Origin of the sequence: Saliphagus infecundisoli (genome assembly GCF_020177375.1) — an archaeon.
Classification (GTDB): domain Archaea; phylum Halobacteriota; class Halobacteria; order Halobacteriales; family Natrialbaceae; genus Saliphagus; species Saliphagus infecundisoli.
The window spans coordinates 1-42,899 of the sequence record NZ_JAIWHV010000029.1; the positions used below are offsets into that span (position 1 = coordinate 1).

A 42,899-nucleotide genomic window follows, 5' to 3' on the forward strand; every position below is an offset into this window, starting at 1 on the left:
CTGTCGCATCTGAAGACGAAGAATAAGCACTTCCTCACAAACGGTTTCTCTCAACCTCTCCGAGGGCGATAGTGAGAAGCATATCAATTGACTGGTGGTTTGTAGAAATACACATCCCGAACTTGTGATACTCGCGGAAATCATTTCGTATAGCGGTATACGATTTATTCGATCTCCATCGTCGGAGAGCGGGCGTTGACCGTTCCGAGAGGACTTGCGGGTCAGGAATCGTGTTTCCGCCCGAGGGCTCGCTGAGGGCCGCTCGGTCTTGGTCACTTTCGACGAGGTCACTGGAACCGACCAGCGTTGATAGGAATTGTTAGCGCATACCTGCGTTTATAGGCGCAGGTCGAGCGGGAGGCCCGCCCGATCAACCGCCGTCGGGGTCCGGGCCGGATATCCTCCATCGGTCTGTGTAACCGGCTGTACTCCATGTTTAGACAACCCCGGCGGAGAGAGCCATCCTAGAGAACACACGTCTGCCGATGACTCGGCCGGGGATAGGGCCTGTTTGACCGGGCCACAGCCCTCCCGAGGGAGTGAAACCGAGAGATTCCCCAGTATACTGCTGGTTTCCGTGGAACTGCGGGTCGAAGACCGCCCTCGGCCGAAATTCCATGGTGGGATCCCACGCCGTTCATGGCGCGGAGGAGTGAATTTGACATTTCGTTACTGGCCCTGGATCCTGATCACTGAGCGGTAGCCGTCGCTTACTCCGGATAGGATGACGTTACCTGGTTCTGGGCTCCATTCTCTTGATGAACCCTATATCGATATATCGAATCCAGCGCGACGACGGACTCGCCCAGCCTGGTGAAGAACGCTTTCGCCGCGCCTGCGGGCCTACAGGTTTCCTTTCGAATCCCAGATGTCGGTCATCAGGTCGGCGAACACCGATGCCCGCATCGGGTACCCTTCGTCGTCGGTCTTCTCACCGTCGATGGGAGTTATGTTCTCGACGAAGTCCCGATCGTAGTCGACGTCGGCGAGGGTCTCCCGAACGTCGAATGTTAGCTCCCCGTCGTCGGTGTCGAGCCAGCTCACCTGCCGCTGGCGCTCGTCGTACTCGATCGTGTACGTCTCGCCGCCGACCAGCTCGCAGATATCGTCCATCGGGCCGATCTCGATCCAGTCGTCGTCGGTCTCGAGGTAGAGTACCCCGTTTCTGACGTCCGTCTCGTATCGTTTCATGTCGAGACGGTGTTCCGGGAGGATCTTAACGGCGTCGGCGCGGGCGAGAGCTTACAGCCGTATGGCTGTCTTACCGTCCTCTACCGCCGGACGCCGAAAGGATCTCGCCTGCGATGGCCATGGACGGGGCGTTTCGACCGGCGAGACCGGTACGACCGCACTTGAGCCGGTTTCGCGAGCCGGGTCACGAGTAGTTGTGTGCCAGCTCGATGACGTTGGCGGTCCCGAGGACGGCGTCGGGGAGTTCGTTGTAGAAGCGGTCGTCGCCAATCCGGTGGAGCGGGCAGGCGACGCTGATCGCGCCGATCGAGCGGTCCTGGTCGTCGGTGATCGGTGCCGCGACACAACAGAGGCCGGTCAGGCGTTCCTCGCGGTCGGTGGCGTACTTTCGTTCGCGGACCTCGTCGAGTTCCTCGAGGAACGACTCGCGGTCGGTGATCGTGTTCTCGGTCATCGCGGGCAGGCCGTACTCGTCGACGATCTCCTCGACCTCATCGCGTGGACGAAAGCCGAGGATCGCCTTCCCGAGGCCAGTACAGTGAAGCAGGACGCGTTTCCCTTCGTAGGTGTCGAGTTCGACGGCGTTCTCGCCTTTGGCCTGATAGAGGTAGATTCCCATCCCGTTTTTCTCGACCAGAAGGTTGACGAGTTCGCCGGTCTCCTCGGCCAACTTGTCGACCTCGTGGCGCGCGGCGTCGTAGATCCCGTTTCGGTTTCTGGCGTAGACCCCGAGACTGAGAAAGGAGAGCCCGATGTGGTACTCGTCGTCCTCCTTAGTCAGATACTCGCGGTTCGCGAGGGTATTGAGGGGGTTGTGGACCGCGCTCTTTCCGATGTCGACGCGCTCGGCGATCTCGGAAACGCCCGCTCCGTCGAGTTCCTGGACGATCTCGACGATCTCCAGGGTCCGATCGACGGTCCGGACCGGGTGTTTCGGTTCGGCCATACCCTCCCAATGTGGTCTCATCATATAAGTCGTTCCGGTCCCGAGAACTATGTTTCCTGGAACCGACTCCGAGACGTATCATGCTCACTTCGCTTTCAGCATTGTGGGTGTGGCATGTATCGCTCGGCAGCGGTTTCGACGAATCGAACAGAGAACGAGTACAGAACGGCCATTCCGAGAAGAAATCCTGGACGGTTCCGAGAGACGGGCGTCTCAGGTCATTTTCCCGCCATCGACTGCCGATCAGCCGTTCCAGGAGGGAGCAACCGTTTCGCCTCACGGATTCCGCTCCCCGAAACGATCACCGTCCGACGGAAAACCCCCCGACGACGAGACGTCTTCTCTGGGGGATCGTTTTCTAGAGGAGAACGGAGTTCCGTGTCACGAACGGAACGTCTCGGACGTCGCCTCGCTCGCGAGGACCGACGTCTAAACCTGTGTGACCGGGTTCGAGAGGGTGCCGATCGACTCGATCCCGATCTCGACGATGTCGCCCTCGCGGAGGGTGAACTCGTTTTCGGGCACCAGCGAGGTCCCGGTGAGCAACACCGACTGCTCGGGCACGGTGTTGTGTTTGGTGTAGTAGTCGGCGAGTTCCTCGACCGTGCGGGCCATCTCGCCGGTGTTCGTCGCGTCCTCGTAGAGGGTCTCCTCGCCCCGGCGGATCTCCATCCACATCTCGAGGTCGTGGGGGTCCGCGATCGACTCCGCCGAGCGGACGCAGGGCCCGAGCGAACAGCAGCGGTCGTACACCTTCGCCTGCGGGAGATACAGCGGGTTCTCGCCCTCGATCGAGCGGCTGCTCATGTCGTTGCCGATCGTGTAGCCGACGATCTCCTCGCCCGCGAGGACGATCCCGAGTTCGGGTTCGGGGACGTCCCACTCCGAGTCCGCGCGGATGCCCACCGCTTCCGAGGGGCCGACGGTCCGGGAGGGCGTCGCCTTGAAGAAGATCTCGGGGCGCTCGTTGTCGTAGACGTCGAGGTACATCTCCGGCATCGTGCTCTCCTCCTCGCGGGCGGCCTCGCTGATCTCGTAGGTGACTCCCGCGGCCCACACCTCGCCGGCGTCGACCGGCACGGTCGCCTCCTCGAGGGTCGTCTCCTCGAGACGGGGCGCGTCCGCGGCGAGGCGGTCGGCGACCTCGTCGGCCCCCACGTCGGTGATCGTCGCGGCGCCGACCAGATCGCCGAACGTCTCCAGAGTCGGTTTCATGGCGGTCAGGTCGGCGATTCCGTCCCCGTCGTCGACGGCCAGCCGACGGCCGTCACTGCCCGCGAGCTGATAGTATCGCATACTGGCCCGGTTCGCCCACCCGCACAATATATGTTCCGCTGCAGGTCGGCCCCCGCCGCCGTTCGCCGACATCGCAAGAGTTTTGCCCGACATCGTGGCAGATATGCGCATGGAAGTCGGTGTACTCACGGTCGCGCTCGGCGGCGAATCGAAAGCGGACGCGTTCGAGTACCTCGCAGAGCAGGGGGTCGGCGCGGTCGAACTCGGCTGTGGCGGGTTCGTCGGCGAGGACCACCTCCCCCGCGAGGAGTATCTGGACGACGAGGACGCCCAAGAGGAACTCCGGGAGCTCCTCGACGAACACGACCTCTCGATTTCGGGACTTTCGACGCACAACAACCCGCTCCATCCCGAGGAGGAGCAAGCCGCGGAGGCCGACCAGGAACTCCGCGAGGCGATCGAACTGGCCGCTCAGCTCGACGTAGACGTCGTCAATGGCTTCTCGGGACTGCCCGCGGGCGGTCCCGACGATTCGGTACCCAACTGGATCACGGCGCCGTGGCCCCCCGAACACCGCGAGGCCTACGAGTACCAGCGCGAGGTCGCCATCGACTACTGGTCGGAGATCGGTGAGTTCGCCGACGACCACGGCGTCGACATCGGCCTCGAGATGCACCCGAACATGTTCGTCTACGAGCCCCGCGGCCTGCTCGACCTCCGGGCGGAGACCAACGACCGGATCGGCGCGAACTACGACCCCTCCCACCTGTTCTGGCAGGGGATCGATATCACCGAGTCGATCCGGCTGCTCGGCGAGGAGGGCGCGATCCATCACTTCCACGCCAAGGACACGAAGGTCTACGACGCGAACGCCCGCGAGAAGGGCGTACTCGACACCCTCCCCTACACCGAGGAGGCAGACCGCTCGTGGCTGTTCCGCTCGATCGGCTACGGCCACGGCGAGGAGTTCTGGAAGGACGTCGTCTCGACCCTGCGGATGGTCGGCTTCGACGGGGCGCTCTCGATCGAACACGAGGACTCGTTGACCTCCGCCAACGAAGGGTTAGAGAAGGCCATCGACGTCCTCGACCGCGCCGTCTTCGAGACCACCCCCGGCGACGCCTACTGGGCCTGAAAATGAGCGAGTCACTCTCCGTCGGCGTCCTGGGGTACCGGTTCATGGGCCGGGCCCACGCGAATGCGCTCGCGCGCCTGCCCATGTTCTTCCCCGAGGCTCCCGCGGTCGAACGCTCGGTCCTGATCGGGCGAGACGAGGAGGCCGTCGCCGAGGCGACGGATCAGTTGGGATTCTCCGAGTACAGCACCGACTGGGAGGACGTCGTCGGCGACGTGGACGTCTTCTACAATCTCGGGCCGAACAACGTCCACGCCGATCCCTCGATCGCCGCCCTCGAGGCCGGCACCTCCGTCTTCTGCGAGAAACCCCTCGCGCACACGTTGGAGGATGCCGAACGGATGCGCGATGCGGCCCGCGACTCCGACGCGACCGCCGGCATCGCGTTCAACTACCGATTCATCCCCGCGATCCGGTACGCAAAGGAGTTGATCGATTCGGGCGAACTCGGCGAGATCCACCACGTCCGGGGGACCTACCTCCAGGACTGGTTGGTCGATCCCGAAGCGCCGTGGTCGTGGCGCAACGATGAGGAGGTCGCCGGCTCCGGTGCCCTGGGCGACCTCGGTGCCCACACGATCGACCTCGCGCGCTTTCTGGTCGGCGACCGCGCGGGCGAGATCGACCGGCTGTCGGGCCATCTCAAGACCTTCGTCGACGAGCGGCCCGTCCCCGGCGGCGACGAGGCCTCCCTCGAGTCCGGCGGCGGCGAGAGCACGGAGACCCGCGAGGTCACCGTCGACGACGCCTACACCGCCCAGGCTTCCTTCGAGGAGGGTGCCATCGCGACGTTCGAGGCCTCTCGGTTTGCCAACGGCCGCAAGAACGACCACTCGATCGAGATCGAGGGCTCGAAGGGGAGCCTGAAGTTCTCCCTCGAGCGTCTGAACGAACTCGAGGTGCTCCGCGAGGGGAGCCGAGGGTACGAAACCGTGCTGGTCACCGACCCCGACGACCCCTACATCGACCACTGGTGGCCCCCGGGGCACGTCATCGGCTGGGAGCACACGTTCGTCCACGAGAACTACGAGTTCCTCTCGGCGGTCGCCGAGGGCGAAGAACACACGCCCTCCTTCGAGGACGGCTACCGCGTCCAGGAACTGCTCGACGCGATCGAGCGCTCCGATAGCGAGGGCGAGTGGGTCGACGTCTGAACCACACTTCCTCTCGCGACGCTCGCCGCGGACGGAACGGCTAAGGCCCACCCCCGGCAACGGCGATCCAATGGATCCGGTTTCCGTCGGACTCGTCGGCTGTGGCTCGATCAGCGACGCCTACCTCTCGAACGACGCCTTCGACTGCTACGAGATCGTCGCCTGTGGCGACCTCGATCGCGAGCGCGCCGAGGCCACCGCCGCCGAGTACGGTATCGACGCCCGTCCCGTCGATGACCTCCTCTCCGATCCCGCGATCGAGGCGATCGTCAACCTGACGCCGCCGTCGGTCCATGCGCAGGTCTGTACGTCCGCACTGGAGGCCGACACGCACGTCTACACCGAGAAGCCGTTCGCGACGACGGTCGCCGACGCGCGGGCGGTCGTCGATCTCGCCGCCGAACGGGACCTGCTGGTCGGGTCGGCGCCCGACACCGTTCTGGGGGCCGCCCTGCAGACCTGCCGGACGGTCGTCGAGGAGGGCCGGATCGGCCGACCGATCGGCGCGACGGCGATCTGGACGTCGCCGGGCCACGAGGCCTGGCACCCCGACCCGGACCTCTACTACGGGGAGGGCGGCGGCCCCCTCTTCGACATGGGTCCCTACTACGTCACCGCGCTCGTCTCGCTGCTGGGCCCGGCGACGCGGGTCGCGGGCTCGGTCGGGGCGGCCGACGACGAACGGACGATCGGGAGCGGCCCCCGCGAGGGCGAGTCGATCGACGTCTCCGTCCCGACCCACGAGTCCGGCGTCGTCGACTTCGACTCGGGCGCGATCGCCACTCTTCTGACGAGTTTCGACGTCCAGGGATCGACCCTTCCCGAACCTGCCTTCGAACTGTACGGCACCGAGGGGACCCTCGCGCTGCCGGACCCCAACCATTTCGACGGGGAGGTCGCGATCCACCGCGGGGGCGAGGTCGAGGCGGTCGAGCACACCCACGAGTACGTCGCCGGCCGGGGCGCCGGCGTCGCCGACCTCGCGTACGCGATCCGCGACGAGGGCTGGACCCATCGCACCAGCGGGACCCTGGCACTGCACGTCCTCGAGGCCCTCGCCGGGATCCGGAACTCCTCGAGCGAGGGCGAACACGTCCCGATCGAGGCCGATCTCGAACTGCCGCCCGCGCTTCCCCGGGAGTTTCCTCGATCCTAAGGGCTCGACGAGATGCCAAACGTGATATAACCCGCCACGCATTTGCCGTTCGTATGGTGAACTATCGGACGCTCCACGACCCGAACGCCGAATACACGATGCGGGATCTCTCCTCGGAGACGATGCAGCTCGACGCCGACCGAGGGACCCGAAACGTCGAGATCACCGACGTCCAGACGACGATGGTCGACGGCAACTACCCCTGGATCCTCGTCCGGGTCTACACCGACGCGGGCCTGGTCGGCACCGGCGAGTCCTACTGGGGTGGCGGCGACACCGGTATCATCGAACGGATGGCGCCGTTCCTGATCGGCGAGAACCCCCTGGACATCGACCGGCTCTACGAGCACATGATCCAGAAGATGTCCGGCGAGGGCTCCATCTCGGGCAAGACGATCTCGGCGATCTCGGGCATCGAGATCGCGCTCCACGACGTCGCGGGCAAGATCCTGGACGTGCCCGCCTACCAGCTCGTCGGCGGCAAGTACCGCGACGAGGTCCGGATCTACTGTGACCTGCACACCGAAAACGAGGCCGACCCCGAGTCCTGTGCCGAGGAGGCCGACCGCGTCGTCAGCGATCTGGGCTACGACGCCATCAAGTTCGACCTCGACGTCCCCTCGGGCCACGAGAAGGACCGCGCGAACCGCCACCTCCGGAACCCGGAGATCGACCACAAGGTCGAGATCGTCGAGGCGACGACGGAGGCCGTCGGCGACCGCGCCGACGTCGCCTTCGACTGCCACTGGGCGTTCTCGGGCGGGAGCGCACGGCGGCTGGCGGACGAGCTCGAGGAGTACGACGTCTGGTGGCTCGAGGACCCCGTTCCCCCCGAGAACCACGACGTCCAGGCCGAGATCACCCAGGGGACGACGACGCCGATCGCGACCGGCGAGAACGTCTACCGGACCCACGGCCAGCGCCGCCTGCTCGAGAACCAGGCCGTCGACATCATCGCGCCCGACCTCCCGCGGGTCGGCGGGATGCGCGAGACGGTGAAGGTCGCGAACCTCGCCGACCTCTACTACATCCCCGTCGCGATGCACAACGTCTCCTCGCCGATCGGGACGATGGCCTCCGCACAGGTCGCCTCCGCGATCCCGAACTCGCTTGCCGTCGAGTACCACTCATACGAGCTCGGCTGGTGGGAGGACTTGGTCGAGGAAGAGAACCTCATCGAGGGCGGCCGGATGGCCGTCCCCGAAGAGCCCGGTCTCGGGCTGACGCTCGATCTCGACGCCGTCTCCGAGCACATGGTCGAGGGCGAGACCCTCTTCGACGAAGCGTAGACTCGCTGCCCGGTCGACCCCCCTCTTCGATCGCCGCTCTGTTCGGCCCCTCGAAGCTGGTGATCGCGTTCCGGATCGTATCCGTTTGCGCTCATGTTTCCCTATCCGAGAGCTCCGTACTCTGTCCTCGTTCGGGGGACGAACTCGAGGCGATCCCGGCTCGAAGCGGGAGTCCGTTTTCAGTGAACCGTCCGGTCGTCGCTGGTGTCGATCTCCTCTAGGGGCTCGTGGTTGCCCTGGACCGGCTCGGGCTGGTCGTCGCCGGCCGCGGCCCACTCGACTGCGTTTCCGAGCACCTGCTGGATCTCCTCGTTGTGATAGACCGGGTAGGTCTCGTGGCCCGGTCGGAAGTAGAATATCTTCCCGTTGCCCCGGCGGTAACAACAGCCAGAGCGGAACACCTCGCCGCCCTCGAACCAGGAGTTGAATACGAGGGTTTCGGGCTGGGGAACGTCGAACCGTTCGCCGTACATCTCGGCCTCCTCGAGTTCGATGTAGTCGTCGATTCCCGCAACGATCGGGTGGCTCGGCTCGACGACCCAGAGGCGTTCGCGCTCGGCAGCCTCGCGCCACTTCAGGGCACAGGTCGTCCCCATTAACGACTTGAAGATCTTCGAGAAGTGTCCCGAGTGGAGGACGATCAGCCCCATGCCGTTGAGGACCTCCTCCTTGACGCGCTCGACGATCTCGTCGTCGACCTCGTCGTGAGCGGCGTGGCCCCACCAGGTGAGGACGTCCGTCTCCGCGAGGACCTCCTCCGTGAGGCCGTGTTCGGGTTCCTGTAAGGTCGCCGTCTCCGTTTCGAATCCCCGCTCCTCCAGGGCGTCTGCGATCACCGCGTGGATGCCATCGGGGTAGACGTCGGCGACGACCTCGCTTTCCCGTTCGTGGACGAACTCGTTCCAGACCGTGACGCGGGTGTCTGTCATGTCACCACCCTCGCTCTCCGCCCGCAAGCGGCTTGGCGAACCGGCAAAATTCTACCCCGAACTGTGGGTCCCGGACGCCGAGATCGCGTCGGCGGTTCCGGTCGATCCCGAGCCGGGACCGCTCTCGAATCTTACTGGAGGTCCCGCTCGGCCTCGGCGAGGACCGAAGAGCCCTCGAGGTCCCAGTCCTCCAAGTACTCCGATTCGGCGGCGACGAGGTCGGCGAACAGCTCCCGGGCCTCGTCGGTCTGGAGGGTCCGGATCTGCTGGTCGATGAGGAAGCCCTCGAAGGCGTGGTCGACGTCGCCCTCGCGGGAGGCCTCGATGACCGTCTCGATGGTGTCGACGTGGCCGCTGATCAGGCTCCGGACGGGCCGGGGGAAGCCGCCCGCGGCGACCGGCTTGACCTCGCCGGCCCGGATCGTCGCGTTGGTCTCGACGACCGCGCCCTCCTCGATGCCGTCGACCTGGCCGACGTTGGGGAGGTTGACGTTGGTGACGTACGTCTTCTCGCCGGCGAGCGCGAGGACGATGTCGACGAACGTCTCGTCGGAGTCGGTGAGTTCGAACTCCTTCTCGCCGGCGAGCCAGGCCTCGACGTCGGTCGTCTGGTCGGACTCGGCGGGCGTCCAGTGTTTCGCGCGGTAGTCGCTGCCGGTGCGTCTGACGCCCCACCGATTGAGTCCCTCGACGCCGTCGGCCATGAACCAGGTCGCGTACTCGATGAGGTGGCGGTCGCCCGCGGCGGGCAGGACGCCAAAGCGCCGGAACAGCTCCCAGGTCACCTGCCAATTGTCCGTGAAGACGCTCTCGCCCTCGAGATCCTCGGGAGTGAACCGCTGGTAGGCGTGGTCGCTCTCGAGGAGGTCCTCCAGGACGGGCCAGAGGTCGACGCCCTTACAGCGGGCCTCGTCGACCCAGGTGAAGTGGTTGATCCCCTTGACGTTGACCGAGACGTCCTCCCGGTCGGCGTCCATCCCGAGTTCCTCGCGGGCGTAGCGCGCGAGCCGGTGGCGGGTTCCGAGGACCTCGTGACAGAGCCCGATGGCGTTGATCTCAGGGAACTCGTCGTACATCGCCCGGGTGACGAAGTGGACCGGGTTGGTGTAGTTGAAGACCCAGGCGTCGGGACAGTGTTCGCGGATCGCCGCGGCGAACTCTCGATACTGGGGGATCGTCCGCATCGCCCGGAGGATCCCGCCCGGACCGATCGTCGCCGCCACGGCGCCGTGGATGCCGTACTCCTGGGGGATGTCGAGGTCGTGGACGAACGTCTCGGCGGGGTCGTACTGCGTCGAGGTGATGACGATGTCGGCACCCGCGAGGGCATCGGGCAGCGAGTCGGTCGCCTCGTAGGACCAGTCGGCCGTCGCCTCGGGCCGGTCGTCGACCCAGTTGCCAAAGCGGGCGTTGCGCTCGGCGCTCTCGGGGACGGCGTCGTAGAGGCGGACCTCGCCGTCGAGGGGCGACTGCGCCAGGTCCTGGATCAGGTTCGGCGCCCACTGGCGGCTGCCGCCCCCGATGTAGGCGATGGTTACGTCGTCCGGATCGACCGCGGGCTCGCCGCGCGTCCCAGTCCGTGTCATGAGTTCGGGCATCGGGTGGGGGTAGCCAGCGGCGGCGGTAAATAGCTACGGGAAGGGGCGGGGATCGCTTTTGCTCGTGTTCTCGGATCGGTTTTCCTCTGCGGTTACGTGGCGTGGGCATCGAGACCAAAGACTATTTGGGATCGTCGAGGTATGCAACACCATGGCAGCTCTCTCGTTCAACCGAACGACGAAAACGTTCAGCGACGGCAATGACGAGATCGTCGCGGTTGACGAACTCGATCTGGAGATACGGGACGGGGAGTTTCTCGTTCTGGTGGGGCCGTCGGGGTGTGGGAAATCGACGACGCTGCGGATGGTGGCCGGGCTCGAATCGCCGACGGGTGGTACGATCGTCCTCGGCGATCGAGAGATCCAGCACCTGACGCCACAGGAACGGGACATCGCGATGGTGTTCCAGTCCTACGCGCTCTACCCGCACATGAGCGTCCGAGGGAACATGGCGTACGGCCTCCAGAAGTCGACCGACCTCTCCGACGACGAGATTGACAACCGAGTCCGAACCGCGGCCGACACTCTCGACATCGTCGACCTCCTCGACCGAAAGCCCGGAGAGCTATCCGGCGGCCAACAACAGCGTGTCGCGCTCGGCCGGGCCATCGTTCGCGATCCGGAGGTGTTCCTGCTGGACGAACCGCTTGCCAATCTCGACGCGAAGCTCCGTGCCCAGATGCGTACGGAACTCCAGCAGCTCCAGGACGAGCTAGGGACGACGACGATCTACGTGACCCACGACCAGACGGAGGCCATGTCGATGTCCGACCGGATCGCTATTCTGAACGCCGGCGAACTCCAGCAGGTCGGAACCCCTCTCGAATGCTATCACCAGCCCGAGAACGTGTTCGTCGCCGGGTTCATCGGCGAGCCATCGATGAACTTCTTCGACGTCACCGTAGCGGACGACCGCCTCGTCGGCGACGGCTTCGAGGTCTCGCTCTCCGAGGAGAGTCGCGAGTCCGTCTCCGGCACCGAAGAATTGGTTCTCGGTATCCGGCCGGAGGACGTCGTGATCACGGAATCGACCGACGAACCGGATGCGTTCGAAGCCTCCATCAACGTCGTGGAGCCCTACGGAGACGAAAACGCCGTTCACATGCAGTTTGCGGACACGACGAACGATTCGGACTTCGTCGCCTCTATCGAGGGCATGCGCCGCCTCAAGGAGGGTGAGACGGTCGGCGTGTCGTTCCCCGAGGAATCGATTCACCTCTTCGACGCCGAGAGCGGCGAGGCACTTCGAAACCGCCGTCTTGAGGACGAGGCTCATATCGAGAACCCTGAAGCGGTCTAGCCTCGATTTCTCCCGGTGTGTGGCCTCGAGGCGTCGGAACGACTTTCCTCTCTTGCGGAAAATAAGAACGATTAAGTATGGTGTACGGTATAGTATAACTCATGTCGCGTCAACGCGAGTCAGGGAAGGGGGGGATCACCGACACGACCCGACGGAAGCTACTAGCGACGAGCGGGGCCGGCGTCGGCTTGGTGCTGGCCGGTTGTCTCGGCGGCGATGGTGGCAACGGCAATGGGAACGGCAACGGCAATGGAAACGGCAACGGCAATGGGAATGGGAACGGCAACGGCAACGGCAACGGAAATGGAAACGGCAACGGTAACGACAGTGGAAACGGTAACGGTAACGGCAACGAAAGCGAGCAGTCGCCGACCGACAACGCGATGGAGGCCCTCCACGGCTGGACCGGCGGCGACGGTGCCGCGGCGGCCGAGGAGATCGTTTCGATGTGGGAGGAGCGCCACCCGGATTGGGAACACCAGATTGAGCCGATCGGCGGCGACGCCAACGAGAACCTCAACGCAACCGTCGCCCGACGGCTTGCGAACCGGAATCCGCCGGACGCCTTCGCCGGATGGCCCGGCCTGAACATGACTCAGTACGGGGGGACTCTCGCCAGCCTTTCGGACCTCTACGAGGAAAACGAGTGGGAGGACGTCATGCATCCGAAGGCCCTCGAGGCCTGCCAGATGAACGACGAATACCGGGCGGTGCCGCTCGGATCACATCGGCTCAACAACCTGTTTTACAACGTCAACGTCCTGGACGAGGCCGGCGTGAGTCCCGACGACGTCACCGATTGGGACTCCTTCGTGGAGGCTCGCCAGACCATCGCCGACGAGACGGACTACCTCCCGGTGACGACCACGACCATCGCACCGTGGACGAACCTCCAGTACTGGGCCCAGATCATGCTCGGGACGGAGGGCCAGGACGCCTACGAGGCGTGGCTCGAGGGGGACGCCGATCGGGAGGCCATGGTCAGCGCACTCGAGAAGACCCAGGACTTCGTCGAGACCAACACCAACGAGGACCGCGCGACGCTCAGTTTCCCGGAGGCCAACGACAAACTCATCAACGGCGAGGCTGCGTTCTTCACGATGGGCAACTGGGCGGCGGGGATGTACAGGAACGCCGACGACTTCGAGTACGAGGAGGACTGGGGCTGGCTTCCGTTTCCGGGGACTCAAGACATGTACGTCTGGCACCTCGATTCGTTCATGTTCCCCCAAGACGGCAACGCGCCGGTCAAATCGAGAGCGTTCGCCGAACTCATCGGCGATCCGGAGCTACAGATCAGGTTCAACAATCTAAAGGGTTCGATCCCGCTCCGGACGGACATCGACGGGGGCGAACTCGATGCGTTCCTCAATATGAACGTCGAGCACCTGAACAACTACGAGCAGTTCCCGCCGACGCTCGCACACGGGCTCGCGTGTACGCCCGAGGAACTCGACCAGTGCAAGGAAGTCTTCGCCAACAACTTCATGGGTCCGTACGATGCCGAAAGTGCAGCCGACGGACTAATCAATATTTTCAACTAACGCCGAGGCTGCTGACTCATACACTATGGCAGATACGGGAGAAACCGAGACGGTTTCCGGATCCCGAGCCGCTGCCCACCGCGGCGCCGGGGACGACTGGCACGGCAGGATACGCCGCTTTTCCAAGAGCGACTTCGTTCGTGGCCTGCCCTACTGGTTCGTCCCGTTTCTCATCATGGGATTCGGGGTTTATGGCGGAATCGGCTGGAACACGCTCATCTCGCTGACCGACTACGAGGGGTTCGGCCAGCCACCGGATCTGGGGGATCTGGACCTGGAGATGTACGCCCAGGCCCTCCAGGACCCCGCCGTGTTCGTCACGACGAAGAACACGTTCGTTCTGATGATCGCCTTCACGACGATCACGATGATCCTCGGGCTGTTCCTGGCGATCATGCTGGATCGTGACATCAGGTTCCGCGAGAAGATCCAGACGATCTATCTGTTGCCGATGGCGCTGTCGTTCGTCGTGACCGCCCAGTTCTGGCTCTGGATGTACAACGTCAACAACGGCCTCGTAAACACCGTGGTGGGCGTGTTCGGGCTCGGTCCCTACAACTGGATCGGGAACCCGGATCTCGTGTTGAGCGCGGTCATCTTCGCGCTCATCTGGCAGTTCAGCGGGTACGCGATGGTCGTCTTCCTCGCCGGCCTGCAGTCGATGCCGGACGATCAGTTCGAGGCGGCGAAAGTCGACGGTGCGAACACCCTCGAGATGTACTGGGACGTCATCATCCCACAGCTGAAGTCCTCCTCGGTCAGTGCGGCCGTCATCCTGATGATCTTCGCGCTCAAAGCGTTCACCTTCCTCTACTCGATGTTCGGGCAGTACCGGGTTCCACAGGCGACCGACATCCTCGCGACGCTCATGGTCCGGGAGGCGTTCCAGCTCCAGAACTGGGCGTATGCGGCGGCCATCGCGTCGATCCTGCTCGTGATGTCGCTCGCGATCATCGCACCGTATCTCTACTACCAGTACAAACAGGGGAGCCTCTGAGATGAGCAAACCAACCACCTCCCGTGGCGAAAGCATCGCCCGGATGCTGCCGGCGCTCGACTACTCGAAGATCGGGATCTCGATCCTGGTCATGGTGTTTTTCGTCTTCTTCATCTCGCCGATCTGGACCGGACTGGTGACCGCGTTCAAGACCACCGGCGCGGTGACGGGCACGACCCCGTTCGTCCCGCCGGGGACGGAGGGGTTCACCCTCGAAAAGTGGACGACTGCGATCGATTACCTCTCGACTGGACTCATAAATAGCTTCATCATGACGATTCCCTCGACGATCCTGTGTGTCGCCCTGGGAAGCACCGCGGCCTACGGCCTCACGCTCGTCGACTGGCACAGGCGGGCCCGTTTTGCGGTGCTCGTGTTGTTCATGTTCGGCATCTTCATTCCTTACCAGGCGGTCCTGGTGCCGCTGTCTGACTTCTGGATCAACATCTTCGCGGTCGACGGAACCATGGCGTTTCTGGGGGATCTGCCCTTTTTCACTGAGCGGCACTCCCGGCTGTTCGCGGTGACGGTGACCCACGTCGTCTACGGGATCCCGATCTGTATGCTCCTGTTCCGGGGGTACTACGTCGCGCTCTCGGACGAGCTGGTCGAGGCCGCCAAGATCGACGGCGCGAGCATCACCAGCATCTACCGCGACATCGTGCTCCCGCTGTCGAAGCCGATGATCGGCGTCGTCTTCATCTACCAGTTCACGATGATCTGGAACGAGTTCCTGTTCTCCCTGACGCTCATCGGGAGTTCGAACAGCCCCGCCGCGACGGTGACGCTCGTCCTCTCGGGACTGGGCAGTGACCTCTCGGGAGTCGACTTCGGTCTGCGGATGGCCGGCGCGTTCGTCGCCGCGTTGCCGACGATTATCATCTACGTCCTGTTCGCCGAACAGTTCGCCGAGGGACTGGCCTCGGACAACTGACCGCTGTGCTTTCCACCATCGCGGGCCATGACGTCGTTACCGTTCTCGGCTCTCGAAACGTTTCGACCCACACAAACCGATGCCCTCACTGATAACACCCGTTCCACCGCCGACCGAACGACCTCCGCGGTCCGCCGGCGGGAGGTGTCCTCGATGAGCCGGGCGCTGGCGCTCTCCTGGGCGATCGGTCTCGGTCTCCTGGCCGGGTCGATCGCCGGAACGCTCGTCCCTGCCACGACGAACGGCCAGGAACTCCGACACGTACTCGGGCTCACCCTCGTGTTCGTTCCGGCGGTCTACGTGATGGTGCGACGGCGGTGGACCTACTGGACGGCCACGAACGGCTACCTTCGGTTTGCGGTCTACCTGCTCTCGTTCATGATAACGGCGGGCGTGTTGATGGTGCTCTCGGTCGTCGCGTTCGGCACGAGTGGTCCAATTGCGTCGGCCGTGACCTTCCTCGCCGCGGCCGTCGCGTTCTCGATTACGGCCTGGCTCACGTTTTACGGTGGTGCCGACCGTCTGTGGGCCGAACTGATCGACCGGATCGACATCGAGTGATAAGCGACGAACCGTCTCCGACTACCCCGTGCTGTCAGCGGAGTCGCCATCAACGGCGTCCTCGGCGATGACGGATCGGCCGGGCGGTCGGCGAGCGAGGTGAGAACCTCACTCCCGACGGCGTTTCCCGTCCGCCAGCCACGTTCGGCCAGGGGGGGTTCGATGTCTGGTTCCGATGGTCCGTCGCGTCTCGTGGCCGTTTTCGTCACAACCCCTAGACTGGAATCACATTCACGGAAAAATTTATAATCATAGACCTTATCAGTGTTGTTGCTGTTGGCTATGACTAATAGCAATGAAAGCAGCACGGCGGAGAGACGTACCGACCCCACCGGAGGGGCGAAGAACGTGGCCGACTTCGAAACGGACGGCGATCGGCCGGTCGAATCCGGATCCTCCTCTCCGAATTCGGTCGGTCGACGAGGATATCTGAAGGCGGTGTCGACCGCCGCGGCGACCGGCCTCGGCATCGGTGCCGTGGCGACCCCCGCCGCCGCCATCTCCGAAAACCAGACCGGCAACGACGGCGGCTACTTCTACTCGTTCTGGACCGACTCCGAGGGGACGGTCACCATGGACCTGGGGTCCGGGGGCAACTACAGCGTCGAGTGGACCGACACGGGGAACTTCGTCTGTGGCAAGGGCTGGGAGACCGGCGCGGCCAGAAACGTCGACTACTCGGCCTCGTACAACCCGTCGGGCAACTCCTACCTGTGCCTCTACGGGTGGACGACGGACCCGCTGGTCGAGTACTACGTCATCGAAAACCACGGCAGCTACCGGCCCGAGCACGACTACAGGGGGACCGTCAACACCGATGGTGGGACCTACGACATCTACGAGTCGCTTCGGGAGAACAAACCCTCCATCGAAGGTGAGGCGACGTTCCCGCAGTACTGGAGCGTCCGGCAGAACACGCGTTCAAGCGGGACGATCACCGCCGGAAACCACTTCGACGCCTGGCAGAGCAACGGCATGGACATGGGGAGCCACGACTACCAGATCCTGGCCACCGAGGGCTACGAGAGCAGCGGGAGCGCCAGCGTCACCGTCGGGAGCTCCGGCGGCGGCGGTGGCGGTGGAGGCGGCGGAGGCGACGACGGCGGCGACGATGGAGGTGGCGGCTCCTCCGGTTCGGTCGCGAACGGCACCTATAGCATCCAGAACGTCAACAGCGGGAAGGTACTCGACGTCGCCAACGGGTCGACGGAGGACGGCGCCAACGTCCAGCAGTACTCCGACGGCGGCGGCTCGAACCAGCAGTGGTCCGTCGAGGACACCGGCAACGGCGTCTACCGGATCGAGAACGTCAACAGCGGGAAGGTGCTCGACGTCGCCAACGGGTCGACCGAGGACGGCGCGAACGTCCAGCAGTATTCCGACGGCGGTAGCGACAACCAGCGTTTTTACCTCCACGATCAGGGCGGCGGCGAGTATCACGTCCAGCCGGTCCACAGCGAGAAGGCAGTGGACGTCGAGAACTCCTCGACCGACGACGGCGCGAACGTCCACCAGTACGACTGGCACGGCGGCGCCAACCAGCTCTGGACGTTCGACTCGGTCTGATCGAGTCCCGTGAAGCGCGGCGCTATTCTTCCTGTGCGTCGACGACCGCGACGCTCGCTAAGTTGACGATGTCGGCGACGTCATCGTCGCGCTGGAGGACGTGGACCGGCTCGGCCATCCCGACTAACATTGGCCCGATCGCCTCCGCGCCGCCGAGGCGCTGGAGGAGCTTGTAGCCGATGTTGCCCGCCTCGAGGTTCGGGAAGACGAGCACGTTCGCGGGTTCGTCCAGGTCGGTAAAGGGGTACGACTCGGTGAGGAGATCGGAGACGACGGCGGTGTCGGCCTGCATTTCGCCGTCGACTGGGAACCCCGCGTCGGGATCCTCCCGGAGCCGGCGGGCGGCCTCGCGGGGTTTGCGGGTGCCCGCGTTGTCGACGCTGCCGAAGTCCGAATACGAGAGCAGGGCGACCCGCGGATCGACGTCGAACCGGCGGGCGAGGTCGGCGGTGTGGCGGGCGACCTCCGCGAGCACCTCCTCGTCGGGGTCCTGGTTGACCGTCGCGTCCGCACAGAAGACGATCCGGTCGTCGATCGCGAGCAGGTAGACGCCGGCGGCGTACTCCGCGTCCGGCGCGGTGCCGACGATCTGGAGGGGACGCCGGAGCGCCGTTGGGTAGTGGTGGGTCAGCCCCGTCAGCATCGCGTCGGCGTCGTCGCTCTCGACGAGCAGGCTCGCGAGCGTGTTCGGATCCGATTCGACCTGCTCGCGAGCCTCCCGCCGGGTGAGCCCCTTGCGCTTTCGTGTCTCGTAGAGGCGGTCGGCATAGGTCTCGAGGTCGTCGGGTCCGGGATCGACGACCTCCGGGTCGACGGAGAGGCCCCGGTCGGCGACGATGGCCTCGATCCGGTCGCGCTCGCCCACGAGGAGGGGACGGGCGATCCCCTCCTCCTCGAGGCGGGCGGCCGCCCGGATCGTCTTCTCGTGGGCGCCCTCGGCGAAGACGACCCGCTTGGGGTCGGTCGCTGCCTTGTTCATCACGACCCGCATGAGCTCCCTGGCCTTGCCGACGCGGGCCTCGAGGCTCTCGCGGTAGGCCTCGAGGTCGGGCTCCCGGCGCGCGGTCCCGCTCTCGATGGCCGCTCGCGCGACGGCGGTCGAGATCTCGAAGAGGACTCTCGAGTCGAGCGGTTTCGGGAGGATGTAGTCGGGGCCGAACTGCAGCGAGTCCGTCCCGTAGGCCTCGGCGACCGCGTCGGGGACGTCCCGGCGGGCGAGGTCGGCGAGTGCGCGTGCGGCGGCGACCTTCATCGCCTCGTTGATCTCGCTGGCCCGGACGTCGAGTGCGCCCCGGAAGATGAACGGAAAGCCCAGGACGTTGTTGACCTGGTTGGGGTAGTCCGAGCGGCCGGTGGCCATGATGACCGTATCGTCGCGGGCGGCCTTCGCCGCCTCGTAGCCGATCTCGGGATCCGGATTGGCCATCGCGAAGATGATCGGGTCCTCGGCCATCGACCGGACCATCTCCTCGCTGACGATCCCGCCCACCGACAGCCCCACGAAGACGTCCGCTCCCCGCATTGCATCCGCGAGGTCGCCGCCCGCTTCGCGGGCGAACGGTCGGGTGTAGGCGTTGAGTTCGCCGGCCTCGGCCCGGGCGGTCGTGAGGACCCCGTGTTCGTCGACCATGGTGACGTTCCCACGGGGGACGCCGAGCGAGACGTAGAACCGGGCGGTCGCGGTGGCGGCCGCGCCCGCGCCGGCGATCGTCACGTCCACGTCCTCGAGGCGTTTGCCGGCGATGTCGGCGGCGTTTACGAGGGCGGCGCCGCTGATGATCGCGGTGCCGTGCTGGTCGTCGTGGAACACCGGGATCGACATCTCCTCGCGGAGGCGCTCCTCGATCTCGAAGCAGGCCGGCGCGGCGATGTCTTCCAGATTGACGCCGCCGAACGTCGGCTCCATCGCGGCGACGGCCCGGACGAAGGCGTCAGTGTCGGCCTCGTCGAGTTCCACGTCGAAGACGTCGATGTCGGCAAAGCGCTTGAAGAGCACGCCTTTCCCCTCCATGACGGGCTTTCCGGCCTGGGCACCGATGTCTCCGAGTCCCAGCACCGCGGAGCCGTTCGAGACCACGCCCACTAAATTCCCCTTCGCGGTGTACTCGTAGGCCGCCAGCGGGTCGTCGGCGATCTCCCGGCAGGGCGCGGCGACGCCCGGCGAGTACGCAAGCGAGAGGTCCCGCTGGGTGTTCGTCGGTTTCGTCGTCGAGATCTCTACTTTTCCGGGCGGGTCGGTCCGGTGATACTCGAGGGCGTCCTCGTCCATGGGGGCTCGTGGGGCTGGAGATACTCGGTTCGATCGGTTTCGAATCGGCGATCAGTCGGCCCCGTGGTTGGGAACGTAGCCACAGTCGCGACACCGCCAGGTGCCGTCGGTCGCGGCGAGGTCGCCTTCACAGTCCGGACAGCGGTACGTCGATCGGGATGGCCGAGGCTGCGAGTTCACGGTCCCTGCCATTCCGCCGGGCACAATAAGCCTGTGTATCGACGCCATACTGTCCAACGGTCCGGATCGTGTGGCCGCACTCGGTCCCCCGCCCCTCGAGCACTCTCTCCGGCCGGGTGACCACCTCGACGAGGTTTGGTGGGGAGCGCCCGCCGGCACCCATATCCCTCCGGGACCCGACGCGGGTCCGCCGGACCCGGACAGTCAATAACGATAGTTACATTACTTCGGATCCTGACTGTCCAACTGCGTTACCGATAGGGTATCCCACGGCTGATAGGGACGCCCACGGCACCCAACGACACCCATGACCGACAATGGCACTCACTCGAACCGCAAGCGGCGCTCGTTCCTCCAGGCGATGGCGGCGGCCGGCCTCGGCGCGACGGTCGGCTCCGGTCGGGCCGTCGCACAGAGCGACTCGGAGGACCTCGATTCGTACCACCAGGCCCTCCGGGACACCCTCACCGGCGAGGAGGGGCTTCCGGAGGGAGAGTTCGTCTACGGGACGAGCGAGGACGCCGTCCTCGAGGCGTTCGCGCTCGACCCGCCCGAAAGCGGCACGGAGACCGTCGTCGACGTGAACGCGGAGGTACCGATCACGCGGGCCGACCGCGTCGAGATGACCGAGGTTCCCGAGAACCCCTACGCCGCGACATACAGGGCGAACGTGACCGACCGCTCGTTCGAGGAGGGCGACGTCCTGCTCGTGGTGGTCTACCTCCGGGGCGTCGGGACCGCGAGCGCGGGCGAACCCGTCGAGACCCAGGCGGGATTCAAGTGGCAGTACACGAACCCGGACGGCTCGACGGGTTACTCGGAGAACATGATCGAGGGGACCGTGCAGGTTTCGCCGGGCCAGCAGTGGCAGCGCTACTACTTCCCGATCGAGGTCATCGCCAGACCCGACGGCTCGGCGTTCCAGCCCTATACCGAGTTCTGGACGGGGTACGGCGAACAGACCGTCGAGTTCGGCGGCCTCGCGCTGGTCGACTACGGTGACACGGACGTCGCGGTCGGGGACCTCCCGACGAGTTCCTTCGACTACGACTACCCGGGACGGGCCGAGGACGCCGCGTGGCGCGACGCCGCCAACCAGCGCATCGAGGAGATCCGGACGACCGACCTCGAGGTCACCGTGGTCAACGAGCACGGCGATCCGGTCGAGGGTGCGGCCGTCGACGTGGCGATGCAGGAACACGCCTTCGACTTCGGGTCGGCGGTCTCGGCCGCGCAGTTCCCCGACGGCAACGAGACCTACCGCGAGACGTTCCTGGAGAACTTCAACAAGGCCGTGCCCGAGAACGGGCTGAAGGTGCCGGCGTGGGAGGGCGAGTACGGCGAGTCCCTCGATCGGGACAACACCCGTGCGGCCATCGACTGGCTGACCGAGCGCGATATTCCCACGCGGGGCCACGCCCTGGTGTGGTCGACCTACGACTGGATGGGGATCGATTCGGACCAGTCGGCCACCGAGATCAACGAGGAGGTAAAGCGGCTCATCCGCGAGCGCGCCGACGAGTTCGAGGGCCGGCTCCCGGAGTGGGACATGCACAACCACCCCCTGTTCTACCCCGAGATCTGGGAGGACATCGGGCGGGAGTACGTCCTCGACTGGTGGGAGACTGCCCACGAGGCCGTCCCCGACTCCCGGATGTATATCAACGAGATTAACATCCTCAACGGGAACCTCGCGGATTCCTACTACGACCACATCGGCTGGCTCCAGGACAACGGCGCGGACGTCGAGGGGATCGGCTTTATGAGCCACTTCACGCTCGGCAGCCTCACGCCGCCGTCGGAACTGGTCTCGACGTTCGACCGGTTCGCGGAGTTCGGGGTCCCCCTCCAGCTCACCGAGTTCGACGTCCAGATCAACGACCGGGGCAGCGAAAACGAGGTCGAGACCCAGGCCGACTACGTCCGGGACGTCCTGACGGCGGCCTTTAGCCACGAGGCCGTCGACGGCGTGATGTCGTGGGGCTTCTGGCCCGACGAACACTGGCGCCCCACCGCGGCCTACTACGACAGCGACTGGTCGCTGCGGCCCCACGGTGAGGTCTACCGGGACCTCGTGCTCGGCGAGTGGTGGACCGACGTCTCGGGCGAGACCGATTCCGAAGGTGCCTACGCCACCGACGGCTTCAAGGGGACTTACGAGATCACCGCGCGCGCGAACGGCTCGCTCGGCGCCACGACGGTGACCGTCGACGACGAGAACGGGTCGGCCACCGTCGAACTCTCGCCCGCGTCGATCGCCGACGTCGAACTCGACGTTCCGACACACACCCTCGAGACGGGCGAAACCACGGACGTCGGCGTCACGATCGTCACCGAGCGCGGGCGGGAACTCGGGGCCAGCGCCGACAGCCTGTCGTTCGAAACGAGCGACGCGAGCGTCGTCACCGTCGACGGCGAGGGCGTCGTCACCGGGGCCGGCGCCGGTACGGCGACCGTCACGGCGGTCACGACCGCCTACGGCGATACGGCGGCCGCGAGCGCGACGGTCACGGTCAACGGCGACGAGTCGGAGACGGTACTCGAGGACGATGCGACGGACCTCTCGAAGACCGACTCGAACGCGAACGTCACGGTCGGCAGCCGCGACGCCGGCTTCGGGGAGGACAGCTGGTTCGAGAAGACCACGGCGGATGAGCCGAGTTCGGTGACCTACCGCGCCCCCAACGGGTTCGACGCGTTCGACGTGACCGCGCGCGTCAACTACTCGGCCACCAACGGCGGCGACTTCGAGGACCTGGTCCTCGAGGCCTCGGCCGAGGGCGACTCCTTCGAGGCCGTCGACGCGAGCCACGAGGTCGTGACACCCGCCAACGACTCCAACGGCTACTACGCCGAGTGGCGCTACGCGGTCGAGTCGGGAATTCCGGAGGACGCCACCCACCTTCGGATCACGATCCCGCCGACGGGGGCGAACTTCTACGTCTACCTCACGTCGGTCTCGCTCTCACGAGCCCAGTCGGTCGATCGGACCGGCCCCTCGATCGTGATCGACGACCTCCAGGCCGACCGCACGTACGAGGCGCCCCACGAGGCCGACGTGTCCGTCAGCGACGAGGGCGCGATCGCAGAGCGGTCGGTGACCCTCGACGGCGATTCGTGGGCGGGCGGGACGCTCACCGCCCGCGGCCGGCGCCGCCTCGCAGCCAGCGCGACCGATTCGGCGGGGATCACGACCGACCTCGGATTCGCCTTCACGGTCGAGAACGCCGACCACGACCTGATCGCCCGCCAGAAGCCGAGCGCGACCGACGCGACCGTGGGCGAACGCCTCACGTTCCAGGTGCAGGACACCACCGGCAACGACCGCTGGATCGACTCGCTGGAGTGGTCCTTCGGCGACGGAACCGCCGAGACGGGCTGGTGGGCCGCCCACCGGTTCGAGGACCCAGGTTCCTACCGCGTCTCGCTGACCGCGACCGACAATCAGGGCCGCACGACCACCGACACGGTGATCGTGCGGGCCGCGGATCTCGACGGCCCCCTCGCGCGGGCGAAGCCGGGCACGACCGAGGCGGCCGTCGGCGAGCGGATCACGTTCGACGTCGAGGACGCCACGGGCAAGGGTCGCTGGATCGACTCGCTCGAATGGACGTTCGGCGACGGCACCACTGGGACGGGCTGGTGGGTCGAGCACCGCTACGACGAGACGGGCACCTACACCGTGGCGCTGACCGCGACGGACAACACGGACCACTCCACCACCCACGAGGTCGAGATCACGGTCTCCTGACCGCTCGTCCGCGGCGTCCCGGACGGCGGTTCTCCGTCTCGTGGGTCGCATGTTTTCGACCGACGGTTGGGATCGAAAGAGAAAAGCGCGTTCGTGGTTGCCGTCGGAATTCCGATGTCGCGTTCAGACGGCCGGTGGTCGGCCGTGTTCGTCCTTGATTCCTGAATGCTCGTAGAAGAAGGCACAGAGGGTGTCCCGCCACCGCTTCGCCTGCAGGACGTGCTCGTCGAAGCGTTCGGCGACGTGGCGGTACCGGCGCTCGTCGATCTCGCCCTCGAGACCCTGCCACCGATCCCGCAGCTCCTCGACGGCCTCGACGCCCGCAAAGCAGTTGTCGTAGAGGCGTTGGACCACCGTGGTGCCGTCTTCGAGTTCGTGGTCCCAGGGGAGGTGATGAAAGAAGAGCAGCAGTTCCTCGGGGCAGGTCTCGGGGTCCTCGTAGCGGGCGGCGATTGGCTCGCGGTATTGGCCGGCGTAGCCGCTTCCCGCGGCGGTCCGGTCGTAGCCGATCCCCTCCTCGGTCGCGCCGTGGTACTCGGGCCACTCCTCGGGGGCGGGATCGTAGTGGTTCTCCAGGGCGGCCTCGCCGTTGTACATCATGTGCATCAGCCCGATCCCCCCGGTGTGGTAGTCGATCGAGGCCTGCCAGGACTCCATGAGGATCTCGAGGATCGTCTCCCCGGCGTCGCCAGCGCCGAACGTCTGTCGGGTCCACTCGTCGGCGATCTCCTCCGAGCCGAGGTCGGGATCCCACGCGAGCCGGCCGAAGCCGTAGAGGTTCGACCCCAGAAGGTAGTGACCGAACCAGTTCGGGTCGTCGCCGACGATGCCGACGCCGGCGATGCCCTGGCCCTCCCGGTCGGCGAGCAACTCCTTGACGGGTGTATCGGGGCCGTCGGCGTGGGTGTCAAAGTCGAGGACCTCCTTCCACTGGGGTACCAGATAACAGGCGTGGACGCCCTGGCCGGTGTACTCGCCGGTGATCTGGAGCTCACAGCCCAGATCGGTGTCGGGCATCGCGCCGAACAGCGTCGAGACGGGCTCGCGGGGCTGGAAGTCGATGGGGCCGTTCTTGATCTGGACGGTGACGTTGTCGGCGAACTCTCCGTCTAAGGGTTCGAACGTCTCGTAGGCCTGGACCGCCCGGTCGTCGTGCTCGGAGTAGACGAACGCGCGCCACCAGAGCCGGCCGCCGTGGGGCGCTAACGCCTCCGCGATGACGTTCGCGCCCTCGGCGTGGTCCCGGTCGTAATCGTAGGGGCCGAGCTGGCCCTCCGAGTCGGCTTTCACGACGAACCCGCCGAAGTCCGGGATCAGGTCGTACACCTCCGTGGCTTTCCGTTCCCACCACGCCGCGACCTCGGGCTCTACGGGGTCGGCGGTGTCGAGATCGCTGGCCAACACCGGCGAGGCGAAGTTCACCGAGAGGTAGAGCTCGATCCCGTAGCGTCGGAAGACGCCGGCGAGCGCGGCGATCTTCTCGAGGTTCCGGCTCTCGATGAGTTGCCAGCCCTCCCACTCCGAGGTCGCATCGTTCGCGCCCTCGCGTCCGGGAATCCTCGTGTTGACATTGTTGACCGAGATCCCGTTGATCCCCACCGAGGCGAGCAGCCGGGCGTAGTCGGCGTAGCGTTCGTTGAGGTCGGGCAGGCGCTCCCAGTCGAAGATCGAGGGGCCGGCGTAGCCGCGCTCGACCTTCCGGCGGAAGGGGTTGTCCCAGTGGTCGACGATCCGTTCGGCGTTGGCGGGTTCGGAGACGATATCGAGGTCGTCGATCGGCTCGCCCAGGCTCATGAGCCGGAGCAGGTGGAAGGTGCCGTAGACGAGGCCGGCGTCGGCGGGTGCCGTCAGCACGGTGCAGTCGCTGCCCTCCCACTCGACCGACCGAATGAGAAAGCCGTCGTCGTCGAGTGCTCGTACTTCCTCCGGATCGACCGTCTCGCTGATCGGGCGCAGCTCCTCGGGGCCGCCGATCGCGAGAAAGCCCTCGACGGATCGCGGCGGGTGGTGCCAGAGGTGGGGCTCGCGGTCGAGCAGACCCCCCAGTCCCCGGCGGAGTTCCTCGCGGACGGCGACGAGTTCGGGGCCGGCGTCGGAGACGTAGGCGTGGGTACAGAGCCGGCGGTAGGTGTCGAGCCGATCGCTCTCGGCGCGGTCGTACCGGAGCCAGCAGTCGTCGTACTCGGAATCGAACATACTCGCTCTCCGGTATGGGGGTTCCAAAACGTTCCGCTTCGATCCGCCCCGAGCGCGACGCCCGGCCGGTCAGTCCTCGAGGACGGCTCGGACGGCGTCGTAGGCGGGTTTGGGGTCGTAGCGTTCGTCGAACAGGAGCGGGTCGCCGGTGTAGCGCTCGGGGAAGTCCGCAAAGCCCCGGAGCCACGTGCTCGCGTCGGCGACGCCCCACGTGACGATGGTCTCACACCCCGCATCGAGACACGCCTCGAAGACGTCACGGTAGTAGTCGGCCTGGACCTCGAGGGGGTCGTCGGGGACCTCCCCCCGGTGGAAGGCGACGTCCATCTCGGTGATCTGGACGTCGAGTCCCAGCTCGCGGAACCGCTCGATGTTCTCGCCGATGCTTTCGGGATCGGGATGGTCCCCGAGGGCGTGAAGCTGGAGTCCGACGCCATCGACGGGAATTCCCCGGTCGAGCATGCCCTCGAGGAGGTCGTAGATCGCGTCGGACTTCTCGTTTATCGCGTCGGCGCCGTAGTCGTTGTAGTAGAGGTCGGCGTCGGTAGCTTCGCTTGCCCACTCGAAGGCGAGATCGAGATACTCCTCGCCGAGGGCCTCCGACCAGACCGTTTCCCGGAGGCTCCCGTCGTCGGCGATCGCCTCGTTGACGACGTCCCAGGCGTCTATCTTCGCGCGGTAGCGCCCCGCGACGGTGTGGATGTGATCTCTGAGGAACGTACGGATCTGGTCGTCTGTATGCTCCCAGGCCTCGAACCAGTCGGGCTTCTGGTTGTGCCAGACGAGCGTGTGTCCCCGGACGTACTTGTCGTGGGCCGCGCCGAAGTTCACGATCGCGTCGGCGTCGGTGAAGTCGTAGGTCTTCGGCGACGGGCGCAGTGGCCCCATCTTCAGGGCGTTTTCGGGCGTGATCGCGTTGAACTCGTCTTTCGCGCGCTTCCAGTAGCTCGGATCGCTTCGCAGGCTGCCGGGCGCCAGGGCGGCCCCGATTCGAACGTCGCGCTCGTCGGCGATTTCGCGCAGTGGTTGATCGACCATCGTCTCCCTTCAGGTTGATCCCGTACCTAAAGCTACGGGTAGCGGTTCCCCCGCTCGACGACCGGAGTCGTCTCCGTAATACTATACTGAACCATATTCCCCAATATACAAAGTGCGTTCTCTGATGGTGGAACGGACTGGTTCCCTGGGATCCTCCGCTATTCCGTTACAAACGTACATGTGTAAGTGGTTTCGAACGCGCGATGGAACAACTCCCACGCCACTACGGGCGCCGGAGAACTGAAACACGAGCCCTCCCGGTCCACCTTCCTCCGATTTCGGACCCTCACACAGAATATCTTTCTCTCAGAGAGAACGAGATCCGCGAACGGAGAAACGACGTGTTCTGTTCCCGAACGACCCTGAACGATCCCGATCGGGAACGGTTCGGCGGGGGTCGGCCAGCTATCGCCTCCGGTTGCGCCGCTCGAAGGGGTCTTCGTCCTCGTCTTCGATGGCTTCGGCGTCGAGTTGGCGCCCCCGGTACTCGAAGTAGCCCCAGGCGAGAAAGAGGGCGCCGACGATGACGGCCGAGGCACCCTCGCCGCGCACGAGGAAGTACGCGACGGCGCCGGCGGCAAGCAGTATCGTCACGAGCAGCGCCCGTCGCGTGGAGTTCCGGAGCCCCGATATGTCCATACGTCGTTTCGGAGGGCCAGCCACTCAGTAGTTGCGCTCGGAGCGGCAGGCTTATGGGCCGACCCCGAGTGGCTCCGGGCGCGAATGACTCTCACGGACGACCAGCGCGAGCGGCTATCGAACCTTCACAGCGCACTCATCAACGACATCACCGACGAGATGGGGATCGGCGACAACGTCATCCCGGGGACCCGGATCCGACCCGTCTGGAGCAGGGAGCCGGTCGTCGGCACTGCCCACCCCTCCCAGCGCGTCGAGATCGGCTACGAGGAGGAGGGGTCGGGCGACGACCCCGAGGACTCCGAGTTCTTCCAGTATCTCGACTCCACCCAGGAGGGCGACTTCGTCGTGATGGCCGCCCCCAAGGACACCGAGGTCGGCCTCTGGGGCGAACTCCTCAGCACGATCGTCGCCCAGCAGGGCGCGGTCGGCGCCCTGATCGACGGCCCCACCCGGGACTCGCGGCTGATCGAGGAGCACGGCTTCCCGGTCTGGTCGGACGGTCACAGCGCGATCGAGTCGTTCGGTCGCGTCAGCTTCCGGGAGTGGGACGTCCCCGTCGAGGTCCACGGCGTCACCATCGCACCCGGCGATGTCCTCTTTGCCGACTACGAGTCGATCGTGGTCATCGATCCCGACGACGTCGAGGAGATCGTCGAACGCGGCGAGGAGGAGCTAGAGACCGAGGACGCGGTCCGGGCGGACATCCGGTCGGGCGATAGCGTCTTCGAGGTCTGGGATCGGTACGGTACCCTCTAGTCGGTCCGGTACCGACGGAAGCGCCACCATCGGAGCCCCCGGGTGCTCGCCTTCAACAGGAAGAAGGCGGCGTAGCCGATCAGGCAGATGATGACCGCGGACGTCGCGTACAGGACGAGAAAGCCCGACCACGTTCCCATGTCCGCACTCTCCAGGATCGCCGACAGCCCGAGCAGGATCGCGGCGATCGGCAACAGCGTGAGCAGGTACGGGTGTTCGAACCGGTCCATGTAGACGTCGATCATGTCCGGGTGGTCGGGGTCCCGCCATATCAATCATGCGATCGACCCACACCGGATACCCCCGACCCCCGATCGATCGTCGGGACCGTGGGGACCCCGATCACCACCCTTTTGCCCGCAGACACGGTATCTCGGGACATGGCCCGCTCGCCCGCAAGCATGAGCCAGCAACTGTGGATGTCGCTTCTGGCCGTCAGCGCCGCGATGCTCGCCCTGCTCGGCTGGTCGTTTCTCCATCTCGAGCCGGGCACCTCCTCGTACGCGATCGGACAGGTCAGCGCGATCATCGTCGGCACGACCCTCGTGGGGTCGCTTCTCGCCTTGCTCTCGGGCTGGAAACCGTTCTAATCGGCGGTCGAGCCCTCGTCTACGTCCTCGGCGTCCATCGTGTACTCGTCGGGGTCGGCGTCCGTGTCGGTGATCTCCTCGCTGTTCCAGTACTCGTGATCCTCGAGTTCGCGGAAACACTTGGTCCGGTGGCTTCCGCCGCTGTCGTAGAGCGCGGGCGTCTCCTCCCGGCAGGCCTCCCGAGCCTCGGGACAGCGGGTGTGGAACCGACAGCCCGACGGCGGGTTCGTCGCGTCGGGGATGTCGATCTTCCGGATCGGCGGCGACTCGCGCATCGCCTCCTCGGCGAGTTCGGCGTCGAGTTTCGGCGTCGCCCACTGGAGGACCTTCGTGTAGGGATGCTGGGGATCGTGGATGATCTCCTCTGCGGTTCCGATCTCGACGATCTCGCCCATGTACATCACAGCGATCTTCCCGCCGGACTTCCCGGCGAGGTAGCGGGCGTTCGCGAGGTCGTGGGAGATGAAGACGAACGAGGTGTCGAACAGGTCCTGCATCTCGAGGAAGAGGTCCATCGCGCCGATGCGCAAGGAGACGTCGAGCGCGCTGACGGCCTCGTCGGCGAGGATGACGTCGGGTTCGACCAGCAGGGCGCGGATCAGCGCCACGCGCTGTTGTTCGCCCCCCGAAAGCTGGTGGACGTACCGGTTGGAGTAGTCCTCCGGGGGCGTGATCCCCGTGCGCTCGAGCATCGCGAGGATGCGATTGCGCCGCTCCTCGTAGTTGAGGTGGGGATGCCACCGTTTGAGCGGCACCGCGAGGTTGTCCAGCACCGACCGGTAGGGGTTCAACGCGGCGCCGGGGTCCTGGTGGATGATCTGGAGCGACCGGCGGATCTCCTCGAAGGTCCTGTCGGTGTCGGCGGTGCCCTCCCGGACCTTCCAGATGTCGTCGCCCCGATACCGCACCGAGCCGTCGCTTGGCTTCTGGAGGCCGACGATCGTCTTCCCGAGGGTGGTCTTCCCGCAGCCGGACTCGCCGACCAGCGCGAGGACGTCGTTCTCGCCGAGCTCGAGGTCGACGCCGTCGACCGCGCGCACGGGCGGATCGTCGGCGACCCCGAGGCGGTCGGCGAGCCAGGAGGGTGCCATCGAGCCCACCAGCGAGGAGTCCTCGAAGTGGACCTCGAGGTCGTCGACCTCGACTAAGGGTCGGGTGCTCACTGACCCTCACCCCCGAAGGAAAGCGGGACGGCCTCGTCTGCCTCCTCCCAGTAGTGACAGCGGACCTCGTGGTCGTCGCTGACGTCGTAAAAGCCCGGATCCTCAGTCGTACAGAACTCGTCGCCGAGCGGACACCGGGGGTGGTACGAACAGCCGTCGGGGTGGTTGACCGGGTCCGGACTCTCGCCCTCGATCGGGCGCATCTCCTCTAGGGGGATCTCGAGGTTCGGCGTCGCCTGCAACAGCGCCCGCGTGTAGGGGTGGGCGGCGCCGCCGAGGATCTCCTCTGCGGGACCGACCTCGGCGAACTCGAAGGCGTACATCACGGCCAGTCGGTCTGCAAACCCCGAGACGATCGGGAGGTCGTGGCTGATGAACACGAGCGTGAGCCCGTACTTGTCCCGGAGGTCATAGAGGAGATTGAGGATCGACCGCTGCATCAGGAGGTCGAGCGCGGCGGTCGGCTCGTCCATGACGAGGACGTCGGGCTCTAAGATGAGCGAGAGCGCGATCAGCGCGCGCTGTTTCTGGCCGCCGCTTACCTCGTGAGGGAACGAATCGAGCATCCGGTTGGGCTCTAAGTGGAGATCCGAGAGGAGCTGTGCGGCCCGCTCCATCCCCTCGTCTTTGTCCCAGCCGTGGGCCTCGAGGGTCTCGTCGAAGTGTTCGCCGATCCGCATGGTGGGGTTGAAGGCGCTCATCGCGCCCTGGAACACCATCGAGATCTCCTCCCAGCGAAGCTCGCGCAGTTCCCAGGGCTTGAGGTTGAGGACGTCGACTGGGTCGCCGTCCTCGGGGTAGTAGGTAACCTCGCCGCTGACGACCCCAGGTTCGACGACGGCGTCGAGCAAGGTGTCCGCGAACATCGACTTCCCCGACCCCGACTCGCCGACGACACCCAGGGTCTCCCCGCGTTCGATGTCGACGGTGACGTCCTTGAGGACGTGCGAGGCACCTTTGTCCATCTCGAAGCGGACGTTGGCGTCCCGGATGGTGAGGATCGGGTCCTCGACGGAGCGGCTCTCCCGGTCGACGCTCATCGCTTCGTTCACCATCGCGACCTCTCCCCGCGTTCTCTCCGGCCGGCTCGGTTCCGTGCGTACCGAACGCTGTAGACAGGGCCAGACATTCACCCCCATCTCCGGACCATAATTATAAATATCCTTCCCTCCCCGGGCGTCACGCGCAGTCCGGAATCCGACGGGCGATTGGCAGGTCGCTGGTGCGTGACTATCGCATAACTAATTGCTGGCCAGAATATTTATCACTCATTATCATCCATCTCCATCGGATGTCTGGAGAGCACCACTGGCAGCGCGCCATCTCACGACGGAGAGCACTCGCACTGGTCGGCGTCGGTGGTTCCGGGGCGATCGCCGGCTGTTTGGGTAATGGTACTGACGACGAGGACGAAGAGCTCCTCGGAGAAACGGGGTTGGAACCAGTTCTCGATGACGTCGACTACAACGAGGACTACGAGGACGAGTACCAGGTCCTGTACCCGTCGGCGGAACTCAACCCGTTCGAGGACGACCACATCTTCAACCCGTATCATCCCAAGTGGAACCCCGGGGACTTGGGACAGGAGTTCGGGTTCGAGTACCTGGCGGTGTACCACACCGAACGCGGCGAGTACGTACCGCGCATTGCCGACGACTGGTCGATCGACGACGACACCCTTCGAACCGAAGTCACCCTCTCGGAGGAGTACGGCTGGTCGACGGGCGAGGACATCACCGCCCACGACTTCGTCACCGCGTACAAGTTAGACGGCCACTTGAGTCTGGGAATCGAGGAGTTCGTCGACATCGAGGAGGGGGTCTACGCCGACGACGATTACACGCTCGTCATCGAGCCCGTAGACGAGTACAGCGATCTGGAGAAGGACCTGTGGATGAGCCAATGGGCCGAGGCGAACCTGACGGTTTCGGAGAGCCAGTACGGTCAGTTCGTCGAGGAGTTCGAGGACGCGGGGGACGATGACGAACACGAGAGCGTCCAGGAGGACCTCCTCAACTACGACGTGAGCTGGAACGAGGTCCTGTACTCGGGCCCCTGGATCTTTGCCGAGGCCAACGAGGAGTACGCCGACCAGGTCCCGAACCCTGAGCATCCGATCGCACAGGATTGGAACTTCTTCCAACGAACCGGCATGTACGTCGACGAGGAGGGAATCGAATCTGGCGAGGTCGACTGGGGAGACGACAGTCCCGAACTCGAGGACGTGCCCGACAAGTACGGCGAAGGACCGTTGCCGTATGACGGGCAGTCGTTTGCGATCATCTTCGGGACCGAAGACGAGTACATCCGCGAGTATCCCGAAGTGCGCCAGGCACTCGCCTACGCCGTCGACATCCCGCACCTGACCGAGGTCACCGCCACGGACGGGACGCCCCACGACGAGTACTCCACGGGGATCGACTCCCTGTACGTCGAAGACTACGTCGAGGCCGACGCCCTCGATGCAATGGCGAACTACGCGCCCCAGGACACGGAGACCGCTCAGGATCTCCTCGAACCGATCGGTTTCGAGCTTGATGGCGACGAGTGGCTGACGCCGGACGGCGATATTTGGAACATCAATTTCTCGGTGGGCGAGTGGTTTGACACCCACTCGGAGATAATCTCGAACAATCTCCAGGAGTTCGGAATCGACGTCGATCATTACGTCAGCGAGATGCCAAATTGGGAGTCGGAGGTCATGGAGCCCCTCGACTTCGATATGACGGTTCATCTGAACTACGGGATGGCTCGCGAGTATCATCCCTACCCCGACTTCAACGACGTGTTCAACAATCGCACCATGGGATTGCTCACCGAACGGACGGGGATCGTCGAGGAGACCGTCGAGGTGCCCGAAGTCGGCAGCCCGGATGGAGATACGGTAACGTTCGACGTTCCCGAGGAGCTTGACGCGATGTTGACGGCCGATTCCGAGGACGAACTCGTCGATCACGCGACGAACCTCGCCTGGGTCCACAACCAGAAGCTCCCTGCGGCCGTTTGCTTCCCCTGGGGCGGAGGGCATTACTGGGTCAACACCGATGACTGGAACTTCGACCTCGAAAGTGAGGATTGGCTGACCTCGAACCGGCTCACCCATTACCTGTTGCAGAACGGGATCGAACCGGTTTGACCCCGAAGCGGTTTCGCAGACGGGCGTAACTCGACGGCGTCCGCCCGTGTTCGTATCGGGAATCCCACGTTCTCGCAAGCGGACGGTGTCGGAAGCGATCGCGCTCTCTCCGGCCGGCTCGGTTTCGCATGCCCCGAAACGCCGTCGACAGAGCCAGCCCTTCGGCTCTTCCCCCGGACCAAATCGTCGATATCGCTCCCTCCCCGGGCGCCACGCACGGTCCGGACGACGCAACGGATCTCGTCGTGAACCGCTCCACGATGGATCGCCGCCGGCCGAAACATTTATCATACATTATCATCAATTTCGACTGATGCCTGAGAAGCAGCACTGGCAGCGCGCCATCTCACGACGGAGAGCACTCGCACTGGTCGGCGTCGGTGGCGCCGGGACGATCGCCGGCTGTCTCGGCGGCGACGGCGGCAATGGCAATGGCAACGGGAATGACAGCGGCAACGGAAACGACAGCGGCAACGGAAACGGCAACGACAGCAGCGGCGAGGACGCCTTAGAGGAGTACTACGGCGGGGAAGCCGAGGAAGTCGAACAGGAGTTCGACGCCGACTACGAGCAGTGGAGCGAGGCGAATCTACCGGACGCCACAACCCCCTACGATGGGGAGTACATCCTCAACCCCTATCACTCCTCGTGGAACGCGGGCGACCTCCAGGAACTGGGCTACGAGTACCTCTCGGTGTACCACACGGGGGACGGCGAGTACATCCCCCGCGTTGCCGACGAGTGGTCGATCGACGAGGAGACCCTCGAGACCGAGATCACGCTGAGCAGCGATTACGGCTGGTCGAACGGCGACCCGGTCACGGCCGCCGACTTCGAGACGGCGATGCGCCTCAGCGCCTACATGGAGATGGGTCTCGAGACCTACATCAACCCCGACGAGGGGATCACTGCCGAGGACGACACCACGCTCGTCCTCCAGCCCCGCGAGGACTACCAGGCACTCGAGTCCTCGTTCTGGGAGAACCAGTTCGCCGAGACGATCTTGAACGTCTCGGAGGCCCAGTACGGCGGGTTCGTCGAGGAGTTCGCCGACACCGACTCCGACGAGGAGATCTCGAACATCCAGGGCAACATCATTGAGTTTGCGCCCGAGTGGAACCAGGCGATGTACTCGGGTCCGTTCATGTGGATCGAGGCCAACGAGGAGTACGCCGACCGGGTTCCGAACCAGAACCACCCGGTCGCCCAGGACTGGGAGCTCTATCTCCGAACCGGACAGTACGATGGGGAGGAGGGGCTACGTTCCGAAGACGCCAGCTGGGCACACAACACGGCGATCACCGCGGACCTGCCCGACATCTACGAGTCGCCGCCGGTGTCGTACTCCGGCCAGACGTTCGCGCTCCTGTTCGGTCCCCAGGACCAGTACATCTCCCAGGAGCCCGACGTCCGGAAGGCGATCGCGTACGCGATCGACTGTCAGAATCTGGTCGAGACCGTCGCCCCCTCGACGCCGGTCGACACCTACTCCGCCGGTGTCGACATCGGCTACATCGAGAACTTCGTCGCCGAGGACGCCCTCGAAGCGATGACCGACTACTCGGTCCGGGACACCGACCGCGCCCAGGAACTCCTCGAGGGCGTCGGCTTCAGTCTCGACGACGGCACCTGGTACACTCCCGAGGACGAGGAGTGGCAACTCGAGTTCCCCCACGGCGACTGGTTCCCGGACCACGGCGAGATCATCAACAACAACCTGACCGAGTTCGGCATTAGCTCCGAACGCACTTCCAACGCCATGGGGACCTGGCAGTCCGAGTACGGCGACACCCTCGAGTACGACATCAGCGTCCATCTGAACTACGGGATGGCCCGACAGTACCACCCGCTGCCGGACTTCGAGGAGGAACTGTTCGATGCCGACCGCGCGGCGGTCACCGGGACCGAGATCCTGAGCGAGGAAGTCGAGGTGCCCGAGGTCGGCAACCCCGAGGGCGACACGATCACGGTCAACTTCCGGGAGGCCCTGGATAACATGGCGGTCGCGGGCGGCGAAGACGAGTTGATGGAGATCGCGACCAGGGTCGCGTGGGCACACAACCAGTTGCTCCCGAACCTGATGATCTACCCCTGGAGCGAGCACTACTGGGTCGACGCCGCGAACTGGAACTTCGACGTCGAGTCCGACGACTGGCTCACCTCGAACCGGATCGCCCACTACATGCTCCAGAACGGCATCAGTCAGACCTAAGCCGTCGACTCCGTTCCGACCCCATAGCTCCGCGATATCGTTCCGTTTTTGTGCTGTTTTCACCCGTCTTTTGCTCCCGACGAGCCGTCGCATCGGGACGTTTTTGTTCCGGCAGGTTCCCGGGAGCGTATGGCACAAGGGAGCGATGTGCGCGACGTGGAGATAACCGACGTCCGGACGACCCGCGTCGAGTCGGAGTTCTTCTGGACGTACGTCCGGATCTACACGGACGAGGGCATGACCGGAACCGGCGAGGCCGTCCTCGGTCCGAAAGCCGACGAGTACGTCGATTTCGTACGGGAGCTGCTCGTCGGGAAGAACCCCCTCGACATCGACGCGCGGTGTACGGAGCTGTTCGACCGGCTCTCGTATCTCGGCGGGATGTCCGGGATCGGCGTGACGGCGATCTCGGCGATCGACATCGCGCTCCACGATCTCGCGGGGAAGCTATTGGACGTGCCCGCCTACCAGCTCTTGGGGGGGAAACACCGCGAGGACGTCCGGGTCTACTGTGACTGTCACGCCGGCGAGCACCTCCACGCCGGCGGCGGCGAGGACGCATACAGACCCGAAGCGTATGCCGACGCCGCGGAGGGGGTTCTCGCCGACGGCTTCGACGCGATCAAGTTCGACCTCGACGGCCTGGAGCGCGGCGACGAGGACCGCCGGACCAAGCGCCTCTCAGCGCGCGCGGTCGACTACCGCCGGGAGATCGTCGAGGCGGTGACCGATCGCGTCGGCGACCGTGCGGACGTCGCCTTCGACTGTCACTGGAGCTGGAACGGCGACACCGTCCGCCGGCTGGCCTCGGCGCTCGAGCCCTATCCCGTGTGGTGGTTGGAGGACACCGTTCCCCCGGAGAACCACGACGTCCAGATGGAGGTCACCCGCGCGAGCGAGACGACGATCGCCGCGGGAGAGAACGTCTACCGCGTCGAGGGCGCCCGCCGGCTGATCGAGAACCAGGGTCTCGACGTGCTCCACCCCGACGTGCCGAAGACCGGCGGGATGCTCGAGACGAAGAAGATGGCCGACATGGCCAAAGCCTACTACATCCCCGTGGCGCTGCACAACGTCGCCTCGCCGCTGGGCACGATGGCCTCCGCCCACGTCGGCGCCGCGACCTCGAACTTCATGGCCGTCGAGTACCACGCCCGGGATCTCCCGTGGTGGGACGACGTGATCGAGGGGGGACCGATCATCGAGGACGGGCAGATCGCCGTTCCCGACGAGCCGGGACTGGGGGTCGAACTCGACGAGGACGCCGTCGCCGACCGCCTCGCGCCCGGCGAGACGGTCTTCGAGGAGCCATGAGTCGGACTCCAGCTACCGGAACTGTTATTACGCTTGCCCGATGGACTTTTGGTATCAATAGACCATGACCAACTGGCTCATAAAGCGGGTGGCACAGGCGGCCTTCACCGTGTTGGTCGTCTTCCATCTCACGTTCGCGCTCGTGCGCCTCATGCCGGGGGACCCGGTCGAGGCGATGATGGTCGAGATGGTAAACGAGGGGATGCCGTCGGAGACGGCCCGCCAGCTCGTCGAACTCCACTTGAGCATCAACCCGAACCAACCCCTGCACATCCAGTACATCCAGTACATGTCCTCGCTGTTCCAGGGGGATCTGGGCCACTCGATGTCCCAGAACGCGTCGGTGAACTCGGTGCTCGCGGAGGCGGTCCCGTGGACGATCTTCTACATGTCGATCGCCATGGTCATCGTCTTCACCTCGAGCATCTGTCTGGGGGCGATCATGGCCTACTACGAAGGCTCGAAGTTCGACGCGGGGATGACCGGCTTCGCCGTCGTCGAGGGCTCGACGCCGTACTACGTCGCCGCGCTCTTGCTCTCGTTCGTCTTCGCCTACCAGCTCGGCTGGTTCCCGACGAGCGCGCGCTATCCAGGGGAGGCGACACCCGGGCTCAACTACGAGTTCGTCCGCGGGGCCTTACACCACGCCGCCCTGCCGATCGCCTCGATGATCGTCACCGGGGCGGCGGCCTCGCTTGACATGCGGGGCAACTCCATCAGCGTCCTCGGCTCCGATCACATCCGGGTCGCCAAGCTCCGGGGACTGCCCCCGACCCGGATCGCGCTGCGATACGTGATGCGCAACGCCATCCTCCCGCTTTACACCGGGCTTCTCCTCCTCATGGCTGGGATGATCGGCGGCTCGATCGTCCTAGAGGAGGTTTTCCAGTACCGCGGGATGGGCTGGTACATGTACGAGGGGGTCAACAACCGCGACTACCCGCTGATGGTCGGCGGGTTCATGATCATCTGTATCGCGGTCGTGATCGCCATGTTCATCGCGGACCTCACCTACAGCCGAATCGACCCGCGCGCGAAGACCGGTCGCGACGACGCCGAGGTCTACGGCAGTTCGACTGGCGTCCCGCTCCGCACCCAGATCAAACGCTACGTGAAGCGTCTCACGGGCAACCACGAGCCCGCGACTCGTGCCGACGGCGGCGCGGCCCGCCGGGAGTTCCTGACCGACGAGGGACGCGTCGAGGTCGACCGCAAAGAAATCCTCTACCGGAAGCTGGATCGGTCGGTCTACGCGCCCGCGAAGGTCGTCCTTTCCGACTGGCGGGGAGTGACTGGGATCGTGATCATCGTGGCGTTTACCATCCTGGGGATCGTCGGTCCCGGCTACACCAAGAGCCCGACAGCGACGTTCGATCGGTGGGTAACTCCGATGCAGGGCGGACTCGAACACCCGCTGGGGACGTCAAACACCGGGACCGACATCCTCGCGCTGATGGTCCACGGAACGACGCCGGTGATGATCATGATCACCGCCGGCGCGATCGCGACGGTCACCCTCGGGGTCGCCGTCGGAACCCTCTCGGGCTTCCGGGGCGGGAGCACCGATCGGGTGCTGATGACGATCTGTGACACCGTCATGGCGATTCCGGGGCTTCCCCTCATCATCGTCATCGCGGCGATCATCGAACCCCGGCATCCGGCGATGATCGGGCTCATCCTCTCGGTGGCCGCCTGGGGGGGACTCGGCCGGGCGATCCGCTCGGAGGTCCTGAAGGTCCGCAGCTACGAGTACGTCGAGGCCTCCCGCGCGATGGGGGTCGGTACGGTCTCGATCATCCTCAAGGACATCCTCCCGAACATCGTGCCGTACGTGCTGATGAACCTCGCGAACCACGCCCGACAGATCATCTTCTCGTCGGTCGCGCTCTACTACCTCGGCTTCCTTCCCCGGAGCAACAACAACTGGGGGGTCGTCCTCGACGCCGCCGAGGAGTCCGGCGCGTTGCTGGCGACCGACCAGGTTCACTATATGTTCGCGCCGGTCGTCTTCATCGCGCTTCTCTCGATGGGGCTGATCCTGCTGGCCCAGTCGTTAGACCGGATCAGCAACCCCCGCATCCGCGCCCGCCATGCCAAGTCCGCCGAGGACGACGAGCCAGTCTAACCTCTCAGTTCGATCCGTTTTCCGCGTTCGCTCGAGTCGTACACCGCCTCCGTAATCCGCATGTCGACGAGCCCGTGTCGGCCGTCGGGCCCGCTCTCGCCGCGAGCCGCGAAGTAATCGAACTCCTCTCTGACCTCACTCGGCGCCGTGGCGTCGAACGTGACCGTCCCCCCGTCGGTCTCGACCGTTATCTCCCGGTCGTCGTCGATCCCGAACACCGAGTCGACGACGATCCGGCCCTCCGTGCCCGTGACGGCGAAGCGACTCGCCGAGGCCGCGCCGAAACTCGCCGCACACGTCGCGGTCACTGCCGCCGGGAACTCGAGCTGTGCGGTCACGTGTTCGTCGACACCCTCGAAGGCGGGCCGGGTGGAGTGGGCCGTCGCCCGGACCGCGATCGGGTCCTCGCCGAGGACGAAGCGGGCGGTGTTGATCGGGTAGACGCCGATGTCCATCAGGGCGCCCCCGCCCGCGAGGTCGGGGTCGATCCGCCACTGGTCGGGATCGCCGCCGTCGAGCAGGGAAAAGGAGAACTCGCCGTCGATCCGGACCGGATCGCCGACGACTCCATCACTGATCTGCCGGCGGAGCCAGCGGATCGAGCGGGCGGTCTGCATCCGGTAGGCCGTCATCAGCGTGACGCCGCCGTCCTCGCAGGCGGCGACGAGGCGCTCGGCCCGGTCGGCGGTCGCCTCGAGTGGCTTCTCACAGAGCACGTCCTTGCCGAGGTCGGCGGCGGTCTCGACGTGGGGGAGGTGGAGGGCGTTGGGCGTACAGACGTAGACCGCGTCGTAGGCCTCGCTTCCCTCGCCCGCGCCGTACTCCTCGTAGGAGAGCGCGCGGTCGGCGTCGAACTCCTCGGCGACCTCCCTCGCCTTCTCGGGGGAGCCGCTGACGACGACCGTCGTCTCGCAGTAGTCCGCGGCCTCGATCGCGGGCAGTGCGGTGTTCCGGGCGAAGCCGCCGAGGCCGATTACCGCGAAGCGGACGGGCGTGTCAGCCTGGTCGTTCCAGTCGCGTTCGAACCGCGTCGGTATCTCGAGGTCCATACCCTCGGTTGAGGACGGGATCGGTTAACCTTAACGCAGGCGTTAATTCCCCTTCCTCAACGAGCACCGCACTCCGCCGACCGGCGGACAAGGAGCGGAGTAGGGAGGGAGGCAGTGCCGTCATCATCTGTTCTTTCGTCTGATTCACCATGCGTCGGAATATTCATATAGTTGGATATAATACATATAAAGGCACCCGATGGCCTACAACCTCGATTCAGGTTCGCACTCGGTCTATTCGCTCCACTATCACCTGATACTCGTCACGAAGTGTCGGAGTGAAGTCTTGACCGAAGACAGAACCAATTTCATCCACGAGGTCATCGACGGGTTCGCAGACAACTACGGCGTCGAGGTCTCGCACCTCGACGGCGAAGACGACCACATACACGTCCTGTTCACAACGAAACCCACGACGAACCTCGTGAAGTTCGTCAACACGCTCAAGGGAGCGACTGCGCGGAGGGTTCGCAATGAGTTCCCCGAACTCAAGGACGAACAGGGAGATTCGTTCTGGAACGACTCGTACTGTCTCATCTTGACGGGACAGGTCTCACTCGACGTGCTCACCGAGTATGTCGACAACCAGCGCCGATGAATTGCACCTACCGGTTCCGGCTCAATCCCACGCCCGAACAGAAAGAGCGGTTGGCGTGGACACTGGATACCTGCCGACAGGTCCGCAACCACTTCCTGCATCGGATGAATCGGCTGGAAGACCCGTCGTACACACCAGAACAGAATCGTCTCCCGAAACTCAAAAAGTGGTGGACCGACCTCCAGTCGGTCCACTCGAAAGTGCTTCAGATGGTCGTTCGCCGCCTCTACAAGGACCGTTCGAACCTTGCGAAAAAGGCGAAGAAGGGCTCCAACGTCGGCAAACTCAAGTGGAAAGGTGTAGGCGACTACTATTCGTTCACGTACAACCAGACCGGCTTCGAACTCAAGAAAACGAGTGGCCGCGACAGGTTGCACCTTTCGAAGATTGGCGACGTTCCCGTGGTTGCTCACCGAGACCTCCCCGACGACGCCACGACAACTGGCGTCGTCGTGAAACGCGAAGCCACCGGACGGTGGTACGCTTCGCTCCAATTCGACACCGGCGTCGAAGCACCTCCGAAACCGGACAACCCGGAGCAGTGTGTCGGTATCGACGTGGGAATACTGAAATACACCCACGACACCGACGGCCACGCCGTCGGGTCGTTGGACCTCTCGGCCGAACAAGAGCGGTTAGAACACGAACAGCGTGTCCTCTCGCGCAAAGAGCACGGGTCGACCAACTACCGCGAACAGCAACGGAAAGTTGCTCGACGCCATGCCGACATCAAGCGAAAGCGCCGCGACTTCCTGCACAAGCTCTCGAGGTGGTACGCCGAGACCTACGACCTCGTGGCGGTCGAAAAGTTGGACGCAAAGAACATGATGGAACTGCCGTCGAACTCGCACAACCGTGCGAGTGCGGCATGGGCAACGTTTCGGACGTTGCTGAAGTGGAAGTGCAAACGCGAAGGAACTCACTTCGCGGAGGTCGAACCAGCAGGAACCACCAAAGAGTGCGCGGCTTGCGGTGTCGAGACCGAGAAACCACTGTGGGTCCGCGACCATTCCTGTCCCGCCTGCGGGTTCGAAGCGGACAGGGACGAAAACGCCGCGTGGAACGTGCTCCACCGCGGATTCGGACAATTAGGCATGGGCTGTGCCGAATCAACGCCCTCGGAGACTGCAGTCCCTACGGACACCTCCTTTCAGCAGGTGTCTGCAAACCGCGTCGTCGAACAGGGAAGCCCCGCCCTCACCGAGCGCGTCAGCGCGAACTAAGGCGGGGAGAAGTCACAAGAGTAGGTGGCGGATACCACAACCCCTTTGATCGGGCTTCCCGATCGACCGGGCATGGACAGGTCTACTGACGTGAGCGTCGAGGGACGGTCGGCGGTCGTGATCGGCGGGACCAGCGGCATCGGGCGGGCGATCGCGCTCGCGTTCGCCGAGGACGGGGCGGACGTCGTCGCCGCGAGCCGGGACCCCGAGGCCGGCGAGGCGGTCGCCGCGGAACTCCGCGAGCGGGGTGCCGAAACGACGGGGGCCACCTGTGACGTCACCGACGGCGACTCGCTCGAACGGCTCCGCGAGGACGCCGTCGAGGCGATGGGCGACGTCGACGTCCTCGTCAACTCCGCGGGGTCGGTCGCGCGGGCGTCGGTGACCGAGATGACCGACGAGCAGTGGAGCCAGGACATCGACGTCTGTCTCTCCGGCGTGTTCCGGGCGTGTCGGACCTTCGGCCGCGAGATGGACGACGGTGCGATCGTCAACATCTCCTCGATGTCGGCGGGCCAGGCCAGAGAGAACCGGCCGGCGTACTGTGCGGCCAAGGCGGGGGTCAACGGACTGACCCGCGCGGCGGCGGCCGATCTCGCTCCCGAGATCCGGGTGAACGCGATCTCGCCGGGGTTCGTCAAAACGCCCTTGGCCGGCGACGCCTTTGACGAGGGGACCGAGACCCGCGAGGCGATCGACGACCGAACGCCGATGGAGCGCGTCGCGACCCCCGAGGAGATCGCGGGGACGGCGATCTACCTCGCCAGCGACGGGGCCTCCTTTACGACCGGCGAGGAGATCGTCGTCGACGGCGCCTACGACAAAAGCGCCCTGTAGCGCCGGTCAGAAGCCGTAGACCTCGCGGGGACGGTCGTAGGCCACCTCCCTGGCAACGTCGCGAGCGACCTCGATCGGGACCTGGCCGCGGGAGACCTGTCGGCCGAGGACGTTCGCCAGCGAGCGCCGGAACATCTCGAAGCGCGAGCCGTAGGAGAGCAGTTTCCGGGAGTCGCTGACCATCCCGGGGGAGTTCGCGAGCAGGGAGACGGTGCCGACGTACTCCAAGTGCTCCTCGATCCCGAACGGGCTGTCGTTGAACCACCAGGCGGGACCGACGCTGA

Annotated in this window: 35 protein-coding genes; 20 read left to right on the forward strand and 15 right to left on the reverse strand. The window is 65.1% G+C overall.

The genetic code is table 11. The features are described from left to right. Window positions 1-843: 843 nt before the first annotated feature. From LCF40_RS19405 to LCF40_RS19415, 3 genes are all read right to left on the reverse strand, one after another. Window positions 844-1,191 carry a hypothetical protein gene (locus tag LCF40_RS19405; protein WP_224829831.1) on the reverse strand — a complete coding sequence of 116 codons (348 nt, stop codon included), beginning with the start codon at window positions 1,189-1,191 and terminating at the stop codon, window positions 844-846. Window positions 1,192-1,375: 184 nt separating this feature from the next. Continuing rightward, window positions 1,376-2,137 carry an IclR family transcriptional regulator gene (locus tag LCF40_RS19410; RefSeq protein ID WP_224829832.1) on the reverse strand — a complete coding sequence of 254 codons (762 nt, stop codon included), beginning with the start codon at window positions 2,135-2,137 and terminating at the stop codon, window positions 1,376-1,378. Between the two features lie 429 nt (window positions 2,138-2,566). Beyond that, window positions 2,567-3,433 (reverse strand): fumarylacetoacetate hydrolase family protein, encoded by an 867-nt coding sequence (locus tag LCF40_RS19415; protein WP_224829833.1) that lies wholly within the window; start codon window positions 3,431-3,433, stop codon window positions 2,567-2,569. Window positions 3,434-3,542: 109 nt separating this feature from the next. On the opposite strand from LCF40_RS19415, the gene LCF40_RS19420 reads away from it, so the two are divergent. The 4 genes from LCF40_RS19420 to LCF40_RS19435 all read left to right on the forward strand — a co-directional run bounded on the left by LCF40_RS19420 (window position 3,543) and on the right by LCF40_RS19435 (window position 8,107). Continuing rightward, window positions 3,543-4,508: a sugar phosphate isomerase/epimerase family protein gene (locus tag LCF40_RS19420; RefSeq protein WP_114577097.1), complete on the forward strand. Its 966-nt coding sequence runs from the start codon at window positions 3,543-3,545 to the stop codon at window positions 4,506-4,508. Between the two features lie 2 nt (window positions 4,509-4,510). After that, window positions 4,511-5,662, forward strand: a complete 1,152-nt coding sequence (locus LCF40_RS19425) for a Gfo/Idh/MocA family protein (RefSeq protein WP_224829834.1) — start codon at window positions 4,511-4,513, stop codon at window positions 5,660-5,662. A gap of 70 nt (window positions 5,663-5,732) precedes the next feature. Then, window positions 5,733-6,818 carry a Gfo/Idh/MocA family protein gene (locus LCF40_RS19430; protein WP_224829835.1) on the forward strand — a complete coding sequence of 362 codons (1,086 nt, stop codon included), beginning with the start codon at window positions 5,733-5,735 and terminating at the stop codon, window positions 6,816-6,818. 53 nt (window positions 6,819-6,871) lie between these two features. Further along, window positions 6,872-8,107 carry a mandelate racemase/muconate lactonizing enzyme family protein gene (locus tag LCF40_RS19435; protein ID WP_114577094.1) on the forward strand — a complete coding sequence of 412 codons (1,236 nt, stop codon included), beginning with the start codon at window positions 6,872-6,874 and terminating at the stop codon, window positions 8,105-8,107. A 179-nt stretch (window positions 8,108-8,286) separates the two neighbouring features. Here the strand turns inward: LCF40_RS19435 and LCF40_RS19440 are convergent, their stop codons facing one another. Together LCF40_RS19440 and LCF40_RS19445 are read right to left on the reverse strand one after the other, a co-directional pair. Beyond that, window positions 8,287-9,036, reverse strand: coding sequence for a ThuA domain-containing protein (locus tag LCF40_RS19440; RefSeq protein WP_224829836.1), 750 nt, complete (start codon window positions 9,034-9,036; stop codon window positions 8,287-8,289). A 131-nt stretch (window positions 9,037-9,167) separates the two neighbouring features. Then, window positions 9,168-10,634 carry a family 4 glycosyl hydrolase gene (locus tag LCF40_RS19445; RefSeq protein WP_224829837.1) on the reverse strand — a complete coding sequence of 489 codons (1,467 nt, stop codon included), beginning with the start codon at window positions 10,632-10,634 and terminating at the stop codon, window positions 9,168-9,170. A gap of 151 nt (window positions 10,635-10,785) precedes the next feature. Here LCF40_RS19445 and LCF40_RS19450 point away from each other — a divergent pair, with 151 nt between their 5' ends. The 6 genes from LCF40_RS19450 to LCF40_RS23485 all read left to right on the forward strand — a co-directional run bounded on the left by LCF40_RS19450 (window position 10,786) and on the right by LCF40_RS23485 (window position 17,536). Further along, window positions 10,786-11,934 (forward strand): ABC transporter ATP-binding protein, encoded by a 1,149-nt coding sequence (locus tag LCF40_RS19450; RefSeq protein ID WP_224829838.1) that lies wholly within the window; start codon window positions 10,786-10,788, stop codon window positions 11,932-11,934. 101 nt (window positions 11,935-12,035) lie between these two features. Next, the gene (locus tag LCF40_RS19455; protein ID WP_224829839.1) at window positions 12,036-13,478 is read left to right on the forward strand and encodes an ABC transporter substrate-binding protein; all 1,443 of its coding nucleotides are present in this window, start codon (window positions 12,036-12,038) and stop codon (window positions 13,476-13,478) included. Between the two features lie 25 nt (window positions 13,479-13,503). After that, on the forward strand, window positions 13,504-14,475 hold the full coding sequence (locus tag LCF40_RS19460) for a carbohydrate ABC transporter permease (RefSeq protein WP_224829840.1): 972 nt from the start codon (window positions 13,504-13,506) through the stop codon (window positions 14,473-14,475). 1 nt (window position 14,476) lies between these two features. Next, on the forward strand, window positions 14,477-15,409 hold the full coding sequence (locus LCF40_RS19465; RefSeq protein WP_224829841.1) for a carbohydrate ABC transporter permease: 933 nt from the start codon (window positions 14,477-14,479) through the stop codon (window positions 15,407-15,409). Window positions 15,410-15,436: 27 nt separating this feature from the next. Further along, on the forward strand, window positions 15,437-15,970 hold the full coding sequence (locus LCF40_RS19470) for a hypothetical protein (protein ID WP_224829842.1): 534 nt from the start codon (window positions 15,437-15,439) through the stop codon (window positions 15,968-15,970). A 438-nt stretch (window positions 15,971-16,408) separates the two neighbouring features. Then, on the forward strand, window positions 16,409-17,536 hold the full coding sequence (locus LCF40_RS23485) for a glycoside hydrolase family 11 protein (protein WP_318247918.1): 1,128 nt from the start codon (window positions 16,409-16,411) through the stop codon (window positions 17,534-17,536). Between the two features lie 22 nt (window positions 17,537-17,558). Here LCF40_RS23485 and LCF40_RS19485 read toward each other — a convergent pair whose 3' ends face one another. Together LCF40_RS19485 and LCF40_RS23355 are read right to left on the reverse strand one after the other, a co-directional pair. After that, window positions 17,559-19,805: an NADP-dependent malic enzyme gene (locus tag LCF40_RS19485; protein WP_224829843.1), complete on the reverse strand. Its 2,247-nt coding sequence runs from the start codon at window positions 19,803-19,805 to the stop codon at window positions 17,559-17,561. A 51-nt stretch (window positions 19,806-19,856) separates the two neighbouring features. Then, window positions 19,857-19,985, reverse strand: coding sequence for a hypothetical protein (locus LCF40_RS23355; RefSeq protein ID WP_255565233.1), 129 nt, complete (start codon window positions 19,983-19,985; stop codon window positions 19,857-19,859). Window positions 19,986-20,292: 307 nt separating this feature from the next. Here LCF40_RS23355 and LCF40_RS19490 point away from each other — a divergent pair, with 307 nt between their 5' ends. Then, entirely contained in the window at window positions 20,293-23,736 is a 3,444-nt protein-coding gene (locus LCF40_RS19490; protein ID WP_224829844.1) for an endo-1,4-beta-xylanase, read from the forward strand. Between the two features lie 123 nt (window positions 23,737-23,859). On the opposite strand, the gene LCF40_RS19495 is transcribed toward LCF40_RS19490, so the two are convergent. From LCF40_RS19495 to LCF40_RS19505, 3 genes are all read right to left on the reverse strand, one after another. Then, complete coding sequence (locus LCF40_RS19495; RefSeq protein WP_224829845.1) at window positions 23,860-25,932, reverse strand: alpha-glucuronidase family glycosyl hydrolase; 2,073 nt, start codon at window positions 25,930-25,932, stop codon at window positions 23,860-23,862. 69 nt (window positions 25,933-26,001) lie between these two features. Further along, window positions 26,002-26,970, reverse strand: coding sequence for an endo-1,4-beta-xylanase (locus tag LCF40_RS19500; RefSeq protein WP_224829846.1), 969 nt, complete (start codon window positions 26,968-26,970; stop codon window positions 26,002-26,004). A gap of 405 nt (window positions 26,971-27,375) precedes the next feature. After that, on the reverse strand, window positions 27,376-27,609 hold the full coding sequence (locus LCF40_RS19505; protein ID WP_224829847.1) for a hypothetical protein: 234 nt from the start codon (window positions 27,607-27,609) through the stop codon (window positions 27,376-27,378). An 84-nt stretch (window positions 27,610-27,693) separates the two neighbouring features. On the opposite strand from LCF40_RS19505, the gene LCF40_RS19510 reads away from it, so the two are divergent. Beyond that, entirely contained in the window at window positions 27,694-28,368 is a 675-nt protein-coding gene (locus tag LCF40_RS19510) for an RraA family protein (protein WP_224829848.1), read from the forward strand. Here the strand turns inward: LCF40_RS19510 and LCF40_RS19515 are convergent. Then, window positions 28,365-28,613 carry a hypothetical protein gene (locus tag LCF40_RS19515; protein WP_224829849.1) on the reverse strand — a complete coding sequence of 83 codons (249 nt, stop codon included), beginning with the start codon at window positions 28,611-28,613 and terminating at the stop codon, window positions 28,365-28,367. The two genes, LCF40_RS19510 and LCF40_RS19515, sit on opposite strands and share 4 nt — an antisense overlap. A 135-nt stretch (window positions 28,614-28,748) precedes the next feature. Here LCF40_RS19515 and LCF40_RS19520 point away from each other — a divergent pair, with 135 nt between their 5' ends. Next, the gene (locus tag LCF40_RS19520; RefSeq protein WP_224829850.1) at window positions 28,749-28,958 is read left to right on the forward strand and encodes a hypothetical protein; all 210 of its coding nucleotides are present in this window, start codon (window positions 28,749-28,751) and stop codon (window positions 28,956-28,958) included. On the opposite strand, the gene LCF40_RS19525 is transcribed toward LCF40_RS19520, so the two are convergent. Continuing rightward, window positions 28,955-30,121, reverse strand: a complete 1,167-nt coding sequence (locus LCF40_RS19525; protein ID WP_224829851.1) for an ABC transporter ATP-binding protein — start codon at window positions 30,119-30,121, stop codon at window positions 28,955-28,957. The two genes, LCF40_RS19520 and LCF40_RS19525, sit on opposite strands and share 4 nt — an antisense overlap. Beyond that, complete coding sequence (locus tag LCF40_RS19530) at window positions 30,118-31,176, reverse strand: ABC transporter ATP-binding protein (RefSeq protein WP_224829852.1); 1,059 nt, start codon at window positions 31,174-31,176, stop codon at window positions 30,118-30,120. The genes LCF40_RS19525 and LCF40_RS19530 overlap by 4 nt, the downstream gene beginning before the upstream one ends. A 236-nt stretch (window positions 31,177-31,412) precedes the next feature. On the opposite strand from LCF40_RS19530, the gene LCF40_RS19535 reads away from it, so the two are divergent. The 4 genes from LCF40_RS19535 to LCF40_RS19550 all read left to right on the forward strand — a co-directional run bounded on the left by LCF40_RS19535 (window position 31,413) and on the right by LCF40_RS19550 (window position 38,908). After that, window positions 31,413-33,257, forward strand: a complete 1,845-nt coding sequence (locus LCF40_RS19535; protein ID WP_224829853.1) for an ABC transporter substrate-binding protein — start codon at window positions 31,413-31,415, stop codon at window positions 33,255-33,257. A 313-nt stretch (window positions 33,258-33,570) separates the two neighbouring features. Further along, complete coding sequence (locus tag LCF40_RS19540) at window positions 33,571-35,469, forward strand: ABC transporter substrate-binding protein (protein WP_224829854.1); 1,899 nt, start codon at window positions 33,571-33,573, stop codon at window positions 35,467-35,469. A gap of 129 nt (window positions 35,470-35,598) precedes the next feature. Next, entirely contained in the window at window positions 35,599-36,783 is a 1,185-nt protein-coding gene (locus tag LCF40_RS19545; RefSeq protein ID WP_224829855.1) for a mandelate racemase/muconate lactonizing enzyme family protein, read from the forward strand. 64 nt (window positions 36,784-36,847) lie between these two features. After that, on the forward strand, window positions 36,848-38,908 hold the full coding sequence (locus LCF40_RS19550) for an ABC transporter permease subunit (RefSeq protein ID WP_224829856.1): 2,061 nt from the start codon (window positions 36,848-36,850) through the stop codon (window positions 38,906-38,908). Here LCF40_RS19550 and gfo6 read toward each other — a convergent pair. Continuing rightward, window positions 38,905-39,957 (reverse strand): D-xylose 1-dehydrogenase Gfo6, encoded by a 1,053-nt coding sequence (gene gfo6 / locus LCF40_RS19555; RefSeq protein ID WP_224829857.1) that lies wholly within the window; start codon window positions 39,955-39,957, stop codon window positions 38,905-38,907. The genes LCF40_RS19550 and gfo6 overlap by 4 nt on opposite strands. A 199-nt stretch (window positions 39,958-40,156) precedes the next feature. Between gfo6 and tnpA the strand changes: the two genes are divergently transcribed. The 3 genes from tnpA (at window position 40,157) to LCF40_RS19570 (ending at window position 42,615) form a co-directional block, all read left to right on the forward strand. Then, window positions 40,157-40,555, forward strand: coding sequence for an IS200/IS605 family transposase (gene tnpA, locus LCF40_RS19560; RefSeq protein ID WP_224829858.1), 399 nt, complete (start codon window positions 40,157-40,159; stop codon window positions 40,553-40,555). Further along, on the forward strand, window positions 40,552-41,778 hold the full coding sequence (locus tag LCF40_RS19565) for an RNA-guided endonuclease InsQ/TnpB family protein (RefSeq protein WP_224829859.1): 1,227 nt from the start codon (window positions 40,552-40,554) through the stop codon (window positions 41,776-41,778). Before tnpA ends, LCF40_RS19565 begins: the two co-directional genes overlap by 4 nt. A gap of 72 nt (window positions 41,779-41,850) precedes the next feature. Then, entirely contained in the window at window positions 41,851-42,615 is a 765-nt protein-coding gene (locus LCF40_RS19570; protein WP_224829860.1) for an SDR family NAD(P)-dependent oxidoreductase, read from the forward strand. A gap of 6 nt (window positions 42,616-42,621) precedes the next feature. Here LCF40_RS19570 and LCF40_RS19575 read toward each other — a convergent pair. Next, window positions 42,622-42,899, reverse strand: a 278-nt coding sequence (locus tag LCF40_RS19575; protein ID WP_224829861.1) for a glucuronate isomerase, incomplete at its 5' end; no start/stop codon positions are given.

Coding starts and splice junctions, on each gene's coding strand:
- LCF40_RS19405 (WP_224829831.1), bottom strand. CDS start 1,191: ATGAAACGATACGAGACGGACGTCAGAAACGGGGTACTCTACCTCGAG.
- LCF40_RS19410 (WP_224829832.1), bottom strand. CDS start 2,137: ATGGCCGAACCGAAACACCCGGTCCGGACCGTCGATCGGACCCTGGAG.
- LCF40_RS19415 (WP_224829833.1), bottom strand. CDS start 3,433: ATGCGATACTATCAGCTCGCGGGCAGTGACGGCCGTCGGCTGGCCGTC.
- LCF40_RS19420 (WP_114577097.1), top strand. CDS start 3,543: ATGGAAGTCGGTGTACTCACGGTCGCGCTCGGCGGCGAATCGAAAGCG.
- LCF40_RS19425 (WP_224829834.1), top strand. CDS start 4,511: ATGAGCGAGTCACTCTCCGTCGGCGTCCTGGGGTACCGGTTCATGGGC.
- LCF40_RS19430 (WP_224829835.1), top strand. CDS start 5,733: ATGGATCCGGTTTCCGTCGGACTCGTCGGCTGTGGCTCGATCAGCGAC.
- LCF40_RS19435 (WP_114577094.1), top strand. CDS start 6,872: ATGGTGAACTATCGGACGCTCCACGACCCGAACGCCGAATACACGATG.
- LCF40_RS19440 (WP_224829836.1), bottom strand. CDS start 9,036: ATGACAGACACCCGCGTCACGGTCTGGAACGAGTTCGTCCACGAACGG.
- LCF40_RS19445 (WP_224829837.1), bottom strand. CDS start 10,634: ATGCCCGAACTCATGACACGGACTGGGACGCGCGGCGAGCCCGCGGTC.
- LCF40_RS19450 (WP_224829838.1), top strand. CDS start 10,786: ATGGCAGCTCTCTCGTTCAACCGAACGACGAAAACGTTCAGCGACGGC.
- LCF40_RS19455 (WP_224829839.1), top strand. CDS start 12,036: ATGTCGCGTCAACGCGAGTCAGGGAAGGGGGGGATCACCGACACGACC.
- LCF40_RS19460 (WP_224829840.1), top strand. CDS start 13,504: ATGGCAGATACGGGAGAAACCGAGACGGTTTCCGGATCCCGAGCCGCT.
- LCF40_RS19465 (WP_224829841.1), top strand. CDS start 14,477: ATGAGCAAACCAACCACCTCCCGTGGCGAAAGCATCGCCCGGATGCTG.
- LCF40_RS19470 (WP_224829842.1), top strand. CDS start 15,437: ATGACGTCGTTACCGTTCTCGGCTCTCGAAACGTTTCGACCCACACAA.
- LCF40_RS19485 (WP_224829843.1), bottom strand. CDS start 19,805: ATGGACGAGGACGCCCTCGAGTATCACCGGACCGACCCGCCCGGAAAA.
- LCF40_RS19490 (WP_224829844.1), top strand. CDS start 20,293: ATGACCGACAATGGCACTCACTCGAACCGCAAGCGGCGCTCGTTCCTC.
- LCF40_RS19495 (WP_224829845.1), bottom strand. CDS start 25,932: ATGTTCGATTCCGAGTACGACGACTGCTGGCTCCGGTACGACCGCGCC.
- LCF40_RS19500 (WP_224829846.1), bottom strand. CDS start 26,970: ATGGTCGATCAACCACTGCGCGAAATCGCCGACGAGCGCGACGTTCGA.
- LCF40_RS19505 (WP_224829847.1), bottom strand. CDS start 27,609: ATGGACATATCGGGGCTCCGGAACTCCACGCGACGGGCGCTGCTCGTG.
- LCF40_RS19510 (WP_224829848.1), top strand. CDS start 27,694: ATGACTCTCACGGACGACCAGCGCGAGCGGCTATCGAACCTTCACAGC.
- LCF40_RS19515 (WP_224829849.1), bottom strand. CDS start 28,613: ATGATCGACGTCTACATGGACCGGTTCGAACACCCGTACCTGCTCACG.
- LCF40_RS19520 (WP_224829850.1), top strand. CDS start 28,749: ATGGCCCGCTCGCCCGCAAGCATGAGCCAGCAACTGTGGATGTCGCTT.
- LCF40_RS19530 (WP_224829852.1), bottom strand. CDS start 31,176: ATGGTGAACGAAGCGATGAGCGTCGACCGGGAGAGCCGCTCCGTCGAG.
- LCF40_RS19535 (WP_224829853.1), top strand. CDS start 31,413: ATGTCTGGAGAGCACCACTGGCAGCGCGCCATCTCACGACGGAGAGCA.
- LCF40_RS19540 (WP_224829854.1), top strand. CDS start 33,571: ATGCCTGAGAAGCAGCACTGGCAGCGCGCCATCTCACGACGGAGAGCA.
- LCF40_RS19545 (WP_224829855.1), top strand. CDS start 35,599: ATGGCACAAGGGAGCGATGTGCGCGACGTGGAGATAACCGACGTCCGG.
- LCF40_RS19550 (WP_224829856.1), top strand. CDS start 36,848: ATGACCAACTGGCTCATAAAGCGGGTGGCACAGGCGGCCTTCACCGTG.
- gfo6 (WP_224829857.1), bottom strand. CDS start 39,957: ATGGACCTCGAGATACCGACGCGGTTCGAACGCGACTGGAACGACCAG.
- tnpA (WP_224829858.1), top strand. CDS start 40,157: ATGGCCTACAACCTCGATTCAGGTTCGCACTCGGTCTATTCGCTCCAC.
- LCF40_RS19565 (WP_224829859.1), top strand. CDS start 40,552: ATGAATTGCACCTACCGGTTCCGGCTCAATCCCACGCCCGAACAGAAA.
- LCF40_RS19570 (WP_224829860.1), top strand. CDS start 41,851: ATGGACAGGTCTACTGACGTGAGCGTCGAGGGACGGTCGGCGGTCGTG.